The sequence below is a fragment of the Rhodococcus sp. 320_ES genome (assembly GCF_059691855.1).
The window spans coordinates 57326-110819 of sequence record NZ_JCAWAG010000002.1; the positions used below are offsets into that span (position 1 = coordinate 57326).

At 65.8% G+C, this 53494-nt stretch carries 64 protein-coding genes and 1 tRNA gene (1 of these 65 only partly in view); 26 read left to right on the forward strand and 39 right to left on the reverse strand.

The window, feature by feature from the left end:
• Nucleotides 1–136: 136 nt before the first annotated feature.
• Nucleotides 137–1102, forward strand: a complete 966-nt coding sequence (locus AC59JP_RS06915) for an alpha/beta hydrolase (RefSeq protein WP_497325714.1) — start codon at nt 137–139, stop codon at nt 1100–1102.
• Nucleotides 1103–1142: 40 nt separating this feature from the next.
• Entirely contained in the window at nt 1143–1571 is a 429-nt protein-coding gene (locus tag AC59JP_RS06920; protein ID WP_497324975.1) for an SRPBCC family protein, read from the forward strand.
• Here AC59JP_RS06920 and rsmI read toward each other — a convergent pair.
• Entirely contained in the window at nt 1568–2419 is an 852-nt protein-coding gene (gene rsmI, locus AC59JP_RS06925; protein WP_497324976.1) for a 16S rRNA (cytidine(1402)-2'-O)-methyltransferase, read from the reverse strand. The genes AC59JP_RS06920 and rsmI overlap by 4 nt on opposite strands.
• A gap of 116 nt (nt 2420–2535) precedes the next feature.
• Here rsmI and AC59JP_RS06930 point away from each other — a divergent pair, with 116 nt between their 5' ends.
• Entirely contained in the window at nt 2536–4041 is a 1506-nt protein-coding gene (locus tag AC59JP_RS06930; protein ID WP_497325715.1) for a dolichyl-phosphate-mannose--protein mannosyltransferase, read from the forward strand.
• Here the strand turns inward: AC59JP_RS06930 and AC59JP_RS06935 are convergent.
• The 5 genes from AC59JP_RS06935 to AC59JP_RS06955 all read right to left on the reverse strand — a co-directional run bounded on the left by AC59JP_RS06935 (nt 4024) and on the right by AC59JP_RS06955 (nt 8701).
• Nucleotides 4024–5688 carry a BCCT family transporter gene (locus AC59JP_RS06935; protein ID WP_497324977.1) on the reverse strand — a complete coding sequence of 555 codons (1665 nt, stop codon included), beginning with the start codon at nt 5686–5688 and terminating at the stop codon, nt 4024–4026. The genes AC59JP_RS06930 and AC59JP_RS06935 overlap by 18 nt on opposite strands.
• A 59-nt stretch (nt 5689–5747) precedes the next feature.
• Nucleotides 5748–6179: a DoxX family protein gene (locus AC59JP_RS06940; protein WP_497324978.1), complete on the reverse strand. Its 432-nt coding sequence runs from the start codon at nt 6177–6179 to the stop codon at nt 5748–5750.
• 61 nt (nt 6180–6240) lie between these two features.
• Entirely contained in the window at nt 6241–6603 is a 363-nt protein-coding gene (locus AC59JP_RS06945) for a GntR family transcriptional regulator (protein WP_497324979.1), read from the reverse strand.
• Nucleotides 6604–6605: 2 nt separating this feature from the next.
• A complete protein-coding gene (arcA, locus tag AC59JP_RS06950; RefSeq protein WP_497324980.1) occupies nt 6606–7823 on the reverse strand; it encodes an arginine deiminase in 1218 nt (405 codons plus the stop codon).
• The gene (locus AC59JP_RS06955) at nt 7820–8701 is read right to left on the reverse strand and encodes an SDR family oxidoreductase (protein ID WP_497324981.1); all 882 of its coding nucleotides are present in this window, start codon (nt 8699–8701) and stop codon (nt 7820–7822) included. Before AC59JP_RS06955 ends, arcA begins: the two co-directional genes overlap by 4 nt.
• Before the next feature lie 57 nt (nt 8702–8758).
• Between AC59JP_RS06955 and AC59JP_RS06960 the strand changes: the two genes are divergently transcribed.
• Both AC59JP_RS06960 and AC59JP_RS06965 read left to right on the forward strand, forming a co-directional pair.
• Complete coding sequence (locus AC59JP_RS06960) at nt 8759–9358, forward strand: sulfite oxidase-like oxidoreductase (RefSeq protein ID WP_497324982.1); 600 nt, start codon at nt 8759–8761, stop codon at nt 9356–9358.
• A gap of 16 nt (nt 9359–9374) precedes the next feature.
• Complete coding sequence (locus AC59JP_RS06965) at nt 9375–10076, forward strand: ferredoxin reductase (protein WP_497325716.1); 702 nt, start codon at nt 9375–9377, stop codon at nt 10074–10076.
• A gap of 16 nt (nt 10077–10092) precedes the next feature.
• Here AC59JP_RS06965 and AC59JP_RS06970 read toward each other — a convergent pair whose 3' ends face one another.
• The 5 genes from AC59JP_RS06970 to AC59JP_RS06990 all read right to left on the reverse strand — a co-directional run bounded on the left by AC59JP_RS06970 (nt 10093) and on the right by AC59JP_RS06990 (nt 13216).
• Nucleotides 10093–10263, reverse strand: a complete 171-nt coding sequence (locus tag AC59JP_RS06970) for a hypothetical protein (protein ID WP_497324983.1) — start codon at nt 10261–10263, stop codon at nt 10093–10095.
• A 39-nt stretch (nt 10264–10302) separates the two neighbouring features.
• Entirely contained in the window at nt 10303–11010 is a 708-nt protein-coding gene (locus AC59JP_RS06975; RefSeq protein ID WP_497324984.1) for a TetR family transcriptional regulator, read from the reverse strand.
• 233 nt (nt 11011–11243) lie between these two features.
• A complete protein-coding gene (locus tag AC59JP_RS06980) occupies nt 11244–11681 on the reverse strand; it encodes an effector binding domain-containing protein (protein WP_497324986.1) in 438 nt (145 codons plus the stop codon).
• Entirely contained in the window at nt 11678–12130 is a 453-nt protein-coding gene (locus AC59JP_RS06985) for an effector binding domain-containing protein (RefSeq protein WP_497324987.1), read from the reverse strand. The genes AC59JP_RS06980 and AC59JP_RS06985 overlap by 4 nt, the downstream gene beginning before the upstream one ends.
• A gap of 141 nt (nt 12131–12271) precedes the next feature.
• Complete coding sequence (locus AC59JP_RS06990; protein ID WP_497324989.1) at nt 12272–13216, reverse strand: EamA family transporter; 945 nt, start codon at nt 13214–13216, stop codon at nt 12272–12274.
• Between the two features lie 71 nt (nt 13217–13287).
• Between AC59JP_RS06990 and AC59JP_RS06995 the strand changes: the two genes are divergently transcribed.
• On the forward strand, nt 13288–13842 hold the full coding sequence (locus AC59JP_RS06995) for a CGNR zinc finger domain-containing protein (RefSeq protein ID WP_497324991.1): 555 nt from the start codon (nt 13288–13290) through the stop codon (nt 13840–13842).
• 134 nt (nt 13843–13976) lie between these two features.
• Nucleotides 13977–14159, forward strand: coding sequence for a hypothetical protein (locus tag AC59JP_RS07000; RefSeq protein WP_497324993.1), 183 nt, complete (start codon nt 13977–13979; stop codon nt 14157–14159).
• Here AC59JP_RS07000 and AC59JP_RS07005 read toward each other — a convergent pair.
• On the reverse strand, nt 14121–14990 hold the full coding sequence (locus AC59JP_RS07005) for a helix-turn-helix transcriptional regulator (RefSeq protein ID WP_497324995.1): 870 nt from the start codon (nt 14988–14990) through the stop codon (nt 14121–14123). The genes AC59JP_RS07000 and AC59JP_RS07005 overlap by 39 nt on opposite strands.
• A gap of 100 nt (nt 14991–15090) precedes the next feature.
• On the opposite strand from AC59JP_RS07005, the gene AC59JP_RS07010 reads away from it, so the two are divergent.
• Nucleotides 15091–16023 (forward strand): SDR family oxidoreductase, encoded by a 933-nt coding sequence (locus AC59JP_RS07010; RefSeq protein ID WP_497324997.1) that lies wholly within the window; start codon nt 15091–15093, stop codon nt 16021–16023.
• Between the two features lie 4 nt (nt 16024–16027).
• On the opposite strand, the gene AC59JP_RS07015 is transcribed toward AC59JP_RS07010, so the two are convergent.
• From AC59JP_RS07015 to AC59JP_RS07040, 6 genes are all read right to left on the reverse strand, one after another.
• Nucleotides 16028–16444 carry a phosphate acetyltransferase gene (locus AC59JP_RS07015; RefSeq protein WP_497324999.1) on the reverse strand — a complete coding sequence of 139 codons (417 nt, stop codon included), beginning with the start codon at nt 16442–16444 and terminating at the stop codon, nt 16028–16030.
• A gap of 82 nt (nt 16445–16526) precedes the next feature.
• A tRNA-Ala gene (locus AC59JP_RS07020) sits at nt 16527–16599 on the reverse strand.
• A gap of 87 nt (nt 16600–16686) precedes the next feature.
• A complete protein-coding gene (gene sepX, locus AC59JP_RS07025) occupies nt 16687–17421 on the reverse strand; it encodes a divisome protein SepX/GlpR (RefSeq protein ID WP_497325001.1) in 735 nt (244 codons plus the stop codon).
• 131 nt (nt 17422–17552) lie between these two features.
• On the reverse strand, nt 17553–18203 hold the full coding sequence (locus AC59JP_RS07030; RefSeq protein ID WP_497325003.1) for a GNAT family N-acetyltransferase: 651 nt from the start codon (nt 18201–18203) through the stop codon (nt 17553–17555).
• A 108-nt stretch (nt 18204–18311) separates the two neighbouring features.
• A complete protein-coding gene (gene glp / locus AC59JP_RS07035) occupies nt 18312–19571 on the reverse strand; it encodes a molybdotransferase-like divisome protein Glp (RefSeq protein WP_497325005.1) in 1260 nt (419 codons plus the stop codon).
• A 20-nt stretch (nt 19572–19591) separates the two neighbouring features.
• On the reverse strand, nt 19592–20548 hold the full coding sequence (locus AC59JP_RS07040) for a UTP--glucose-1-phosphate uridylyltransferase (protein WP_497325007.1): 957 nt from the start codon (nt 20546–20548) through the stop codon (nt 19592–19594).
• Nucleotides 20549–20608: 60 nt separating this feature from the next.
• Between AC59JP_RS07040 and AC59JP_RS07045 the strand changes: the two genes are divergently transcribed.
• From AC59JP_RS07045 to AC59JP_RS07065, 5 genes are all read left to right on the forward strand, one after another.
• Complete coding sequence (locus AC59JP_RS07045; RefSeq protein WP_497325009.1) at nt 20609–21211, forward strand: 5-formyltetrahydrofolate cyclo-ligase; 603 nt, start codon at nt 20609–20611, stop codon at nt 21209–21211.
• 110 nt (nt 21212–21321) lie between these two features.
• The gene (locus AC59JP_RS07050; protein ID WP_497325011.1) at nt 21322–21678 is read left to right on the forward strand and encodes an FmdB family zinc ribbon protein; all 357 of its coding nucleotides are present in this window, start codon (nt 21322–21324) and stop codon (nt 21676–21678) included.
• Between the two features lie 78 nt (nt 21679–21756).
• The gene (locus AC59JP_RS07055) at nt 21757–22398 is read left to right on the forward strand and encodes an SAF domain-containing protein (RefSeq protein WP_497325013.1); all 642 of its coding nucleotides are present in this window, start codon (nt 21757–21759) and stop codon (nt 22396–22398) included.
• Between the two features lie 47 nt (nt 22399–22445).
• A complete protein-coding gene (mscL, locus tag AC59JP_RS07060) occupies nt 22446–22892 on the forward strand; it encodes a large conductance mechanosensitive channel protein MscL (protein ID WP_497325015.1) in 447 nt (148 codons plus the stop codon).
• 163 nt (nt 22893–23055) lie between these two features.
• On the forward strand, nt 23056–23373 hold the full coding sequence (locus AC59JP_RS07065; protein ID WP_497325017.1) for an ANTAR domain-containing protein: 318 nt from the start codon (nt 23056–23058) through the stop codon (nt 23371–23373).
• A 324-nt stretch (nt 23374–23697) separates the two neighbouring features.
• On the opposite strand, the gene AC59JP_RS07070 is transcribed toward AC59JP_RS07065, so the two are convergent.
• The 6 genes from AC59JP_RS07070 to AC59JP_RS07095 form a co-directional block, all read right to left on the reverse strand.
• Nucleotides 23698–24132 carry a hypothetical protein gene (locus tag AC59JP_RS07070; protein ID WP_497325019.1) on the reverse strand — a complete coding sequence of 145 codons (435 nt, stop codon included), beginning with the start codon at nt 24130–24132 and terminating at the stop codon, nt 23698–23700.
• A 185-nt stretch (nt 24133–24317) separates the two neighbouring features.
• Nucleotides 24318–24968, reverse strand: a complete 651-nt coding sequence (locus AC59JP_RS07075; protein ID WP_497325021.1) for an MspA family porin — start codon at nt 24966–24968, stop codon at nt 24318–24320.
• Between the two features lie 749 nt (nt 24969–25717).
• A complete protein-coding gene (locus AC59JP_RS07080) occupies nt 25718–26215 on the reverse strand; it encodes a MogA/MoaB family molybdenum cofactor biosynthesis protein (protein ID WP_497325717.1) in 498 nt (165 codons plus the stop codon).
• A 113-nt stretch (nt 26216–26328) separates the two neighbouring features.
• Nucleotides 26329–27792 carry a S1C family serine protease gene (locus AC59JP_RS07085; RefSeq protein ID WP_497325023.1) on the reverse strand — a complete coding sequence of 488 codons (1464 nt, stop codon included), beginning with the start codon at nt 27790–27792 and terminating at the stop codon, nt 26329–26331.
• Nucleotides 27793–27898: 106 nt separating this feature from the next.
• Nucleotides 27899–29353, reverse strand: coding sequence for a HAMP domain-containing sensor histidine kinase (locus AC59JP_RS07090; protein WP_497325718.1), 1455 nt, complete (start codon nt 29351–29353; stop codon nt 27899–27901).
• A 31-nt stretch (nt 29354–29384) separates the two neighbouring features.
• The gene (locus AC59JP_RS07095; protein ID WP_497325025.1) at nt 29385–30071 is read right to left on the reverse strand and encodes a response regulator transcription factor; all 687 of its coding nucleotides are present in this window, start codon (nt 30069–30071) and stop codon (nt 29385–29387) included.
• A gap of 375 nt (nt 30072–30446) precedes the next feature.
• Between AC59JP_RS07095 and AC59JP_RS07100 the strand changes: the two genes are divergently transcribed.
• Nucleotides 30447–30866 carry a hypothetical protein gene (locus tag AC59JP_RS07100; RefSeq protein WP_497325026.1) on the forward strand — a complete coding sequence of 140 codons (420 nt, stop codon included), beginning with the start codon at nt 30447–30449 and terminating at the stop codon, nt 30864–30866.
• A gap of 32 nt (nt 30867–30898) precedes the next feature.
• Here AC59JP_RS07100 and AC59JP_RS07105 read toward each other — a convergent pair whose 3' ends face one another.
• Nucleotides 30899–31240 carry an MmcQ/YjbR family DNA-binding protein gene (locus AC59JP_RS07105; RefSeq protein WP_497325027.1) on the reverse strand — a complete coding sequence of 114 codons (342 nt, stop codon included), beginning with the start codon at nt 31238–31240 and terminating at the stop codon, nt 30899–30901.
• Nucleotides 31241–31383: 143 nt separating this feature from the next.
• Here AC59JP_RS07105 and AC59JP_RS07110 point away from each other — a divergent pair, with 143 nt between their 5' ends.
• The gene (locus AC59JP_RS07110) at nt 31384–32370 is read left to right on the forward strand and encodes a fumarylacetoacetate hydrolase family protein (RefSeq protein ID WP_497325028.1); all 987 of its coding nucleotides are present in this window, start codon (nt 31384–31386) and stop codon (nt 32368–32370) included.
• Here the strand turns inward: AC59JP_RS07110 and AC59JP_RS07115 are convergent, their stop codons facing one another.
• On the reverse strand, nt 32371–32967 hold the full coding sequence (locus AC59JP_RS07115; RefSeq protein ID WP_497325029.1) for a TetR/AcrR family transcriptional regulator: 597 nt from the start codon (nt 32965–32967) through the stop codon (nt 32371–32373). It lies immediately after the preceding gene.
• A 76-nt stretch (nt 32968–33043) separates the two neighbouring features.
• Here AC59JP_RS07115 and AC59JP_RS07120 point away from each other — a divergent pair, with 76 nt between their 5' ends.
• Nucleotides 33044–34135 (forward strand): PucR family transcriptional regulator, encoded by a 1092-nt coding sequence (locus AC59JP_RS07120; RefSeq protein WP_497325030.1) that lies wholly within the window; start codon nt 33044–33046, stop codon nt 34133–34135.
• A 1-nt stretch (nt 34136) separates the two neighbouring features.
• On the opposite strand, the gene AC59JP_RS07125 is transcribed toward AC59JP_RS07120, so the two are convergent.
• Entirely contained in the window at nt 34137–36239 is a 2103-nt protein-coding gene (locus tag AC59JP_RS07125) for an FUSC family protein (protein WP_497325031.1), read from the reverse strand.
• Nucleotides 36240–36311: 72 nt separating this feature from the next.
• Here AC59JP_RS07125 and AC59JP_RS07130 point away from each other — a divergent pair, with 72 nt between their 5' ends.
• Nucleotides 36312–36839 (forward strand): P-loop nucleotide/nucleoside kinase family protein, encoded by a 528-nt coding sequence (locus AC59JP_RS07130; RefSeq protein WP_497325032.1) that lies wholly within the window; start codon nt 36312–36314, stop codon nt 36837–36839.
• Here AC59JP_RS07130 and AC59JP_RS07135 read toward each other — a convergent pair.
• Together AC59JP_RS07135 and zwf are read right to left on the reverse strand one after the other, a co-directional pair.
• Complete coding sequence (locus AC59JP_RS07135; RefSeq protein WP_497325033.1) at nt 36823–37758, reverse strand: endonuclease/exonuclease/phosphatase family protein; 936 nt, start codon at nt 37756–37758, stop codon at nt 36823–36825. The genes AC59JP_RS07130 and AC59JP_RS07135 overlap by 17 nt on opposite strands.
• 69 nt (nt 37759–37827) lie before the next feature.
• Nucleotides 37828–39306 carry a glucose-6-phosphate dehydrogenase gene (gene zwf, locus AC59JP_RS07140; protein WP_497325034.1) on the reverse strand — a complete coding sequence of 493 codons (1479 nt, stop codon included), beginning with the start codon at nt 39304–39306 and terminating at the stop codon, nt 37828–37830.
• Nucleotides 39307–39463: 157 nt separating this feature from the next.
• Between zwf and AC59JP_RS07145 the strand changes: the two genes are divergently transcribed.
• Nucleotides 39464–40696: a L,D-transpeptidase gene (locus AC59JP_RS07145; RefSeq protein ID WP_497325035.1), complete on the forward strand. Its 1233-nt coding sequence runs from the start codon at nt 39464–39466 to the stop codon at nt 40694–40696.
• A 19-nt stretch (nt 40697–40715) separates the two neighbouring features.
• Nucleotides 40716–41195: a DnaJ family domain-containing protein gene (locus AC59JP_RS07150; RefSeq protein ID WP_497325036.1), complete on the forward strand. Its 480-nt coding sequence runs from the start codon at nt 40716–40718 to the stop codon at nt 41193–41195.
• Nucleotides 41196–41198: 3 nt separating this feature from the next.
• Here the strand turns inward: AC59JP_RS07150 and AC59JP_RS07155 are convergent, their stop codons facing one another.
• Both AC59JP_RS07155 and AC59JP_RS07160 read right to left on the reverse strand, forming a co-directional pair.
• Complete coding sequence (locus AC59JP_RS07155) at nt 41199–42368, reverse strand: cation:proton antiporter (protein ID WP_497325037.1); 1170 nt, start codon at nt 42366–42368, stop codon at nt 41199–41201.
• 3 nt (nt 42369–42371) lie between these two features.
• Nucleotides 42372–42851 (reverse strand): cation:proton antiporter regulatory subunit, encoded by a 480-nt coding sequence (locus AC59JP_RS07160; protein ID WP_497325038.1) that lies wholly within the window; start codon nt 42849–42851, stop codon nt 42372–42374.
• A 71-nt stretch (nt 42852–42922) separates the two neighbouring features.
• Between AC59JP_RS07160 and AC59JP_RS07165 the strand changes: the two genes are divergently transcribed.
• Nucleotides 42923–43780 (forward strand): aldo/keto reductase, encoded by an 858-nt coding sequence (locus AC59JP_RS07165; RefSeq protein ID WP_497325039.1) that lies wholly within the window; start codon nt 42923–42925, stop codon nt 43778–43780.
• Here the strand turns inward: AC59JP_RS07165 and rpmF are convergent.
• The 3 genes from rpmF to mrf are packed head-to-tail and all read right to left on the reverse strand — an operon-like array spanning nt 43773 to nt 45368.
• Nucleotides 43773–43940, reverse strand: coding sequence for a 50S ribosomal protein L32 (gene rpmF / locus AC59JP_RS07170; protein WP_497325040.1), 168 nt, complete (start codon nt 43938–43940; stop codon nt 43773–43775). The two genes, AC59JP_RS07165 and rpmF, sit on opposite strands and share 8 nt — an antisense overlap.
• On the reverse strand, nt 43940–44221 hold the full coding sequence (locus tag AC59JP_RS07175; RefSeq protein ID WP_497325041.1) for a type B 50S ribosomal protein L31: 282 nt from the start codon (nt 44219–44221) through the stop codon (nt 43940–43942). Before AC59JP_RS07175 ends, rpmF begins: the two co-directional genes overlap by 1 nt.
• Nucleotides 44211–45368 (reverse strand): ribosome hibernation factor-recruiting GTPase MRF, encoded by a 1158-nt coding sequence (gene mrf, locus AC59JP_RS07180; RefSeq protein ID WP_497325042.1) that lies wholly within the window; start codon nt 45366–45368, stop codon nt 44211–44213. The genes AC59JP_RS07175 and mrf overlap by 11 nt, the downstream gene beginning before the upstream one ends.
• 49 nt (nt 45369–45417) lie before the next feature.
• Here mrf and rpmB point away from each other — a divergent pair, with 49 nt between their 5' ends.
• From rpmB to AC59JP_RS07205, 5 genes are read left to right on the forward strand one after another with little or no spacing between them, the layout of a single operon-like run.
• Nucleotides 45418–45654: a 50S ribosomal protein L28 gene (rpmB, locus tag AC59JP_RS07185; protein WP_497325043.1), complete on the forward strand. Its 237-nt coding sequence runs from the start codon at nt 45418–45420 to the stop codon at nt 45652–45654.
• Nucleotides 45654–45821 carry a 50S ribosomal protein L33 gene (rpmG, locus tag AC59JP_RS07190; protein WP_497325044.1) on the forward strand — a complete coding sequence of 56 codons (168 nt, stop codon included), beginning with the start codon at nt 45654–45656 and terminating at the stop codon, nt 45819–45821. The genes rpmB and rpmG overlap by 1 nt, the downstream gene beginning before the upstream one ends.
• Nucleotides 45822–45869: 48 nt before the next feature.
• Nucleotides 45870–46127, forward strand: coding sequence for a 30S ribosomal protein S18 (rpsR, locus tag AC59JP_RS07195; protein ID WP_497325045.1), 258 nt, complete (start codon nt 45870–45872; stop codon nt 46125–46127).
• A gap of 14 nt (nt 46128–46141) precedes the next feature.
• A complete protein-coding gene (locus AC59JP_RS07200; protein ID WP_497325046.1) occupies nt 46142–47065 on the forward strand; it encodes an AEC family transporter in 924 nt (307 codons plus the stop codon).
• Between the two features lie 19 nt (nt 47066–47084).
• On the forward strand, nt 47085–47537 hold the full coding sequence (locus AC59JP_RS07205; protein WP_497325047.1) for a hypothetical protein: 453 nt from the start codon (nt 47085–47087) through the stop codon (nt 47535–47537).
• An 18-nt stretch (nt 47538–47555) separates the two neighbouring features.
• Here the strand turns inward: AC59JP_RS07205 and AC59JP_RS07210 are convergent, their stop codons facing one another.
• From AC59JP_RS07210 to AC59JP_RS07225, 4 genes are read right to left on the reverse strand one after another with little or no spacing between them, the layout of a single operon-like run.
• Nucleotides 47556–49532 (reverse strand): vWA domain-containing protein, encoded by a 1977-nt coding sequence (locus tag AC59JP_RS07210; RefSeq protein WP_497325048.1) that lies wholly within the window; start codon nt 49530–49532, stop codon nt 47556–47558.
• Nucleotides 49532–50911, reverse strand: coding sequence for a sigma 54-interacting transcriptional regulator (locus AC59JP_RS07215; RefSeq protein WP_497325049.1), 1380 nt, complete (start codon nt 50909–50911; stop codon nt 49532–49534). The genes AC59JP_RS07210 and AC59JP_RS07215 overlap by 1 nt, the downstream gene beginning before the upstream one ends.
• Nucleotides 50912–50949: 38 nt before the next feature.
• Nucleotides 50950–51864, reverse strand: coding sequence for a cation diffusion facilitator family transporter (locus AC59JP_RS07220; protein ID WP_497325050.1), 915 nt, complete (start codon nt 51862–51864; stop codon nt 50950–50952).
• Complete coding sequence (locus AC59JP_RS07225) at nt 51861–52217, reverse strand: ArsR/SmtB family transcription factor (RefSeq protein WP_497325051.1); 357 nt, start codon at nt 52215–52217, stop codon at nt 51861–51863. The genes AC59JP_RS07220 and AC59JP_RS07225 overlap by 4 nt, the downstream gene beginning before the upstream one ends.
• Nucleotides 52218–52299: 82 nt before the next feature.
• On the opposite strand from AC59JP_RS07225, the gene AC59JP_RS07230 reads away from it, so the two are divergent.
• Nucleotides 52300–52776, forward strand: a complete 477-nt coding sequence (locus AC59JP_RS07230) for a glutathione peroxidase (RefSeq protein WP_497325052.1) — start codon at nt 52300–52302, stop codon at nt 52774–52776.
• Here the strand turns inward: AC59JP_RS07230 and purH are convergent.
• Nucleotides 52773–53494 carry the 3' end of a bifunctional phosphoribosylaminoimidazolecarboxamide formyltransferase/IMP cyclohydrolase gene (purH, locus tag AC59JP_RS07235; protein WP_497325053.1) on the reverse strand. Its footprint extends 835 nt past the window's final position, so the window shows 722 of its 1557 coding nt (coding positions 836–1557); the start codon falls outside the window, past its right edge; it ends in the stop codon at nt 52773–52775. The two genes, AC59JP_RS07230 and purH, sit on opposite strands and share 4 nt — an antisense overlap.

Genomic DNA, 53494 nt, shown 5'->3' on the forward strand with positions numbered 1-53494 from the left:
GATCGACATCGCCCCACGCAGCGACTCCAGCCCTGCGACCGTGAGTCCTGCGACCGTTCTGGGTCGTACCGGCCGCAGGTCCCGACCGACATCGGTCACCAGGTACGAGTTCCCCAGCGTCAGCCGTCAGTCCAAGATGCTCTCGCACGCCCTCCGCACCACCGTTCGTCCGTTCCTGTCCGTCTGGGCCCTCGCCCCCGACCTGCCGTGGCCGATGTCCGTCGTCGACTACGCGGGTCTGCTGGTCCCCCCGGTGGAAGGGACCGAAACTGCGACGGTTCGTCTGCAGGAATGCAAAGCCGAGTGGATTCGCCCGGCGACCCGACCGGCGCGGCGCGCCGATCGCGACCGCGTCGTGTTGTACCTGCACGGCGGCGCGTTCGTGACGTGCGGATTGCGCACCCACCGACGCCTGACATCGCGTATCGCCGAGGCGACCGGCGCGGACATCCTGTCGGTCGACTACCGCATGATGCCGAACAACCCGATCTCGAGCGCGGTGTCCGACGGCGTGGACGGCTACCGCTACCTCCTCGAGTGCGGCTACCAGCCCGAACAGATCGTCATCGGAGGCGACTCCGCCGGCGGCTACCTCGCGTTCATGGTGGCACTGACACTGGAGACGCAAGGCCTGAGCAGGCCCGCCGGGGTGTTCACGATGTCGCCTCTGACCGACCTCGATCCCGTACGCAAGCTCGAACACGGCAACTCGCGCACGTGCGCGGTGTTCCCGGCCAACGCTGTGCCGGCGCTCACCCGCTTGGCCGATCGAGTCGACGCCCGCATCGTGGTCGACGGCGAGCGCGGACCGCGCGTGTCGCCCGTGGACGCCGACCTGAGTTCGATGCCTCCGACCCTCATCCAGGTGGGCTCGTCGGAGATCGTGCTGCCCGACGCGGAACTGATGGCTCATCGCCTCGGTGTCGCCGGCATCGAGTGCGAGCTGCAGGTGTGGAAGGACCAGGTACACGTCTTCCAGGCGGCGGATTTCGTGCCCGAGTCCGGGCGCGCCATCGACGAGATCGCCGCGTTCGTCGACTCCGTCGTGGGTCGTGTCGCAGCGCCCCGTGACAAGTCACAGACCACGTCCACCGTCGGCTGAACGCCCACCCCTTCGACACCGGATCGGATACCTTCACCACATGGCCGTGAGCGACAGTAAAGAGATCGACATCGAAGCCGACAAGTCGGCCGTGATGGACGTGATTGCGGACCTCGAGGCTCTCCCGTCCTGGTCCTCGATCCACAAGAAGGTAAACGTCCTCGAACGCACCGACGACGGTCGGCCCAAGCGCGCCGAGATGACCATCTCGCTACTGGGCGTCAACGACGATCAGGTTCTCGAATACTCGTGGTCCGATGACGGCGTGACCTGGGAAATGGTCGAGTCGTCGCAGCAGAAGAGCCAGACCGCGGAGTACCGGCTGACCGAGAAGGACGGCAAAACGCACGTCTACTTCGAGATGACTGTCGACCTCAAGGTGCCGATGCCCGGCTTCCTGGTCAAGAAGGGCACCAAGTCCGTTTTGCAGACGGCCACCGAGGGCCTCCGCGAACAGGTTGTGCGCTAAGCGTTTTCGTCGCCGGAGCGCGCGGAGAGCACCGCTTCGTACAGCTCCCGTTTCGACACCGCAGCGGCGGTCGCGGCGGCAACTCTTGCGCACGCGTCCTTCAGTCCCAGCCCGGCGGAGACCAGATCCTCGACCTCGCCCACCAGATCCTCGGGCGCAACGGTTGTCGGTGCCGCGCCCTCGAGCACCACGGTGATCTCGCCGCGCACGCCGCCCCGCGCCCAGTCCGCCAACTCACCCAGGGTTCCTCGACGAACCTCCTCGTAGGTCTTGGTGAGCTCTCGGCACACCGCCGCACGACGGTCGGAGCCGAGAACGGTCACCGCGTCGTCGAGGCATTCCACGAGCCGATGCGGGGCCTCGAAGAACACGCAGGCTCGCGGTTCGGTGGCGAGCGTGGACAGCCACGCGCGTCGGGGACCACCCTTGCGCGGAGGGAAACCGTCGAAACAGAATCGCTCGACGTGCAGACCGGAGAGGGCTAGAGCCGTCGTCACCGCGGACGGACCGGGCAGACAGGTCACCGGGAGACCGGCGTCGACACATGCGGCGACGAGCCGATAACCCGGATCCGACACCGAGGGCATACCGGCGTCGGTGACGAGGAGGACCGTGCGCCCGTCCACGATGTCGGCCACCAGCGCGGGCGCGCGACTCACCTCCACCTGGTCGTAGAAGCTCACCACCTTGCCGGTGATCGTCACCTCGAGGGCCGCGGCGAGGCTGCGCGTGCGGCGGGTGTCCTCCGCCGCGACCACGTCCGCGGTCGCGAGGGCCTCCCGCAACCGGGCCGACGCGTCGCCGACGTCACCCATCGGCGTCGCAGCCAGAATCAGTTTTCCCTGCATGTGCTCCGCCCCTTCCGTCGTCGGTCGACGCTCACCGTGCACCATGAGCCTACGATCGTGGTGTGACCGTGTTGACCGATGAGCGCCGCGCGGCGCACGGCGATCAACCCTCCCCCATGACGAGTCCGGGTCCGTCGACGCCCCCGGCGGTGTTCGGGCCCACCGACCGCCTTCGCGGATGGGTTGCCACGCTGATAGTGACCGCCCTGGCGGCCGTGACGCGCTTCACGATGCTCGGCTACCCCACCGACGCGGGCACGCCCGTCTTCGACGAGAAGCACTACGCGCCGCAGGGCTACCAGACACTGACCGGCGGGTGGATCGAGGACAACCCCGCCTACGGCCTCGTGGTTCATCCGCCCGTCGGCAAGCAGATGATCGCGATGGGCGAGGCCATCTTCGGCTACACGGGCTGGGGGTGGCGCTTCGCCGCGGCCGTGTCGGGCACCGTACTGGTACTTCTCGTGGTGCGAATCGTGCGTCGGCTCACCCGATCGACGCTCATCGGCGCCGTGGCCGGGATCCTGCTCGTCGCGGACGGGGTGACGTTCGTCAGCTCGCGCATCGGCATGCTGGACATCTTCCTGGCGCTGTTCGTCGTGGCTGCGTTGGGCGCCCTGATACGCGATCGGGACGACGTGCGGGAGCGGCTCGACCGGGCGTCTCGCGAAGGCCGAATCGAGATGACCGCGTGGGGACCTCGCCTCGGCGTGCGGTGGTGGCGGTTCGGCGCCGGCGTTCTGCTCGGGCTCGCCTGCGGCACCAAGTGGTCGGGCATCTACTTCATCGTGTTCTTCGGCCTGATGTCCGTGGCGTTCGATCTGGCGGCGCGCAAGCAGTACGGCGTTCCTCGGCCGTGGATCGGTACGGCGGTGCGGGACGTCGGTCCGGCGCTGTACGCGCTGGTGGTCGTCCCGGTGATCGTGTACCTGGCGTCGTACGGAGGCTGGTTCGCCAGCGAGACCGGTATCGACCGGCACGCCGTCGGCAACCAGATCGGCACCGGCGGGCCGTTCTCCTTCGTTCCCGGCGCACTGAGGTCGCTGTGGTACTACAGCGGCAACGTGCTGCAGTTCCACGAGGGTCTTACGAACTCGGCCGGCAACCGGCACCCGTGGGAGTCCAAGCCCTGGACGTGGCCGATGGGCCTGCGGCCGATGCTGTACTACTTCGCGGACAGCGACCAGGTCACCGGGTGCGGCGCCGGCAGCTGCGTCAAGGCCGTCATGCTGATCGGTACCCCGGCCATGTGGTGGCTCGCCGTGCCGATGTTGCTGTGGGCGCTCTACAGCATGCTGATCCGGCGTGACTGGCGCTACGCGGCCGTGCTGGTGGGATACGGCGCGGCGTTCCTTCCGTGGTTCGCCACGCTCGACCGGCAGATGTACTACTTCTACGCGGTCGCCCTCGCACCGTTCATGGTGATGGGGTTCGCACTGGTGATCTCCGACGTGATCGGTGTGAGCCGTGGCCGCGAGCGACGGACGTTGGGACTGCTCGCGGCCAGCGTCTACGTCGCGGTGGTGATCGCGAACTTCGCGTGGCTCTGGCCGATTCTCACGGCCACACCGATCACGCAGGAGATGTGGCAGAACCAGCTCTGGTTACCCAGCTGGCGTTGACTTCTTCTCGCGCAACCTGAGTCGACGCTTGCTGCCGACGATCATCGGGTCGTGCGAGAGGTCTCGGTACAGCGAGACGCACAGCCCGATCATGACCACCACGAACGGTGCGGCGGCAATGATCGTCATCGTCTGCAGCCCCGTGAGGGCGTCGGACCCGCCGGTCCACAGGATGAGCGCAGCGGTGGCGCCGGTGATGGTGCCCCAGAAGACGACGACCCAGCGGCTCGGCTCACGCGTGCCACGCTCGGACAACGAACCCATGACCATCGAGGCCGCATCCGCGCCGGAGACGAAGAACACGGCGACGAGCACCATGACGATGACGGTGGAAATGCCGAAGAGCGGCAGATTTTCGAGCATGCCGAACAGCTGCGATTCCGTCGTGCCGCGCGCGGACAGGTCGATCCCGTCCTGCTGCTCACCGATGCCGGCGCCGCCGAAGATCGAGAACCACACGAGCGAAACCGCACTGGGAACAACGATGACGCCGATGATGAACTCACGAACGGTGCGGCCACGGCTGATGCGCGCCAGGAACATTCCGACGAACGGGGTCCACGAAACCCACCAGGCCCAGTAGAAGATGGTCCACGACGACAGCCAGGACGCGGTGTCGGCGTCCGAGTTCGCCGCCGATCGTGCGGACATGTGCAGCAGCTCGCTGCCGTAGTCGCCGATCGTGGTCGGAATCAGGTTGAGGATCAACACCGTCGGGCCGAGGACGAACACGAAGAGGGCCAACGCCAGTGCGAGAACCATGTTGAAGTTCGACAGCCACTGAATGCCCTTCGCGACGCCCGACACGGCCGAGGCGACGAACGCGAGGGTGAGCAGAGCAACGATGGCAACCAGCAGAAGCGTGCCCGCCTCACCGAGCCATCCGATGACCTCGAGACCCGAACCGATCTGCAGCGCACCGAGTCCCAGCGACGCCGCGGTACCGAACAGGGTCGCGAAGATCGCCAGGATGTCGATGACCTTTCCGATGGGTCCTTCCGCACGCCGACCGAGCAGCGGGAGGAACGCGGAGCTGATGAGCTGCTTGCGCCCACGCCGGTAACTGCCGTAGGCGATCGCGAGACCCATGACGGCGTACATCGACCACGGGTGCAGCGACCAGTGGAACATGGTGGTGGCCATGGCCGTTCCCACGCCACCGGACGTTCCGGGCGGCGGAGTCACGAAGTGTGTGAGCGGTTCGGCGACACCGTAGAACATCAATCCGATGCCCATACCGGCGCTGAACATCATGGCAATCCAGCTGACAGTGTTGAATTCCGGCTTCTCGCCGTCTTTTCCGAGCGGGATACGTCCGTACTTCGATACCGCGAGGTAGATCGAGAAGAGGACGAATCCTGTTGCGGCGATGATGAAGAGCCACCCCATGTTGGTGACGAGCCAGTCGAGGGTGGACGAGGTCACCGTTTCGAGGCTGTCGGGTCCCGCCAAGCCCCACACCAGAATTGCGGCCACGACGACCGCAGCGACACCGAAGACGGTGCGGTCGAGTCGGGGCTTGGCCGCGGGCACGGTGGGCTCGGCGGTGGTGGGCTCGGGCGTCGAAGCGATGGAAGCGGAACTGCCGTCCGCGTCATCGCGATCGGGGCCGGCAGCGCCGGTCGAGGAATCAATGCGCGATGTCATAAACGTTCAGATTCCTCGGCCGGGGGCCTCGATGCAACTCGACATACAGGACATGCAGGTCAGGCGTGGATTCGCGATTTTGCCCGTCGGCCGCCCACGGCACCGTCGACCGCGTACTTGCCCGCACCCGAGACGGCGAGCAGCAAGGCGCCGGCACCCAGGGCGACGACGAGTTCCCATCCGCCGTTCGTCACGAACACACCGTTCTCGGCGTGGACGAACACCAGCGCGCCGACCATGTCGAGGAACAGCAACACACCGACGACGGGCAGCAGTGCTCCGAGGATCAATGCGGCACCGCCGATGAGTTCGACGAACGTCGCGTAGTAGGCGGAGGCCTGCGGGAACGGGATTCCCATGCCTTCGAAGCCGGCCTTGGTTGCGTCGAGGCCGTTGGTATTGAGTTTCTGCCATCCGTGTGCGACGAACACGACGCCGAGACCGATGCGCGCGACGAGTGTGCCGAGGTCGCGAAAAATGGACGAGTTCATGACGGGCTCCTCGAGGTGGTTGTGGGGGACGACCAGACGGTGCCACAGGTAGGTTGAAGCGTCAACTCAACTCGCGCTGAGCCGCTCTGACGAAGTCCAGCGCCTGCGCGTCGGACACTCCCATCCGGCGCGCGAGGTGCGCGAACTCGGTTGCCGCGCGCTGCGTCGCCGTTCGCGCGGGATCACCCGCATCGGCGATGAACGAGCCCGAGCGTCCACGAGTCTCGAGAACGCCGTCCTGTTCGAGCTCGCGATAGGCCTTGGCCACCGTGTTGGGCGCGAGACCGAGGTCCGCGGCCATGGTGCGAACGGTCGGAATCTTGGTGCCCGCAATCAGTTTGCCGGACGCCACACCGCTCACGATCTGCGCACGCAACTGCTCGAACGGGGCCACGGACGACCCGGAGTCGATCGAGAAACGCACGGCTAGAGCATATCTCGGGAAATCGGGCACGACATGCAGCGCGGCCCCCCGCGTCCGGACCCCAACTCGGATCCGGCGATCCGCAGCACCTCGATGCCCGACGCCTCGAGCCGTGCATTGGTCTCGACGTTGCGCTCGTACGCGACGACGACACCGGGAGCCAGCGCGAGCGTGTTGTTGCCGTCGTCCCACTGTTCGCGTTCGGCCGTCACGTTGTCGAGGCCCGTGTCGATCACGCGCAACTTGCCGATACCCATCGCGTCGGCCGCTGCCTCCAGAAACGGCGCCGCACCCTTGACGCTCACTCCGTGAGTGTCCCGGCGGATCGTGAACGCGGACAACGAGTGCTGGATCATCGGGTACATCACCACCGCGTCGACGTCGACCATCGTGCACACGGTGTCGAGATGCATCGACGCGCGTTCCTGAGCAATGGGAACGACCAGGACGGTGTGCGCCAGATCGTCCTCGAAGAGACTGCGCGCCAACGCTTCCGCGCCGGCAGGCGTGGTGCGCTCCCCCACTCCGACCGCGACGACGCCCGGCGCCAGCAACAGGACGTCGCCGCCCTCGACCGGCGCGGTGTGCGATTCGTAGGCACGCCGAACACCGAGAAAGCGTGGGTGAAAGGCGTAGATGAGATCCGTGAGCGACGTTTCGCGTGTCCGAGCAGTGAGGGCCAGCGACGTGATGGCCACGCGACGGCCGATCCAGAACGACGAATCGCGGGTGAACAGCAAATTGGGGAGTGGTTCGATCACGAAGTCGCCGCCGTGGTGCATTCGCCGGACCAGTGACACCCCGTCGCCGTCACCGATCGGCAATTCGTCGAACGTCATGCCGGCCATCAGAATCTGCGCCAGATCGGGGGCGGGAATCGACCGAAGGTAGGTGGCGAGTTCCTTGGCCAGACCGATCCCGAGTCGGCGCGGATCGACCGCGGCGGACACCCCTTGCACTCGAGCGGCGCCGCTGACGTGCAACGTTTCGGTGAGAAGATCGCCGAGGAGCAGAACCTCGATGCCGCGGCCGGCGAGCAGAGCGGCGAACGCGTCGTGCTCGTCGCGAGCACGGTCCACCCACGGCAACCCGTCGAACAGCAGTTGATCGTTGTTGCGCGGTGTCAGACGGCGCAGCTCGTCACCCGGGCGGTGCAGCATGACGGTGCGGAGGGTGCCGACTTCGGAATCGGCCCCCAGAGTCGAGGCGGAAGACGTCATGGGTCGACGGTAGTGCTCCGAGGCGGCCCCTGCCGCGGACGCAGCAACTTGCTGAACTGATCGTTCGCCTTCTGCATGGCGAACTCGTAGGGCAGCGCGAACTTGCGGGCGAACCAGTACCCGATGCGGATGTCGCGCGAGGAGTAGACGACGAACTGGTCTTTCGCCATCCCGGTCACGATGGCCGCCGCCACCGTTTCCGGTGCGACAGCACGGGACTCGAAGCGGTGCTGCAACTTCTGCACACGAGGATCGTCACGATCCACCCCGGCGATGTGCACGGTGTTCACGAGCGGCGTCCGGACCCCGCCCGGCACGACCAGGCTGACCCCGATCTTGTGCCGCTTCAGGTCGAACCGAAGCACCTCCGACACGCCGCGCAACCCGAACTTGCTGGCGCTGTACGCGGCGTGCCACGGAAGGGCCAACAGACCGGCCGCCGACGACACGTTCACCAGGTGCCCACCGCGGCCCGCGTCGATCATCGGCGGTACGAACGTCTCGATGATGTGGATCGGCCCCATCAGGTTGACGTCGACCATGGCCTTCCAATACTTGTGCTCGAGGTTCTCGACCGTGCCCCACGCGGAGATCCCGGCGACGTTCATCACCACGTCCATGGAACCGAACTCGGCGTGGACGTCGTTCGCGAACGACACCACCGCGTCGTAATCCGAGACGTCGAAGGGAGCCGCGTAACCGACTGTGCCACCGAGCTTTCCGACCATCGAGACCGTCTCCGCCAGCCCGTCGGCGTCGATGTCGGTCAGGAACAGTTCCGCCCCGGCCTCGGCGACAGTCAGTGCGGTGGCGCGGCCGATCCCGCTACCCGCCCCGGTGATGAGAACTTTCTTCGATCGCAGATCCCTGACCGCCATGAGATCGAACACTACTCGACTTGTCCGGTGGGCAATCCGAGCGCAAACTTGCTCGTCATGGCACTCATCTCCAAGGGCTTCGTCGGCAAGCGACGCGGTGACGACACCCGAATTCCGCCGGGTCAATACCTCACACAGGACTTTCCCGTGCTGGCCGTCGGTCCGACGCCCGTGGTGAAGACGGACCGGTGGTCGTTCACCATCACCTCCGAACACGGAGTCGACACGTCGTGGACGTGGGACGAGTTCAGCGCCCTCCCGCACGAGTCGCCGACGGTCGACATCCACTGCGTCACCAAGTGGTCCAAGCTCGACACCTCGTGGCGCGGCGTGTCGCTCGACCTCCTGCTCGACGGCGTCGACACGTCGGCGAACTTCGTGCTGGTCCATTCGTACGACGGCTACACCACGAACCTCCCGCTCGCCGACATCCGCGGCGGAAAAGCCTGGGTGGCAGAGACTTTCGACGGTTCACCGCTCGCACCCGAGCACGGTGGCCCGGCCAGACTGCTGGTGCCGCACCTGTATTTCTGGAAGTCGGCGAAATGGGTGACACGGCTCGAACTGACGGCCGACAACGAGCAGGGATTCTGGGAGCGGGGCGGCTATCACGACTACGGCGATCCGTGGCGGGAGCAGCGGTACCAGGGCGACTGACGTGAGCAACCCCTGGATGGTGGCCGACGTCGTCGACAAGCGAGTCGAAACACCCTCGGCGCACACCCTGGTTCTCGACGTCGACGGGTGGCCCGGGCACTCGGCCGGTCAACACGTCGACGTTCGGCTCACCGCCGAGGACGGATACTCCGCTCAGCGCAGCTACTCGATCGCCTCGGCTCCGAACGGGCGCCGTATCGAGCTGACGGTGCAGACGGTTCCGGACGGTGAAGTCTCGCCCTACCTCGCCGACGTGCTCGAGGTGGGCGACCAGCTCGAGCTGCGCGGACCCGTCGGCCGATGGTTCGTGTGGGATCGCACGTCGACGCAGCCGGTGCTGCTGGTGGGAGGCGGATCCGGCATCGTGCCACTGCGCGCAATGATGCGCTCGCGTCACGACACAGGAAGTCGAGCGCTGTTGCGAGTCGTCTACTCGGTGCGTGAGCCGATGGAGACCTACTACGCGGACGAATTTGCCCGGCCGGACTCGGGCGTCGACGTGCACCTCGTGCACACGCGGCGCGCACCGGTGGGATCGCGCCGTCCCGTCGGTCGACTCGACGTCGCGGACCTCTCCGCCCACGGGTGGCCGCCGGACTTCGAACCCGACTGCTTCGTGTGCGGACCGACCGGCTTCGTCGAGACGGCCGCGAACATGCTGGTGGCACTCGGGCACGAACCGCGCCGCATTCGAACGGAGCGGTTCGGCCCGACCTGAGCCGGCCCGACCTCGACTAGAGGCGTCGCGTCATCTCGTCCTGGTACTCGTGGACGGTCTTCTCGATACGGCGCGCGTCGTCGTGATCCCCGCGCTTCGCTGCGTCGTCCGCGCGGGACTGCATGACCTTGATGGCCTTGCGAAGCTCGTTGTCCGACATCCGATGCTCGGTAATTATGTGTTCCATGTCACACAGTATGCCACCGATCGGACGTCGCGCCGGTGCTTACACCTCGACGGGCGCGCGATCCCTGACGAAGCTCGACAGACTGCGGGAAGCGAACTCACGGAAGTACGACAGCTTCTCCGGCGGCACCAGCGAGGGAAGAATCGTGTGCCAGACCTGCTCCATGCGAACGGGTGCCGACGCCAGCTTCGACGTTCCCTCGGCCACCATCAGAACTCCGGAGAGAACCTCCGAGACCAGCAGCGACGCGGTCTTCGAATCGAGCGAGTCGATGACGTCGCCGTGAGTGATGGCGCGGTCGAAGAGGAGCTCGAACAGGTTCTGCCACGTGCCGAAGACGCTGCCGCGACTGGGATCGGGCCCGTCGACCTCGAGCTGCAGCCGGTACATGATGCGGACCAGGTTGTCCGAGTTGGCAAGCTCGAGCACCGAATACGTGATTCCGATGACCGATTCCAAAGCAGGAGAACGGTTGTCGACCAGGCCGCTGCACGCGGCGGCGACACGCTCACGCCCCTCGTCCACCAGCGCGCGGGACAGCTCTTCCTTCGACGCGAAGTGGAAGTAGAGCGCGCCCTTCGTCACGCCGGATTCGGCGGAGACCTGGCTCAGCGTTGCCGTCGCGTGCCCCACCCGCAAGAAGAGGTCCGCGGCCGCGCGAAGAGCGGCCGATCGTGTCGCTTCTGCCCGTAATTGCCTGACCATGTGCCATCTCCAGTCGTAGTGCGCTGATGTGCTCGTTGACATTGCCAAGGTGTCTGAGCTCCCCGGCCCTCACACTGCGTGACGACCGCAAAAACAATGCATTGCAGGCGCCGGTTCAATGATATGCACACTCGACCAGAGTTGTAGTCCCAGTGGGTCGAAATCACCCTGTTTACAATACGTTTCGCGTTTCAACCAGATCATTCACATTGTTTTACGGGATTCTTTCGAACTCCCGGTTTGTTTATCGCAATGTAGTCGAACTGGAAGTCGCATCACGTGAGAACGACCGCCACATTGAGTTCCACTCGCCCCTCCGGTGACATCGTCTCGAATTCGGGCCCGCCCGCTCGCAGGACGGTCCCGTCGCGCATCGCATCGTCCAGCTGGGCCCACACGTCGTCGACCTGCTCGGGGAGGTTCATCTCCGGGGTGACCACGGCGTAGGTCGCGGGAGGGACGAACGCGAAGACGTCGCCGAACGGCACGTCCTCGGGCGAGGAGCGCAGGACACCGACGATCACGTTGTAGTAGCCGAGCTGGTCCGGCATGTACAGCGTGTGGACCGTGGCGCCGGTCGATTCCCGGTCGCGAATTCTCTCGCGAAGAAATTGGATCAGATCGCTGCTGCTCGATTCCGGGCCGGGCGGAATGCTAGGCGCCGCGAGCCCGCCGATTACCAGACTTCCCCTCGCAGTCAGCCGAATACTCAACTCGACTCCGTCGACTGCGCTATCGGCAGATACATTTCGATTTTGTACGCGTGCGCGTGAAACTCGTATTCACCGGTATGCGCCCGGGTGAATTTGCGAGATTGCTCTGCGTGGTCTATTTCTCGCCACAGCGAGATCATGATGTCCGGAAACGTTCCGACTGCGCAGAACCGTGCGTACGGTCCCTGCGGAATCTTGGCCACGATATGGCCGGGAGCGACGCGGCCCGCGGAAACTCGATACCCCACGATCTGTGTGCTGTAGGAGTCGATACCGGGAACGTAATCGGTGTAGATCGACGCCAAAGTTCCTGCGACGTCCTGTTTCAGGACCGCGGACCACGCCGACTCCAAGTTGGGGTCGGCGAGTCTGCCCAGCGCCCGCTTGGGGCTTCGAACCGGTAGGCCCGCAACCCAGGTCTCCGGTAGGTGCACCAGTTCGAACGACATCTCATTGCTCCAGTACGTGGTCGGTAGTACGGCAACGACCACGCCTTCGTCCGAGTCGAACGACGATATTTGAGACCCCGTGAAGAAATATCACCACCACTCGAGGGCCGTTGCTGCGATCACCCTAGCGGTAGGAATGCGTCACCGCGATGTTGCTATCGCGACGTCGGACGGAACCGGGGGATGTGCCGAGGAACTCCGTTGAACCAGCGCAACGCCACCGAGAATGGCTCCCCCGCCGCACAATTGCACCATTGTTATGGATTCTCCGAGCAAGAGGAATGCTGCGAGGACCGCGCACACCACCTCCACCAGAGCGACGACGGACGCCGTTCCGGCACCCAGCTTCCGCGAACCGACGATGCCGAGGATGTACGCGAGTGCCGCGCTCACGACGGCGAGCACCGCGGCCGGAACCAACCACGACACTTCGTGACCGGACACCTGAACGGGTGCGTCGGAGAAGCGAAGCGACACCACACCCACCGCGGCCAGACCGGCGACGGTCACACCGCCGATCGACAACCCCGCCGCCGTGAGGACGAAGGGGTCGACCGGGTCACCGTCACTGGCCGAGACCACGAAGTAGACCGTCAGACACAGGGCCGCCAGAAGCCCCCACAGCACGCCGACGACGTCGAAAGCGGCACCGTTTCCGACGTCGAGCACGACGGCCGCGCCGAGAAGTGCGATCCCCGCACCGACGAGCGTTCCCGTGCTGGGCCGGCGCCGAGTCGTGATCCACACCCACCCGATGACCAATACCGGTGCGAGGTATTCGAGGAGGAGAGCGACACCGACCGACAGGTGCTGAATGGCATTGAAGAAGGCGACCTGCGCGCCCGCCACCGCGGCCACTCCGTAGAACAGCACGCTTCCGAATCGCCGTCTCAGCGCCGAGAAGGCGTGCCGACGGGCAAGCAGAACGAACGGGACCAGCACCACCGCACCGCCCACCACCCGCACGAACACCGCCGCCTCGGGAGACCATCCGCTCTCGGTCAGCGCTTTGGCGAAGGGTCCCGAGACACCGAATGCGATGGCGGACAACGCTGCGAACAGCAGTCCGGTCTGTTGGCGTGCCACGGAAGTGCCCCTGTCATGAGTGAAACGGTATGTTGGTCGTGACACTACGAGAACGGAAGGTCACTGGTCAAATGACTTTTGCTCATGACATCGAGGTGTCACTGGTCTGGTCGGCCGCGCTGATCAACACCCGGCGAAACGGCGACGAATTGCTGGGCGACGCAGCCACCCTGGACGCCCTCCTCGACGAGTACGAGTGGACCGGACGGCGGGACGGCACATCGGCCGAGCTGGCCGACGTGCGCCGATTACGGCCGGCACTGCGCCGAATGTGGTTGTTCGAAGACCTCGACACCCTCGTCGGCGACGTCAACACCATGCTCACCGAATCGCAGGCCGCCCCCAGGCTTGCCCGCCACGGTGATTGGGGGTGGCACCTGCACGTGAGTCAGGACGATGCGCCGCTCGCCCAGCGGATCATGGCCGAAGCAGCGGTCGCCTTCGCCGAACTGGTGCGCTCGGACGAACTCGGCCGGTTGAAGACCTGCGAGGCGGACGACTGCGACGCCGTTCTGATCGACCTGTCACGCAACCGCTCTCGCCGCTTCTGCGACACCGGTAACTGCGGAAACCGCGCGAACGTGGCGGCATATCGCGCCCGTAAGAGAGCAGTGGCATCCCGCTGATCTCGTTTCGATGGTTTGGATGGGTCAACCAGGGGTATCTGACACGTGAGCTCGACGTCCCGTCACAGCTACCGTTCGGTAGTAGGTTCACTTCAGTAACGCGTGCATCACACGTAACACCGAGAGGGATCCTGATGACCCCAGAGAACGAGACCCGCGAACCCGCGCTCGTCGAGTCCGGTGGTGCAGTCCTGTTGGTTCTGTTCCTCGTCTCCGCCCTGATCCTCGGAGCCGCGGTGATCGGATCGTTCGTCGTTGCGGCGCTGGTCGGCGTCGCGCTACTCGGTTTCGTAGGCCTGGTCGTTGCTGCTGTGTGACAGCGGCCGGGTCGCCGGCAGGAGCCGCAACTTCTCGTAACTCGTACTGCCCGGAGCGGCGGTATAGACCAGGAGCGAGTGCGACTGGATCGGATCCATCAACGCTTGACAATTCAGATCCATCCGACCGAGTTCGGGGTGAACGAACGTCTTCGTCTCGTCGGGGCGGATGCCGACCTCGTGTCGGTTCCACACATCCCTGAACTCGGCGCTCCGCTCGAGCAGTTCCTCCGCGATCCGAGCGGCGCGCGACTGCGGCCCCCTCACCGTGACCACGCCGCGAAGGCCGGACGCCCACATCCGGGTCAGAAACGCATGGCTCTCCGGCGCATACAGACTGCGTGAATCAGGTTGTGTGAACCAGCGATACGCGAGACTGCGAGCCGAACCGGTGTGCACGCTCTGGTCTCCGGTGAGGGCGATGCCGAGCGCGGTTTGACGCAAAGTCTCGCCCAATTCGGTGACGATCTCCGCCGGCGTGTCGTGAAGCCGGTCGAAGATGCGCAGCATTCCGGGGCTGATGTGCTCGCTTCCCGCACCGGGACTCGGCGGGTTGTGTCCCGCCAGCCTGAACAGGTGGTTCCGCTCGTCCAGCGACAGATGCAACCCCTGGGCGATGGCGGCGACCATGTGCGTCGACGGTTGGGGTCCGGTCTCGCGCTCGAGCCGTGCGTAGTAATCGGTCGACATGTGCGCGAGCGCCGCCACCTCCTCCCGGCGCAACCCACTCGTGCGGCGGCGCTGCCCACGCGGCAAACCCACGTCCTCGGGTTGCAAGGACTCTCGGCGCAGTCGAAGAAACTGCGCGAGGCCTGTCCGGTCGATCGCCATGCGTCATTTGTACCGGCCGCGTCACCCCTTATCCACGGACTGCGAATCAGTGGATGAGGCGGCCCTGGATACCGACGCCGCAGCACGCCATCGTGAAAACATGACACGCAGACAGATCGACATCACCGTCCCCGACCTCACAGGCACGCGCGCCGTCGTCACCGGAGCCAGCGACGGAATCGGCATCGGCATTGCACGCAGGCTCGCAGAAGCGGGCGCAGAAGTTGTACTCCCCGTTCGCAATCAGAGCAAGGGTGAATCCGCGATCGACGCGATTCGGCGGCGACATCCCCGCGCCGAGGTGTCCCTGCGCGCACTCGATCTGTCCTCGCTCGAGTCCGTCGCGGCGCTCGGAGACACCCTGCGCAGCGAAGGCAACCCGATTCACCTGCTCGTCAACAACGCCGGAGTGATGACCCCGCCGGAACGGCAGAGCACTGCCGACGGTTTCGAATTGCAGTTCGGCACCAACCATCTGGGCCACGTCGCCCTGGTCGGTCACCTGCTGCCGCTGCTGCGGGACGGCCGGGCGAGGGTGACGTCGCAGATCAGCGTCGCCGCCAACCGCAACGGCATCAACTGGGACGACCTGAACTGGGAACGCTCCTACGACGGAATGAAGGCCTACAGCCAATCGAAGATCGCATTCGGCATGTTCGGGGTCGAACTCGGGCGCCGCAGCGCCGCAAACGGATGGGGAATCACGAGCAATCTCGCACACCCGGGCGTTGCGCCGACCAACTTGTTGGCGGCTCGTCCCGAACTCGGTCGCGGCAAAGAAGTTTCGGGACGCAAGCTCATCCAGTGGTTGTCCGACCGTGGCATCGTTCTGGGCACGGTCGAGACGGCGCAGCTCCCCGCGGTGATGGCCGCCACGACCACGAGCTCTGCCCGCTTCTTCGGACCGAGCGGACTCGGCCATCTCGGCGGCGCGCCGGCGGAGCAGAAGCCGTACTCGCGGCTGCAGAACGTCGACGAGGCCGAACGGATGTGGGCAGTGTCCGAAAAGATGGCAGGAGTGAGCTTTTCCTGAGATGTCAGGCGAGACCGGTTGCCGCCGCGAGGTATTCACGCGCCTCGGCGAAAGTGCTCGCCACGCCGCGCCCCGCCACCGCTTTGTACCGGCTGATCTGGTCGTCGTCGAGCGTGGCCGTCACGGCGCTGTCGTCGACCGGCAGCCATCCCCGGTCCCGCACCAGTTCGTGCACGCGCTTGCCGTGCAGCGCGGTGATGCCCTCGACCTTGATGCCCTTCGCGTCCGTCGACGCAGCAAGGTAGTACGCCTTCTTGCTGGGGTAGCCCGACTTGACCTTCTCGCGCAGTTTGAAGACAGCCTCAGCCGCGTCGTCGATGGCGGAGGCCTGGTCGTCGGAATCGGGTTCGGACGACGAGACGCGCTGAAGTTCGGCGTCCAGTCGGCCGAGCAGGGTGCCGAGGTATTCGAGGTCGCTCATCGGGACCATGATGCCATCGATGCCGGTGAACACCAGAACGAACTCTGGGCCGACACCCTTGCGGATGCCGACCCAGTGTTAGTGGAGCTGAGGGGAATCGAACCCCTGACCTTCTCGATGCGAACGAGACGCGCTACCAACTGCGCCACAGCCCCGTGCGTCCCGCTTTCGTAGGACGCTGCCAAACTCTAGCAGCCCGGTGTGGGCTGGATCGAATCGGCTGTTCGGCTGATTCGATTCGGCTACTCGCCGGACGCGCGGCGCATGCGGACGTCGAGATGCGCGTCAGAGGTCCGCTCGTCGTAGTGCTCGAGATGGTCGAATTCCGGGTCCTCGTCGTCGACCTCCATGACCACCGCACCGGGGCGGCGGAGGCGTTCGGGGGTGAGGTTCAGCTCAGGGTCGCTGCGCGACTCGACGCCCAGCCGCGAGCGCTGCAGACGTGTCATGCGGCGACGGCGAATGTCTTCTTCGATGCGCACCTGACGGCGCAGGTAGAACAGGTAGCTCGACAGTCCGACGAGGGTGACCGTGAACGCCCACCAAAAGATCGGGGAGACAAGCACTCCCAGGCCGGCCGACATCACGAGGACGAAGAACGACGCGAGCACGGTCCGCTGACGGAACGAGTAGCGCGCGGCGCGGGCGATGGCGTCGGCCTCCGGATCGAACCCGCCGCGGCCACGACGCTGCGGTACGAACTCCGAGTCACCGCGGAACTCGTCCTGCTCGTGGTCGAGGTCGTTCTCCATCAGGTCCTCCGCGTCGTCTTCGGCCGGGCGCCAGTTCGGGTCGCTGCGATGCCCGGATGCGGGCCCGCGAGCTGGGGTGGGTGTCGCGCCCCCGCGGTGCAGAACACGCGTCGCGAGCGCTGCGTCGGTGGTGCGACGAATTCGAGGACGTTTGTTGGCCACCATCGGAACGAGGACGAAGATCCAGACGGCGACGAGTCCGACCCAGATGATCGAATTGGGCATCGCGTCCTCCCCTGTCCAGCCTGGTTACCTGCGTCGATGGTCGATCACGACGTTAGTGGCCAGGGGGGTCTTACCCGGGTAGACGCGCCGACACTGCAGTGAACTCTTGTCACATCAGTCACAAGGAGCCGTTATCGCGCCCATGCTGCTCGGCCGCTGCGCACCAACACGTCGGCAACGGTTCCCGGCGTCTCCCCCACCGTCATGGCGACGAGGATGTGATCGCGCCACGCGCCGTCGACGTCGAGGTAGCGCTTGAGCAGGCCTTCCTCGCGGAATCCGACCTTCCGCAGCACGGCCTGCGACGCCTGGTTCTCTGGGCGCACAGTCGCTTCGACACGATGCAGACCGACTGGGCCGAAGCAGTGATCGAGCCCGAGGGCGAGGGCGGCAGTGGCGACACCCTGTCCGCCGACGTCCTTGGACACCCAGTATCCGATCCACGCCGAGCGGAGTGCGCCGCGCACGATGTTGCCCACAGTGATTTGCCCGCAGAACTCGCCGTTCAGCTCGATGACCATCGGCAGCATGGTGCCGCGTCGTGCCTCGGCCTTGAGCGAGGAAAACAATGGGGGCCACGACGAAATGGCATGTCGCAGTTCCCAAGACGCGTCGCCGCTCGGTTCCCACGGTTCGAGGTGAGCGCGGTCGCGCATGCGCGTCCGGGACCACACCGCGGCATCACGAAGGCGGATGGGTCGGAGGGTGACGTCTCCGGCCGGGACCGAGAGCGGTCCCAATTTCGCCGGCCATCCGGGATGGCTCGACCACTTGCGCGACATTCCAGAACTTTACCGTCGGCCAACCCTGTGAGTGAAAAAGTGCCCTGGAGGGGTGGAAATCGCGCACAGGGGGCGGAGCCCCCCTCGCGCACAGGGGGCGGAGCCCCGTCAGCCCCTCTGCGCCAGGAAGGCCACGCTGACCTCTTCACCGGTACGCACCTCGGTGACCTCGGGATCGACCATGACCAGGCAGTTCGCCTCGGCCAGCGTCGCCAACAGGTGCGACGACGAGCCGGGCGCACCGCCGAGTGCCTGCACCAGGTACTCCCCCGTCGACTCGTCGCGCATCAGCTGCCCGCGCAGATATGCGCGTCGACCCGCAATGGACGTGATGGGACCCACCGTCCGCGCAGTGACGATGCGGCGCAGCGGCTGACGACGTCCCAGCGCAATGCGCACGAGGGGGCGCACCATCACCTCGAACACCACCAGGGCACTGACCGGGTTGGACGGCAGCAGAAACGTGGGCACCTCGTCGCGCCCCAGCTGCCCGAAGCCCTGCACGGACCCCGGGTGCATGGCGACGCGGTCGACCTCGATGTCGCCGAAGTCGCTGAGCGCTTCTCGCACCGCGTCCGACGCCTCACCGCCGACGGCGCCGGAGATCACGACGATCTCGGAGCGAATGAGCTGCCCCTCGACGACCTCGCGCAGCCTCTTCGTGTCACCGCTGACGATGCCGATGCGGTTGACGTCGGCGCCCGCGTCACGAGCTGCTGCAGCGAGGGCGTAACTGTTGACGTCGTAGACCTGGCCCTGACCCGGTGTTCGGTCGATGTCCACCAGTTCGCCGCCGAGGGAGATCACGGACAGTCGTGGCCGGGGGTGCACCAGCACTTTGTCGCGGCCCACTGCGGCGAGAAGGCCGACCTGAGCAGCACCGATGATGGTGCCGGACCGGACTGCGACATCACCGGGCTGTACGTCGTCACCGACCTTGCGGACGTACTCGCCCGACCGCACGGGCTGATGAACGACGATCCTGTTTCGTCCGTCGTCGGTGCGGCCGACGGGCAGTACTGCATCGGCCAGCGTCGGCAGAGGTGCGCCGGTGTCGACGCGTACCGCTTGCCGCGGTTGCAGGCGGATCGGTTGGCGCGAGCCGGCCTTGACCTCGCCCACCACCGGCAGGGAGATCACCACCAGGTCGCCGTTGTCGTCGACCTGACCGGAGCCGGCGGAGGCGATGTCGACACTGCGGACCGCGTAGCCGTCGATCGCAGCCTGGTCGAATCCGGGCAACGGCCGCTCCGTCACCACTTCCTCGGCGCAGAGAAGGCCCTGAGCCTCGGAGATCGCAACGCGGACCGGACGTGGTGCCACGGCCGCCGCTGTCACTCTGGACTGCTGGTCCTCGACCGAGCGCATCGCGTCCTTCCCTTGTCGACCTATTCGTACGTGGTCAGCTGCGGTGCCCAGTCGTCCGACAGGCGCTCGTTGAGCCATTCACGCAACGCGGGACCGTAGTCGTCGCGTTCCAGGGCAAAGTCAACCGCAGCGCGGAGGTAACCCCCGGGATTTCCGAGGTCGTGTCTCGAACCACGATGCACGACGACGTGAACCGGGTGACCTTCGGAAATCAGCAATGCAATGGCGTCGGTCAACTGAAGTTCACCGCCCGTACCGGGTTCGATGCGCCGGAGTGCGTCGAAAATAGCGCGGTCGAGGAGGTAGCGACCCGCCGCCGCGTAATTGGACGGCGCCTCATCGGCTTTCGGCTTCTCGACCATGCCGTTGACCTTGAGAACATTCGGATTGACTGCGTCCGGGACGATTTCGGTATCGAAGACGCCGTAGGCCGAGACCTGCTCGTGCGGAACCTCGATGGCGCACAGCACCGAGCCGCCGCGCTTGGCACGCACGCGGGCCATCACGTCGAGGACCCCGCGCGGAAGCACGAGATCGTCCGGGAGCAGCACGGCGACAACGTCTTCGTCGTCGTCCAGCAATTCTTCGGCACACGACACCGCGTGGCCCAGCCCGAGTGGCTCGTGCTGAATGACCGACTGCACTTCGAGCAAAGCCGGTGCCACGCGCACCTTTTCGAGCAACTTGAGCTTGCCGCTCGCTTCGAGCTTGGATTCGAGAACCAGGTCTTCGACGAAGTGGGCGACCACGCCGTCCTTGCCCGGCGAGGTCACGATGACCAGACGCGTCGCGCCGCCGTCGGCCGCCTCACCGGCGACCAATTCGATTCCCGGTGTGTCGACGACAGGCAGCAGTTCCTTCGGCACCGTCTTGGTGGCGGGCAGGAATCTGGTCCCCATTCCTGCAGCGGGAACGACGGCAGTGCGGAACGGGATCGGCCCCGCACCGTGACCGTTGGTACCTGCATCCGAGCTCATGGCCCACACCCTATCCAAGTAGATCGCGCAGTCGCTGCGCGAGACCTTATGGTTTTCCCCATGTTTGCCGCCGACAAACCCGACACGATCCCGGCCGACAAACCCGGCTGGAGACGTCGCATTCTCGACGGGCGACGGCTTCGACCTCAGGATCTGCGTGCCGCCGACGCCTCCGCACTCTCTCATGTCCTGTCCGAATTGGCGTCCGGAGCGTCCGCCGTCGCCGCCTACGTTCCGGTGGGCAGCGAACCGGGCTCGGTGTCGATGCTCGACGCGATGCTCGGGGCCGGTGCTCGCGTACTTCTCCCCGTAGCCGGGGCGCCGGGGCCCTTGCGGTGGGCCGAGTACACCGGACCCGATTCGCTGGTCCCGGCCGCGTACGGCCTGCGGGAGCCGTCCGGCCCCGATCTTCCGCCGGACGCGGTGGCCGACGCCGAGATCGTTCTGGTGCCGGCCCTCGCGATCGATCGTCGAGGCGTCAGGCTCGGGCGCGGAGCCGGCTTCTACGACCGAACGCTGTCGCTGGCAGCCGGGTCGGCGCAGATCGTCGGCGTCGTCTTCGACGACGAGTACGTGGACCACCTGCCGGGCGCCGACCACGACATACCCGTCACGCACGTCCTCACGCCCGATGCCGGGCTGCGGCCCGTCGGCGCGGAATAGGCGTTCGGTTTCCGACGTTGGCACTGTCAGCTGTAGAGTGCCAGTTGCCCCGGTGCGTCCGTGGGACGGCGGTTTACGGACCGACACAGAAGTTTCGGAGGATTGCTGACGTGCCTACCTACTCGTATGCGTGTACCGAGTGCGACAACAAGTTCGACATCGTGCAGAAGTTCACCGACGACACGCTGACGGTGTGCCCTGCGTGCTCGGGCAAGCTTCGCAAGCTGTTCAACACGGTGGGCATCGTGTTCAAGGGAAGCGGTTTCTACCGCACCGATTCTCGCTCCGGCTCCACCTCGAGCGAGTCCTCGTCGTCCAAGTCCGAGTCGAGCAGTTCCGACTCGAGCAAGTCCGAGAAGAAGTCCGACTCCAAGTCCGACAGCTCGTCGAGCAAGTCCGAGAAGAAGTCCGACTCCAAGTCCACGTCGAACTCGTCCAGCACATCGAAGTCCGCTGCCGCAAGCTGACCGAAGTTGCTGTGGATGAATCTGCGGATCATCCACAGGTGATCGACACCGTTAATACGGCGCATTTACCGTTCGCGCATGTCGAACGAGCCACGTCTGAATCCTCGATGGTTCGAGCGGTCCATGTCTCGGCCGGCGTGGACGCGTTCGGGTCTGGTGAGACGGTCCATCGCTGCGGCGCTCGTGGTACTTGCCGCTGTGTCGGCGTTTCGCGGTGATCCCGACCGCGACCGAGTGACGGTGGTGACGGCAGGTCACGACCTTCGTCCCGGAGCTGTTCTGACCGAGTCCGACCTGGCCCTGGTCCGCGTCGAGCGCACGTCGCTCCCCGACGGTGCAACCGCATCCAGCGCCGACGCCGCCGGCCGGACCGTGGCGGGTCCGATCCGCTCGGGAGAAATCCTCACCGATGTGCGACTGCTCGGCCCCCGACTCGTCGGCTCGGCGCTGTCGACACCCGACGCGCGCGTGGTACCGATCAGGCTCGCCGATCCGTCGTTGGCGGACATCGTGCAGGCGGGCGACGTCGTGGACGTCCTGACCGTCGACGATGACGGAACCCGAGTGCTGGCCGACGGCGCTGTCGTCGTCCTCGTTCCCGACTCGGATGCACGCGCCAGGCAACAGGAGCGTCTGATCTTGCTGGGACTGGCCACCGACGCCGCAACCTCGGTAGCCGCAGCTTCATTGGTCAGCGCTTTGACCGTGGTTTTGCACTAGCATTTCCCGGCGAACGGTTTCACTGTCGAGTCGAGGGGTGTGTTCGCATGTTGAAGGGCTTCAAGGATTTTCTGCTCAGGGGCAACGTGGTCGACCTCGCGGTTGCCGTCGTGATCGGCGCAGCGTTCACCGCCATCGTCACGGCCTTCACCTCGAACATCATCAACCCCCTCGTCGCCGCGGTGGGCGGTTCCAACGAGTACGGATTCGGCTTCCTGATCACCGATAGCCCCGAGTCGTTCGTCAACATCGGCGCCGTCATCACCGCCGTCATCAACTTCCTGATCATCGCGGCCGTCGTCTACTTCGTGCTGATCGTTCCCGTCAATGCCGCAAAGGCGCGCTTCGACGCCAAGAAGGCGACCGACGAATCGCCCGCCGAGGAGTCTCTCAGCGACCAGGACATTCTGATCCAGATCCGCGACCTTCTCGCCGGCGGCGGAGGACCCACCGCCGGTCCGGGCAACTCGTCGCCGGGTGCACACGAGCGCTGATACCTGCCGCGAGATTCGTGACGGGGCCGCACAATTGGGCTCGCGGATGAACAATTCTCCACAACTTCGCGTGGCTGCGGCGATTCTCAGGCGGGTATTACCTCGAGAGGGCACCATGGTCCTACGGCCGTCAGCGCCGGGACCGACTTCTCGAAGGAACGACATGCCCGATCTCTCCACCGCCACCCCGTCTCACCGCTCCCGAACCGTCGCATCGCGTATCGACGTCGACATCGCCACCGGCATTCTGGTGGCCGTACGGTCCATTTCACCCGACGCCGCCAACGCAGAACTGGTCGCGTGCGCCGTGGCGAACCACCTCAGTTTGTTTCAACTGTCGCGGGCGCTGATCACGCTGGCGTCGGACGGTGAGCCGTCGGCGTCCGACTCCGCTGCCGCGCGCTCCGTGGCGGAACTCGAATGGGGTGGCGCGCTCGCTCAGCGCGCGCTGTCGCATCAGGGGTTGGCGACACCCGCCTGATTCTGCGGTTCGATCGTCACCTGCGGGCACGCGTCGTGTCCGCAGGTTTACGGGGTCAGAAGTTTCCCGGGGTCAGAAGAGTGTGGCCGCGACGATGTTCCCGAGCACGTAGAGCGCTCCGAGGGCGCAGACCACACCATTGTCCGCATTTGCGATCAAGAACTGCACGAATTCGCCGTTGATTCCCATTGCTCCTCCTCATCGCCATTCTCGACAACACGTTATCGAGATGATTCCGAAGAAGACGCTAAACGGCCACAGCAATTTCTTTCCGCACGCCATGCTGACTTGTCACAACATTTTTGCTGATCCCGTAAGGATCACTCAGTTGGTGAACTTGGGCAGCGCGAACTCGTCGAGCGTAATCGTGGTGCCGTCGGCTGCGCATGCGCTCGCCACGGCGTTCGCGTTGGTCACATAGGCCTGTCCGGACTCGCTGTCGGGTTCCGACAGCGTCAGGGTGTCGGCGGGCAGTGCTCCCACCAGCGCCGTCAGCTTGTCCTTCACGTCGCCTGTGGCGGTTCCGCTCTGCGTCTTGAAGTTTGCGATCTCGGCTTCCTTGGCCGCAGTCCACTTGTCGACGTCCGCGTCCGTGGGCCCCTTGGCCAACGTCGCAAGCGAGTTGTACGACGCGGCGAACTGGTTGCAGACATCCGCATTCTGTCCGGTCGGGGCGGCCGACGAGTCGTCACTGCTGCCGCAGCCGGCGAGAAGCAGCGCAGCGGACACGGCGAGGGCGGAGATGAATGTGGTTCGCATGGAGGTTATTTCACCAGAAAAAGGCGTGAGACCCAATTCGGACGAAGGGTCTGTGACACCTCAGCACACTCGGGACGCAGTAGCTGTCGGACGACACAAGTCAGGCCCGCTCGGACGAATCCGAACGGGCCTGACTGTGTACAGCTGATGTGTGTGTCTCAGCCTGATCTGTGGCTAGGCCAAGATCAGTTGAGGCGCCACGGCACGCCGTAGGTGACGACGGTGTCGCCGGCGTCGCTGACGATCTTCACGTACGGACGGATCGTGACGTTACCGAGAACGCCGGTGACCGTGCCGTGAAAGTTCGAGAGCTGGATCGAGCCGCTGGCGCCCGAGACGGAGCCGGATGCAGCTTCGACCTCACTGATGCCGCCGCCGGAGCTGATCGGAATCGAAACACCCAACGAGGGAAGCAGGTTGTTGGTGCTGAAGTTGACGGTGTCGCCGTCCGAACCGAGGCTGAAGTTCGGCGTGTCGTACGAGAACGTCACGGTCGGCGCGATGGCGGCCGGGTAGCCGACCTGGTAACCGATCGACATCGTGCCGGAGAAGTCTTCGGCGCCGGGGCCGGTGACTTCGTAGCCTGCGCGGCCGTTGTGGAACCACTCACGGGTGAGCGGGTTTCCGTCCAGCGGGGCAACAGCGTTGATGAAGGTGTCGGACTGCAGCACCGTGATGGTGTTGCCGGTTCCGTCGACGATGTAGTTGCTGTTGTCGACAGCCGCAGACGCCGTTCCGTTACCGAGCACCAGGCCGACAACTGCGGCGCTAGCGATCACTGCTGCACGCATGGACTTGAGCCCCCGGCTACGCCGCGGCTTCTGAATTTCGGTCATTTACTTCCTCATCATGTTCGTCCTCACGCGTGTTGCGTGAGGTGCGCTGTCGGGCTCTTCCACCCAAACGGCCACGCATCTTTGCGAAACCTATCAGGGCAGCGACGGCGACGTGGGCTCTTGACCCGCGCGCCGGGCAGTGCAGGCATCGATCGCGAGTAACAAAACCTGGGTTTCGCTACTCGTGGCCTGAACCTGATCGGAACCTTAGAGGGTAGATCGAATCGAGACAATCCCTACGGGACGTCGTGTCGTTGTTAGTCACACAGTTTCTGTTTCATACATGTGAACGGGCGTCACACGCTTCGAATCCACGGTGCCGACCTGCAGTCGCGGGCCATTTCGGCGCACCGTGCACACCATTCACAGGGCGTAGCGCACCTGACGTGCACCGATTCAGAAAACTCGAGTCCGAGGGCATTTCGATCACCTCGAGCAGAACAGTCGCGGGCCGCGGGAAGTGCCTGGTTCACCGACGCGGAGCATCGCGGCGAAGACGAACAGATGGTTAACAAAGCTCGACAATCAGACACGCAAAGGATGGGTAAATGTGTTCTGGATCACATCTACTCATTCGTGATGCGGGGGCCGTTGCTGTCTCAACCACTCGTCCGAGGACGAGTTCGTACTCGATTCCGACCGCTCGTCGCTGCTCGTGTCGGGGAGAACATCGCCGAAAACACGCGCGAGCCGAGCCCGTTTCTCCCGGGCCCGGCTCGCGCGTTCCGACTCTTCTTCTGCAGTGATGACTACCCGTCCAACCTCGACAGCTCGCCGATGACCTGACTGGCCAGCGGAGTCAACGTCGCCATACCGTCACGGATCGCTGCTCGCGACCCCGCCAGGTTCACCACGAGCGTGCTGCCCGAGACGCCGACCAGCCCGCGGGAGAGTCCGGCGTCGAGTGCGCCGGCCGCGAGACCGGACGAGCGCAGAGCCTCACTGATACCCGGGATCTCGCGATCGAGGACGTCGGCGGTGGCATCGGGTGCGACATCGCGAGGGGAGACTCCGGTTCCACCGACGGAGACGACCAAGTCGACTCCACCGATCACTGCCGTGTTCAACGCGTTACGTACGGCGACCTCGTCGTTGGACACCACCACCACACCGTCGACGAGGAACCCCGCCTCGGTGAGCAGTTCGGTGACCAGCGGGCCGGATGCGTCCTTGTCGTCACCGTGGGCGGCGCGGTCGTCGACGATCACGACCAGCGCACGCCCCGCTACGGGAGCCTCGAGTTCCATGCCGCTCACCGTAGTGCCCACACTGGGCTCCGTCGTCAGGTGTCCGAGGATCGATGCAAGATGGCGACCATCACGAGCGTTGAGGGTGGCGCTGCGGCTGCCGATCTCGTTCATCAGTTGCCTCCACTCGGTGCGGTGCCGAGTGTGACCTGGACCGTCGTCGGGCTCCCGCCGTTCTCGTACGTCACGGAGACGGTGTCGCCGGGTGCATGCGAGCGGACGGCCGCGATCAATGCGTCACCGTTGTCGATCACCCGGTCGTCGACCTTCGTGATCACTGCACCCTTGGGGATGTTGGCCTTGGCCGCAGGTCCGTCGGCCGTGACGTCCATGACGGTTGCACCGTTCGCGTTGTCCTGGCTCGGCACCGTGATGCCGATGATTGCCTGCGTCGCCTTGCCGGTCTTGATCAGTTCGTCGGCGATCCGCCGCGCCTGATCCACCGGGATCGCGAATCCGAGGCCGATTGAGCCGCTCTGCGACTCCTGACCGCCGCCACCGCTGCTGGCACCGAGGGTGGCGATCGCGCTGTTGACGCCGATCAGCTGGCCCTGCGAATTGACCAGCGCGCCACCGGAGTTACCGGGGTTGATCGCGGCATCCGTCTGAATGGCGTCGATGACCGTCGCCTGGTTGCTCGACTCGCCGGTGGTCGACACCGGACGGTTGAGCGACGAAATGATGCCCGAGGTGACCGTTCCGGCCAGGCCCAGAGGCGAGCCGACCGCGACGACCTGCTGGCCGACGGCGAGACCGGAGGACGTACCGAGCTCGATCGGCGTCAGGTTGGACTTGCCCTGCGCTTTGATGACGGCGATGTCGGACGCCGGGTCCGCCCCGACGACCGTGGCCGACGCCGTCGATCCGTCGTTGAACGACACCTGGAGCTGGGCGTTGGGTCCGGCGCCGGCGGCAACGTGGTTGTTGGTGAGGATGAGGCCGTCGGACGACAGAATGATGCCCGACCCCTCGCCCTCGGCCTGGCGACCAGTGACCTGAATCTGCACGACGCTCGGCAGCACCTTCGCGGCCACTGCCTGCACGGAACCGTCGGGCGCATTCGCGGCCTGATTGGCCGTCGGTGTCGGAGCGTTCAGCGCGTTGGTGACCGCACCCGTCGACCCATCACGCGTGGCGAGCGACCCGACTGCGCCGCCGATACCACCGCTCACCAGGGCGAGTGCAATGGCGCCGACCACGATCATCGACCGTCCGGAGCGCTTGGGCGACGTGGCGATGGAGCCGACGTGCTGAGGGCCGCCGCCCGGGTTTCCGGACAGCTGCTCGGTCGGCTGGTACCCCTGCTGGTAGGGACCCTGCGGGTAGCCGGGGTTGCCGTACGGCTGACCGTGCTGCGGCTGACCCTGCTGCGGGTAACCGGGGCGACTGTAGAAACCACCCTGCTGGGGCTGCTGACCGTAGTTTCCCTGCGGTGCGCCCGGGTACTGGGCGGTGCCGTGCGCCTGCGTCTCCGCGTCCCGCGCTCCCTGATCGGGTGCCGCGCTCTCGTGCCGCGGGGCCAAGCCCGCTTCGTCGGTTCCGTCGGAGTTCTCGATGTTGGGGCGATCCTCGCTCATCTGCGTCGCTTTCGTTCCTCGGTGACCACCGACGCTCGGCGGTCACACCCTCGTGTTCGATACCGACGATGCACGGTCGGACTGAGAAGGTGCTGAGATGGGCTTATCAAATTGGTGTGACTCCCACACCGTCGACGAGATCCGCCGGTTCGACGGTGCCGGGCTCGCCCGGAAGAACGATGCGCACCAACGCGCCGCCCATCTCCGACCGCTCGATGGCAATGGTTCCGCCGTGTTTCACGACGACCTGCCGCACGATCGCGAGGCCCAGTCCCGACCCGGGCATGGACCGCGATGCGGTGGACCGATAGAAGCGCTCGAAGACGAGTTCCCGCTCCTCAGGGGCGATTCCGGGGCCGGCGTCCGAGACCGTGAGTTCGAGGAGACCGTCGTCCCTCGCGGCCATCACGATCTTCACCGTCGCATCCGGTGGGCTCCACTTCGCCGCGTTGTCGAGAACGTTCAGCACCGCGCGCGACAGACCGGCCGGATCTCCGTACACGATCCACGGCGTGGACACGAAGTCGAACTCGATCTCGTTGCGGCGCCGTCGAACTCGTTCGAGACTGCGCTCGACGGCGTCGGTGAGGTCGACCCGCTCGTACACGTTCTCCGGCGCGTCCTCGCGAGCCAGGTCGACGAGATCGCCTACCAGCGTGGACAATTCCTCGATCTGCGCAACGACGTCCGCACGCAGCTCGGCCATGTCCTCCGCCGGAATCTGCGGGGCGCCAGGCCGACCGGACGCGATCAGCAGTTCCATGTTGGTGCGCAACGACGTCAGCGGGGTGCGCAGTTCGTGGCCTGCGTCGGCTACGAGCCGTGACTGTCGCGCTCGGGACTCCGCGAGAGCGCGGAGCATCGTGTTGAAACTTTCGGTGAGGCGGGCCAATTCGTCGTTACCCGTCACGGGAATCGGCGTGAGATCGTCCGTTCGTGCAACACGTTCGGCCGCCGCGGTCAACCGTGCGATGGGCCGTAACCCTGTGCGGCCCACGGCAGTACCGGCGACCGCTGCAAGCACCACGCCGCACCCGCCCACCACGAAGAGCACCCAGGCGAGACGATCGAGCACCTCCCCCGTCGGCGCGAGTCGCTGAGCGATCACCACGGTGCTGCCGTCCGGCGTGCGTTCGCTCAACACGCGCTGCCCACTGACGGTGCGCAGCGAACTGTCGCTCTCCCCGCGCGCCACCGCCATCTCCGGATCGCCCACCGGCACCAGCGAACCGGGCGGAACGTACTTCGTAAGGTCGGAGAAGATAAGGGCCACAGACACATCGGTGCTGTACAGCGTCGCACCGGCCACGTAGCGGGGGTCGTACCGCACGAGGTTGCTGCCGATCAACGCGGACGCTCGCGTGCGCAGCTGGCTGTCGACGTCGCTGTAGAGCGCGCGGGAGACAACCGCGTACGCCGCGATTGCCATCACGGCAACAGCGATCGCCACCACGGAGGCAGCAAGCAAGGTGACGCGCCACCGCAGCGAAACCGATCGTGTCAACGGCATCGGCGGACGCATCTGATCGGGTGGAGTCTTCTTACCGGGACGGGCAACCATGGTCAGCAGGTAGGCCGGAGGCCGGTCGGGATCACGGCGGCGTCTCACGCAGAACGTAACCGACGCCGCGCACGGTGTGGATCAGTCGCGATTCGCCTTCGGCCTCGGTCTTGCGGCGGAGATACCCGACGTACACCTCGAGAGCGTTGCCGGACGTCGGGAAGTCGTAGCCCCACACCTCTTCGAGGATGCGGCTGCGGGTGAGCACGCGACGAGGGTTCGCCAGAAGCATCTCCAACAGCGAGAACTCGGTGCGGGTGAGGCTGATCTGCCGCTCGCCGCGCGTCACCTCGCGGGTGACCGGATCGAGTGACAGGTCGGCGAACGTCATCGCCTGCGAGTCGGCCCCGAGTTCCATGGCCGTGCGCCGCAGCAACGCGCGCAGTCTGGCCAGCAGCTCTTCGAGCGCGAACGGCTTGGGAAGGTAGTCGTCGGCGCCGGCGTCGAGGCCCGCCACCCGCTCGGACACAGAGTCCCGCGCTGTCAGGACGAGGATCGGCAGGTCGTCGCCCGTGCCGCGCAGTCGGCGGCACACCTCCAGTCCATCGAGGCGGGGCATCATGACGTCGAGAACAAGGGCGTCGGGCCGCTCGGCAGCCACCTGTTGCAGTGCGTCGAGGCCGTCGACAGCCAGGTCGACGCTGTAGCCGTTGAACGTGAGCGAGCGTCGTAGCGACTCCCGGACCGCACGATCGTCGTCGGTCACCAATATGCGCATTCGTACAGTGTGGCGCGGTCGGCTGAGATCGTGCTGAGAGGCGCGCGGTGTTTGTCCGAGTCGTGTTCGGTGGACGCTCGTCGCGTTGGTGCACCTGCGATCGGAGGTGCGCGGAGCCCGGGCACGCCAGTTCGGCCCCGGCATCCGCGATCGGTGGTCCCCGCAGCGATCCGAGGTGCCCGTAACGCATGCGCCGCGATCCTGGGTGCCCGAACCCGGGTGCTTGGTGCACCCGCAATCGGAGGTGCGCGAAGCCCGGGCACTCCAATTCGTCCTGGCCACCTGCAATCGGCGGTGCCCGACGCGATCCGAGGTGCCCGATCCCCCACCCGCCACGATCCGAGGTGCCCCAAGACCGGCGGTACCGTCGAAGGTATGGACATCGACCTCTGGCGGAGCCGCATGCCGGTCATGCGTGCGTCCGACGGCGAGCTGGTGGGATGGACGGTCTCACTGGACAGCGAGGAGGTGGTCGACGCCGTCAACCCGGTCGGCCACGTCGTCCAATCGTCGGTGCGCGTGGACGATGCCGTCGACCTCCTCGAGGCCCGCGGTCTGTCGTCGCTGTCGGCGCCCTACTGGGCGAAGGCGCCGCTGCCGATGGAGTCGAGCACCGATCTGCGCCGGCCTCGCGACGATTGGCGCTGGCGACGGATGGTGATGGTCCAACTGGACGACACCCGAGTTTGGATTCGTCCCGCGTATCCCGCGTACTCCGAACGCATGGTGGAGCTACCGATACCGCTGCCGGCGGACGACCTTCTGGTGGGTGAGCCACCGGTGACGGACGAGTAGCTCTGCGTTCCGGCCCGTCGCGGCCTGGAGGTCTAGAGCGAATCCCGCACCCGCGCCGGCAAGGACGCGCGCACCAGATCGTATGCGTCCCGGATCAATTCACGGATCAGATCGTCTGGCAGTGAGCCGTTCGGGTCCAGGGTGATCCAGTGCTTCTTGTTCATGTGATAGCCGGGGACGATCTCGTCGAACTGTTCGACGAGCGCGGCTGCATCGTCGGGCGCGCATTTCACGGTCACCTGCTCGGCGTCCTCGCCGATGGCCGCGAACATCTTGCCGCCGATCTTGAACACGGCGGTGGTCGGGCCGAACGGGCGGGTCGACTGCGCCGCGGGACATTCGGCACATGTCGCGATGACGTCGTCGATCGTCATTCGTCCTGGCCCATCACGGAATTCACGTGCGCAATGGTGTCGGCCACGAAAGCGATGGGGACCGGTTGTGTGCGACCACAATTCATGGACGGATCCTATATGTACGCTTTTCGACCGCTAGTAGACTGTGTTCTACTAACTCCATGAAGCTGCGTCGTATCTCTACCCAGACCGGAACCTCGCTGGCCGCCTGGCACGAGCAGACCAGCGCATGGATCGACGTGCAGGAAGCGCAACGCACGCTCGGAGGCGACGCAATCGAAGCCGACCTCCTCGGCCTGCTCGCCGCCCGCGAGCGAGGTCGCGAACGAGTGTCGTCCTTGATGAACTCCGCCGCCGCCGAAGGCATTGGCGCCGTGCGTGATTCCGCACCGATCCTGCCCTATGCCCCGTTGTCGCTGAGATGCTTCCTCGGCTGGGAGGCGCACTGGATCCAGGCCGCGCACCAGCTGGTCGAGACCAACATGCGGGCAGCTGTCCCCTTCATCAAGGCGTACGAGACGATCACGCGCTCAACGTTTCCCGCGCTCAAGCCCAAAGCTTCGTTCTACGATCACCCCGCCTATTACACGGGAAACCACCTGACCATCGTGGCCGACGGCGATCCGATGCCGTGGCCGTCGTACACGCAGGCCTTGGACTTCGAGCTCGAGTTCGCGATGATCGTCGACCGCCCGGTCAAGGACGCATCCGACGCCGTGGGCGCAGATGCGATCGGCGGGTTCGTGTTGTTCAACGACTTCAGTGCCCGCGACGTGCAGTGGGAGGAGCAGCGGAAAGGCTCGTTCGGACCCGTCGTGAAGACGAAGACGTTCGGCAGCTCGATGGGATCCGTGGTCGTGACACCCGACGAAGTGCTCGGGCGTATCGACGATCTCGACGCGTCGGTCGTCGTGGACGGTGAGACGTGGTCGTCGACCAGCACCCGGAACTTGCACTGGTCGCCCGGTGAGACGGTCGCCTACGCCTCGCGTGGAGAGCAGATTGTTCCCGGCGAATTGATCAGTTCCGGAACGCTTCCGATGGGATGCGGGCTCGAACTCGACCGGTGGATCAAGCCCGGCAACGAGGTCACGCTGACCATCGACGGAATTGGATCCGTCACCAATGTCGTTGCACAACAGGGCTGATCAGGAGTCGGCGCACTCCTCGATCACCACACCCAGCGTGCTCAGCAGAAGCTCCATGGGCGTCTGCGAACGTGACGCGCCGCGCTCGAGCCAGGACAGGGTGCACGAGACCATGAAATCCAGCCAGGAGCGCACGCCTTCCGCGAGCAGCGGACCGTGAACACCCGACGCCGCCAGTCCGGCCATGATGCGATCGCGTTGGAAAGACAAATTGCTGTCTCGTTGTGCCGCGACTTCGGGGGAACCACTGATCGCGCCGTAGAACATGGCGCGGTAAAGGGCCGGGTTGGCCGCCGCGTAGTCGAAGTACGCGTCGAGAGACGCCCGCATCTTGTCCTCGCCCGAGGACTCCGTGTCCGCCGCCTCGGCGGTGAGCTGCCGCAGTTGCAGCGACAGCCGTTCGATGAGCGCGAGCAGCAGCGCGTCCTTGCCCCGAAAGTATCTGTAGACCAGGCCTCGGGACACCTGCGCGCGCCGCGCGACGTCGTCGAGAGTCCAGTCGGCGACACCCGTTTCACGAATCAAGGTCGATGCGACGTCGACGATCGTCTCCTTGCGATTTTCGACGCCGAGACGACTGTTCGTACGGATGACCACCGGCAAATTCTGTCATAGCGCCGCGGGCCGATCGGAAGTAGACTCGAATATCTCAACAGATGTGGGGGAATTGTCGATGATCACACTCAGCGGCGCTTCGGGGGGATCGAAGCGACTGGCCGACCGGCGACGACGCGTGACGCCCTCCGATTTCCTCACCGAGTGGAGCGCCGACGTCACGTCGCGTTCGGTGCGAGGTGGAGACGACGTCAACGACACCGATCTCGTTGCGGTACGGGCAGCAGCGTCCGAGTGGATCTCGTGCGGAATCTCGGTCGACTCCGCGCTGGATGCCTGCCGCGAGAGCGGAACTCACGTTCTGACGCAGTGGATGGGCGACCGCGGAGCGGACGCCACCGCCGCATCCCGCGCCGTGGTCGCCCTCGTCAGTGCGGCCACGAGGGCCATCGGCGACGAGTATGCGCTCGCCGCCGGCCGCGGGTCCGGTGGGACGTCGACTCGTGAAGAGCTGGCCCGCGCGCTCATTCTGGGCCGTCCACGTTGGTCCGAGCTCGCCGTGCAACTCGGCGTCGACATTCCCGCCCGCTACCACGTGGTGGTCGTTCGGGTGCCCGACGCCATCAGCGAGCGGCGCGCGGCTGTGGTTCACGACGCGATCAGCGCGACGTTCGGAGGAAAGCACGACGTACTGAGTGCGATCGACCGCGCTGCCGTGACAATCCTGATACCGCTCGACGACGACGAGGCGTCGGTCGAACGAATGACCTCGCGGCTCGATCGCTCGTTCGGTGTCACGCTTCTCGGCGCGACAGTCGAGGCCGCCAACACCGATCTGCGCGACGCCATCGGGTTCGCGAACGAATTGATCGCTCTCGCAGCCAAGTTGGGACGACCCAACAAGGTGTACCGCACGCAGGACCTTGTTCTGGAGTACCAGATGTCGCGCCCCGGGCCCGGCCGTGAAGTCATCGGGACCGTTCTCGATCCGCTCCGCGACCGACCCGTTCTTCTGGAAACCATCACCGCGTACATGAAGAGCCAGCAGAGCCGTCGAGCGACGTCCCGAAAGCTGTACATCCACAACAACACTCTCGACTCGCGGCTGAAGAAGATCTCCGAGCTGCTCGGTTTCGACATCAGTTCGGTGGCCGGTCAACGCAAGCTCGAGGCCGCCATCTTCATCGACGATCTCGACCGGTACAGCTAGCTCACACGGGCACTCCTGTCAGCGCCGCCGCATGGTCCAGGCGGTTCAGCGCTCGAACCGCGGCACGAGTGGCACCGGACTCCGGCGTTCGACCGTTGAAGGTGAACGTGCCGGCAGGATCGGACTTGTCGAGTTCGTCGTCGTACTCACCGGCGTCACCCCGCACGACGCTGCGGAGCGACGCCAGTGACGCGCGCACCAGATCTGTTCCTGCACGCAATGATTCGACGGTGTCCGGGTGCGGGGCGGTATCGGGGTCCGCAGCCGCCGCGCTGATCCCGGCTCTGGCGAGGGACCGTGCCGCGCGATCGCACGCTTCGAGCACCCGGATCAACCGCGCAGTCCCCCGCCGAGCGCGGCTTGTCGGACCGAAGCCGAAAGGCTTTGCCGCGGTGATGGTGTCCTGGAGGGCGGTGTCCAGCTCACGAGCCATCGGAACCAGATCCACGCCGCTGCCCGGCGCCACCACGGAATCGACACTGGCGACGATCACCGCATCGAGCTTGTCCAGATAATCGTCCACCTTGTCGACCAGTGTTTGCCGTGTCCGGGTCGGGAGGATGAAGAACGCGGCCGCGATGCCGACGGTCGCACCCACCAGCGTCTCCTCGATGCGCAGCTCGAGCACCGCAATGCTGAACGTACCGAGCAGGCCGTACAGCATCGCGAGCAAGATCGTCACGAAGAAGACGAGCAGGCTGTTCGCGATGGTGACGAGGTAGAACGCGAAGAACACACAGACCACGATCAACAGCAGTTGCAGCACCGGCCGCTGCCCGACGAGCGCGGACAGAAGCACACCTGCGAAGACCCCCGCCACCGTGCCGACGACGCGGTGCCCCGCGCGAGTGAGTATCTCGCCGCGCGTGGTGGTTCCGGTGAAGACCACGAACGCCGAGAGCACCGCCCAGTACCAGCGGTCGGGTGACACGAGTTCGCCGAGCACGGTGGCGATGCTCGTGGCGATCGCAACTTGGATCGCCGTACGAGTCGACGGCTCCAGGCGTGAGATCCACGATCCGCCGTCGGGTGCCGGCTCGTCGGTGTCGTCGTCGTCCTCGACAGTCTTCTCCGGCTCAGGCACCTGCATCGCATTGACGGTCACACGGTGCAGCGCGGTATGCGCCGCCGCGGTGCGCATCGCGTAGTGCAGCGCCACCCCGGTCTGGTCGACGGGGTCGGCGGTGCCGGCCGCGACCATCTTGCGCGCGGCGCGTAGCTGCTGATCGGACGGTGAATTGTGCAGCGTGGCCGCCACAGCCAGCATCGCGCGGCCGAGCGTCGGCGACCAGTCTCGGTCGAGTCGGTCGAGCGCGAACACGAGCTGTTCGGTCGCCTGCTGTGCGTCGAACACGCGTCGAGACAAGTCGTCGCTGGTCACCGACAGGTGCAGGGACGCCTCGTTGCGGTCGAGCCAGTCCTCGATCATCAACGCGGTGTTGGCCAACCGCTCCAGTCCGCGGCGAATGTCGTCGACGTCCCCGGCATGATGGGGCGCCGTGATCTCCAGAACCGACACGCACGACGCGCGCAGCGCGTTGGTCAACCGCCGCAGCTCGGCACCGGCGGGTTCCCGAAGGAACGCGAGTCGCACGGCGAACGCGACACTGGCACCGACGACGATGCTGAGCGCCAGAACCGGGATCTGAGACGGCGCAGCACGGAGGAACAGAGCGAAGAAGTACGAGATGAAGGACGCCATTCCCAACGCGAAACCGCGCGGCCCGAAGCGACGAACCCACACCGCCGTGAACAGCACCGCGATGAATCCGACGTCGGCGATCTTGCCGTGCTGCGCCAGCACCGCCGACACGCTGACGGCCGCGATCGCCGGCACCGGGATGAGCGCGTTGGTGACCAGCTTGCCCCTGGTCGTGCGGTCCTTCACCACGAACGAGGTGAACATCGCGACCACCGTGCCGAGCATGGCAACGGTGATGGGCTGGCTGAGCGCGCGCGTGACCGCATAGAGGACCGCGAGAGCCAGCACGAGGGTGATCGTGGTGGCGGCAGCGCTGCGTAGGCGGAGCTGACCGGGGTCGGACACGACGGCGAACCGGACGGCTCGTTCGATCGGCCGACGAACGGCGGTAGCGGCACCCATGTGTCAAGCTTGCCTCACGATGGCGCTCCCCTGGCTCTCGCAGGCTGCGCGGCGTCTGCTTATGGTGACACCATGATCGGATACCGACCCACCTCCATCGTGGTCGGCGGACTGCCCGCCGTCGGTAAAACAACTGTCTCGCAACGTCTTGCCCGCTACCTGGGTGCGCCCTACTTACGCGTGGACACCATCGAGCAGGCGGTGATCGGGTCCGGCATCGCCGACCTGCCGGGCATCGCGGGCTACAGCGTCGGATATGCACTCGCCGGTGAAAACCTGCGGCTGGGCGCCGTCGTGGTCTCCGAGTGCGTGAACGGGCTGAACGTCACGCGCCGAGCGTGGCGCCGAGTTGCGGAGGAGGCCGGCGCCGACTCGCTCGACGTGGAGCTCGTTTGTTCGGACCCCGCCGAGCATCGGCGACGAGCGGAGAACCGCACGGTGGACGTCGTCGGCTTGGCGCTACCGACGTGGCGCGACATCGTCGAACGTGACTACGAGCCGTGGCCCGAGCCGCACCTCGTGATCGACACTGCGACAACTTCTCCCGACGAGGCCGTCCGCACGATCGTCGGAGTGCTCGGTGTCAGTTCGCGATCGTGATGTCGACGATCAGCCCGCGATGATCCGATCCGGGGATGTCGAACGACTCGATCGATGTCGCGGAGGCGTGCTTGGTCAGAACATGATCGATCGCCACGATTGGCGGATACGCCATGTCCGTCGGGTACGTCGGGAGAATTCCGGCCCCCAGACCGTCCGCAGCATCGGTGAAACCGTCGGCGAAGAAGTCCCGGTATCTACGATGCGAATACGTCGAATTGAAATCGCCGCTCATCACCACCGTTCTGTCTCCGACCGCCGCCGCATCACCACGCAGACGGGTCATCTCGGCGTTCCATTCCGACGACCGCGGAAAAGGCGCAATCGGGTGGACGGCGAACAACGTGAGCGGCTCCGACGCACCGACGTCCACGTCGGCAACGAGATTTCCGAGGATGTAACCGTCGAGGTTCCGACCGTTGGAAATCGGGAATTTGCTGTAGATCCCGGTTCCCCCACCCAGGGTGTAGGGCGCCAGGAACTGCTGCGGCAGAAGCTGTTCCAGACCGGCCCGACGCAAACCGTCGACAGCCTCGTCGGTCAGTTCCTCGACGGTCAGAATATCGACGTCTCGGTTTCGAACCATGTCGACCACCGCGCCGGGGTCGGCCTCGCCCAGCTCGAGATTGGCCTGCATCAGCCGCACCGAGGGACCATCGGTGACCACCGGCGAGTTCGCGACGAACAGCGGCGCCTGGGTCACGATACCCACGACCACCACGATGGCCCCGACTGCAGCGAGACCCCAGTTGCGCACCGCGGCAAGAACAACGGTGCCGACGAGGGCGACGCACAGCAGCACAGGAACGAACGACGCGAGGAGAATCAGGTGCCCGGTGAAGAAAGCGAAGAGGCCTGCCACCCCGACGAGGACCCCCGCGACACCGATGAAACCGACGATGACGCGTCCGACTCTCATGCCGCCGAGGCTACTCGAGTGGGAAGGAGTGATGCTCGTGGGACACCACCCACCGAGATGTCGACTCCGTCAGTCCTTGGAAGTAACCGGTTCCTTCTTCTCGCGCCACGCCCGCTCGAACGGCAGACGCCACGCGTTCGGCGCGATCATCTGGTGAATCGCGTTGGGGCCCCACGTTCCCGGTGCGTAGAAGCGAACGGGTGGCGGGTCCTCGAGCAGGGGCGCCGACACCTCCCACAGGCGTTCGATACCTTCGGCCGTCGTGAACAGGGTGTGATCGCCGTGCATCGCGTCGAGGATGAGTCGTTCGTAGGCCTCGAGAACCTCGCCGACGCTTTCGGTGTCCTGCAACGCGAACTGCAAACTCAGCTTGTCGAGCTTCATTCCGGGACCCGGACGCTTGCCGTAGAACGACAGCGACACCTTGGAGGAGTCGGCGAGGTCGAACGTGAGGTGGTCCGGACCCTGCGCTCCCACACCCGAACCCGCGGGGAACATACTTTTCGGGGGTTCGCGGAACGCGATCGAGATGATGCGCTGCCCCTCCGACATTCGCTTGCCCGTGCGGAGGTAGAACGGCACGCCGGCCCACCGCCAGTTGTCGATATGGCACTTGAGCGCCACGAACGTGTCGGTGTCGGAGTCCCTCTCGACACCGACCTCGTCTCGGTAGCCCGAATACTGGCCGCGCACAACGTTGTTTGGGTCGATGGGCATCATCGACCGGAACACCTTGTTCTTCTCCTCGCCGATCGCACCCGGTTCCAGGGCCGTCGGGGGTTCCATCGCCATGAACGCCAGCACCTGGAACAGGTGGGTGACCACCATGTCCTTGAAGGCGCCGGTGGATTCGTAGAATCCGACGCGACCGTCCAGACCCAACGTCTCGGGAATGTCGATCTGAACGTGATCGATGAAGTTGCGATTCCAGATCGGCTCGAACAATCCGTTCGCGAAGCGGAACGCCAGGATGTTCTGAGCCGGTTCCTTCCCCAGGAAATGGTCGATGCGAAAGACCTGGCTCTCGTCGAACGTGGCGTGCACCGCGGCGTTCAGTGCAATGGCGCTGGACAGATCCGTGCCGAACGGCTTCTCCATGATGACGCGCGACCGCTCGACGAGCTTGGCCTGCGCGAGCATGTCGATCACCGACAGTGCTGCCTTCGGCGGAACGCTCAGATAGTGGAGCCGTTGGGTCGTCGGGTCGGCCAGCTCGTTCTCGGCTGCCGCGACGGCGTCGGCCAACGCCTGCGGACCGTTCTTCTGCGAGACGTAACTGAGCTTGCCGGCGAACTTGTCCCAGACCTCTTTCGAGACCTTGCGGCTCGAGAATTCGGTGATCGCGTCGAAGGCGAGGGTGCGGAAGTCTTCGCTGGACATCTCCTCCAACGACGTCCCGACGACGCGGATGCGCGGTGCCAGATCCGACAGAGCCAGATGCATCATCCCGGAGAGCAACTTGCGGCGGGAGAGGTCCCCGGTGGCTCCGAACAGTACGACGACCTGAGGCGACAGTGGATCGGTCTGCTCCGAATGGCGTGCGGTCACAAGGACTGATGGTTGCACCGAATGACCGGTTCCGCTCGGTTCAGCCGTTGCAGAGAGTAACGAGTGGTGCGCTTTCTGGGATGATAGGTCGGTACCGTGGAGGTACGCGGGTCCGCGTCAGGGCCGCAATCACAGTCGAGTCGGGAGTAGTACACACATGTTGCACCGTCTGATCAGGCGTTTTCCGCTGTGGATAGCCCTGACCATTGTCGTGGCCCTCGTCGCAGCGTGCGGCGCGGGAGGCGGTGCGGACGGTGGGTCGAACGCGACGACCACCACGCCGGCCGCGCCCGATGCCGTGGTCACGTTCAACCCCGGCAACGGCGCCGACGCGGTGAACCCGCTCGCACCGGTCACGGTCGACGTCGCTCAGGGGACGCTCGACACGGTCGCGATGACCAACGACGACGGCACCCCGATCGACGGCATCATGACGCCCGACAAGATCGGGTGGAAGCCGTCCGTGCCTCTCGGTTACGGCCGTACGTACTCGATCGCGGTCACAGCGTCGGGCGCCGACGGCAAGCCGATTCAGCAGACCAGCACGTTCACCACCGTCACACCCGGCAACCAGACACTGCCCAGCTTCGTGTCGTCCGGCGGCAACCTCCTGACCGACGGCGGGACCTTCGGCGTCGGGATCGTCGCCGTCGTCCATTTCGACGAGCCCATCACCGATCGCGCAGCGGCGCAGCGGACTCTGTCCGTGCAGACGACGCCTCCCGTGGAGGGATCCTGGTACTGGGCGGACGACCAGAACGTGCACTGGCGGCCCCAGAACTACTACGCGCCCGGTACCAAGGTGACCATTCGGGCCGACGTCTACGGCAAGGAAGTCAGCCCCGGACTCTTCGGCCAGGAGGACGTCAGCACCTCGTTCACCATCGGCGACTCCCACGTCTCCATCGCCGACGACAACACCAAGCAGGTCGAGGTCTACGAGAACGGAAACCTCGTCCGGACCATGCCGACGTCGATGGGGATGGGCGGTAGCGAGCAGGTGGGCAATCAGACCATCACGTTCTGGACGCAGCCCGGTATCTACACCGTCCTGGACAAGGCGAACCCGGTCGTCATGGACTCCTCGACGTTCGGACTCCCCGTCAATTCCCGTCTCGGATACAAGGAGACGATCAACTACGCCACGCGCATCAGCAACGACGGAATTTATCTCCACCAGCTCGACTCGACCGTGTGGGCGCAGGGCAACACCAACACCTCGCACGGCTGCCTGAACCTGAACAGCACCAACGCGCAGTGGTTCTACAACTTCGCCGTCCCCGGTGACGTGGTCGAGGTACGCAACACCGGCGGCGCACCGTTGCAGCAGTGGCAGAACGGTGACTGGAGCGTCCCGTGGAGCGAGTGGGTTGCCGGCAGCGCCATCTGACGGATGGCAGACTCGAGGAGTGACAGAGCGGAAGCCGCGTTCTGATTCCATCGAGTCCTGGGTCGAGCGGCAAATCAGCGACGCCGCGAAAAAAGGCGCCTTCGACGACCTTCCCGGCCTCGGGAAACCGATACCCGGGGCGGGTAAGCGACACGACGATTCGGCGTGGATACGCGGCTACCTCCGTCGCGAAAATGTTCCGGCCGACGCTCTCCTTCCGCTGCCCCTGCAGCTGAGAAAGGAGATCGAACGTCTACCCGACGAACTGCGCACGATCAGATCCGAAGCCGTTGTCCGACAACGCATCGAGGATCTCAACCAACGAATAGTGGACTGGACACGCACACCTGTCGGGCCCCGCATCTGGATCCAGCGAGTCGACGTCGAGGCCACCGTGGCGGCATGGCGGGAGTCGCAGGTTCGCGCCAAGCCGCCTGAGCCATCGCGGCCGACCGAGGGGCCGCGGGCCCCGAAGCGCCGCTGGTTCCGTCGGAAGTAGAGGTCAGGTCGCCGCGCGCTCGGTCACCATCCGCGTCACCGGTTCCACCACGCGGGCCGCGATCGGCCCCAGCACGGCCATCAGCAGAACGTATGCCGTCGCCAACGCCACCAGCTCACCCTCGACCGCCCCTGCCGCCAACGCGAGACCGGCGATGACGATCGAGAATTCGCCGCGAGCGACGAGCGCCGCTCCGGCGCGCATCCGGCCCAACCGACCGATGCCGAGGCGGTTCGCCGCCCACGCACCGGTGAAGATCTTCGTCGCGGTCGTCACCACCGCGAGCAGCACAGCGAAACCGATCACCGGTGGGATGCTGCCGGGGTCGGTATTCAGTCCGAACACGACGAAGAACATGGCCGCGAACAGATCCCGCAGCGGTTCGAGCACCCGCGTCGCCGTCTGCGCCGTGCTCCCCGACACCGCGATTCCCAGTAGGAACGCCCCGACCGCAGCGGACACCTGCATCGCCGACGCAATCCCCGCCACCAGCAGCGCCGACCCGAGCACCTTGAGCAGCACCACCTCTCGGTCCGGACTGTCCATCAGCGCCGAGATGAACCGGCCGTACCGCAGAGCCCCCACCAAGACGATCGTGATCACGACCAGCGAGATGCCCACCGCTTCGAGCCCACCCCAGAAGCTCACGCCCGCAAGCACTGCCGTCAGAATCGGCAGATAGAGCGCCATCATCAAGTCTTCGAACACCAGGATCGACAGCACCACCGGCGTCTCGCGGTTGCCCAGCCGGCCGAGATCGCTGAGAACTTTCGCGACGATGCCACTCGACGAAATGTAGGTGACTCCGCCGAGCACCAACGCGCCCACCGGGCCCCACCCGAGGGCGAACGCGATCACCGCTCCCGGAACGGAATTGAGCACCAGATCGACGAGCCCGGCGATCCAGGATTGCCGCAGTCCGGTGACCAGCTCGGTGGCCGTGTACTCCAGCCCGAGCAACAGCAACAGCAGAACGACGCCGATTTCGCTTGCCAGGTGGCTGAATTCGTCGATCCCGTCGAGCTGGAAGAGTCCGCCCTCACCGAAGGCCAACCCCGCGATCAGGTAGAACGGAATCGGCGATATGCCGATCCTCCCCGCCAACCGCGCGAGCAGTCCGAGGACGAAGAACACCGCACCGAGCTGGGTGAGCGACAGCGCGGTGTCGGTCATGCGTCAGCTGCCGAGAATCTTGGCGGCGGCGTCGAGCCCTTCGGCCGTCCCGACGACCACGAGAAGATCGCCCGCAACCAACGTGAACCTCGGCGTGGGCGACGGCTGTACCTGCCCCGCACGCATCACGGCGACGATGGACACGCCCGTCTTGGTGCGCATCGCCGTCTCGCCGAGTTGACGACCGTCGAACTTCGACCCTTCGACGATGGGAAGCTGCTTGGTCCTGATCCCCGGAAGTTCGCGGTGTTCTTCACCGAGCTGCGCCACCAACTGCGGCGTACCGAGAAGGTTGCCCAGTGCCGCAGCCTCCTCGTTGCTGAGTGTGATCGACGCCTGTGTGGCGTCGGGATCGTCCTTCTTCGACACGATCAGCTCGTTCTTGCCGTCCTTGCGCGTGATGACGCCGATGCGCCGGCCGTTCGCCAGCGCGAAGTCCTTGCGCACTCCGATACCCGGCAAAAGGGTCACCTCGACGTTCATTCCGCAAGGCTAACGCCGGACCCGCCGCCGCTGTGAGGAATTGTCGGCGTACGAGGTGTGTTGGCCCATGTATGACATCAGCAGCGGATTCAGGAACATTTGCCATCGGCGGCACGACCACGGTGAACCGGCTCGGCTTCGGCACCATGCAGCTGACGGGAGAAGGCGTCTGGGGTGACCCGAAGGATCCCGACGAGGCCGTTCGCGTCCTGCAGCGCGCCGTCGAGCGCGGCGTCACCTTCTTCGACACCGCCGACTCGTACGGTCCCGTCGTCGCGGAGCAGTTGCTGAAGAAGGCGCTCCACCCGTACAACGACGACGTCGTGATCGCCACCAAAGCCGGCCTGACGCGTTCCGGCCCCGGCGACTGGCGTCCCGTCGGCCGCCCGGAATACCTGCGTCAGCAGGCGGAGATGAGCTTGCGCAACCTGGGCCTCGACAGCATCCCGCTCTTCCAGCTGCACCGCATCGACCCACAGGTCCCGCTGGCCGATCAGGTCGGCGAGCTCGCGAAGTTGCAGGAGGAAGGCAAGATTCAGCACATCGGCCTCAGTGAGGTCGACGTCGACGACGTGAAGGCGGCGTCGGAGTTCGCCACCATCGCGTCGGTGCAGAACCTGTACAACCTCGCAAACCGCGATGCCGAGAAGCTTCTCGACTACGCGACAGACAACTCGATCGCCTTCATTCCGTGGTTCCCGCTCGCAACCGGTGAGTTGGCCAAGGAAGGCGGCAAGCTCGACACACTGGCCAAGCAGCACAACGCATCCGCGTCGCAGCTCGCGCTCGCATGGCTGCTGCAGCGCTCGCCGGTGATGCTCCCCATCCCCGGCACCAAGTCGGTGGCCCACGTCGACGACAACATCGACGCGGCCGGCGTGAGCTTGTCCGCCGACGAGTTCGCCGAGCTGGAAAAGGCCGTCAAGTAGGGTCGTAGACCCCTCTCTGCACGGCCTTGACGAGCCGGCGCGGAACCCTATGAGCGACGCCCCCGACCGTCACCTCGACGAGGTCGGGCGGCGTCGCTTTCCATTGTGCGCGTCGGCTTCTGGTGTTCGAGCGGGACTTCTTCCGCTTCGGAACGGCCATCAGCGCGCTCGCTTTCCGTGAGATATCGGCCGGCCTCCGGCCTTCCCGTACTTGCGCTCGAACTTCTCGACGCGACCTTGCGTGTCCATGACGCGCGCTGCGCCGGTCCAGAACGGGTGCGACTCGTTGGTCACGTCCACGACCACCAACGGGTAGGTGTTACCGTCGGTCCACGTCACCGTTCTGTCGCTGGTGATCGTCGATCGGGTGAGAAACGCCCCGCCGGTGCCGGAGTCCTGAAAGACGACGGGATGGTAGTCGGGGTGAATGTCATTCTTCATTCTTGTGCCCTTTCTCGGACAAGGTGAGACCGGTTGTCTCACAGGGATCTTCGTGATAACCGCCGAACGGGTCGTGCCAGTCCCACGGCTCGGACATTTCGTGGTCGGTCAGGAGCGCACGGGTGAGCGCGCGATGAATGTCGTCGGGATCTGCGGTGTGCACGAGCACGACCATCGAGGTGTGTCGGTCGCCGAATCGTGAATCCCAGTGCAGCGCAGCGAGTGCGCGGCGCTCGGAGGGCTGGCGATCCTGCTCCTGCGGCGTCATCGCTGCCAACCAGCGCCCTGCGCTCGCGACACGCAGTCCGCCGCCTGCCGATTCGAGCCACAGGGCGTGCTCCGGTTGCGTCGCCACCCACATGCGTCCGCGTGCGGTGACCACACCGTCCAGCAGCACGTCGACAGCGTCGTGCAATCGCTCGGGATGGAAGGGCCTCGCGGCGGTGAACTCGACCAGCTCGACGCCGTGATCGGCATCCAGCGGCGGTTCGCCGCGCAGCAACGGCGCGTGGGCGTCGAAGTTCGCGTGCCGACCGATGGGGAACGACGCCGGAAGTGTCGAGCTCACAACGGCTTCGGGGGCGAGCCGCGCCAGCACGGCAACGGTGGGAAAACTCGGTTCACCGGCGACGATCACATCGGCGCCCGCAACCTGGCCGACGACGATCTGCGCGACGGTCCGGTCGTCGTCCAGCGCGTCGTCGCCGGTCGCGTCCGTCAGCCACGTGTCGGCGTCCAGGCATGCGACGACCGTCTCGACGACGACGTCCAGGGATGCGGGCCCGTCGACCCGGCCGTTGATTCCCGCCACGACCACGTGCCGGATCGCCCAGATGACGGCCTCCGGTTCGAGTTCGGGGTCGAGCTGTACGACGATTCGGTCGACGTTGCTGCGCTGGGACAACAGTCGCAGCAGGGGAAGTAGCCCCTCACGAACGGTGCACGAGACGCACCCGTGCGCCAGTTCGAGGACGGATTCGTGCTCGGTGTCGACGGTCGTGACCGTCCGCCGAACGACTCCCTCCCGAACGTGCGCCAGATCGAGACGAACGACGGCCGTACCCGCGCGCAGCAGCGACCGAGCGGTGCGCGCCACCGGCCCGTCCCACCCACACACCAGAACCACTGAGGTCTTTTCGATAACCATTGTCGATAAGCTACGCTATTGACAACTGTTGTCAACAAGGGAGGTCTGCGTGTCCGCGCACTGCCAAGTGACGGGACGGAAGCCGGGATTCGGTAAGTCCGTCTCGCATTCGCACCACCGCACGAGTCGTCGGTGGGATCCGAACATCCAGAAGAAGACGTACTTCCTCGCGAGCGAGGGGCGGCGCATCACGCTCACCCTGTCCGCGAAGGGAATCAAGACGATCGATCGCGACGGCATCGAGGCCGTCGTCGCCCGCATCCGCGCCCGCGGGGAGAAGATCTGATGGGCAAGAGCACCGACATCCGGCCGATCGTGAAACTGAAATCCACCGCCGGCACGGGCTACACCTACGTGACCCGCAAGAACCGTCGCAACGATCCCGACCGCATGGTCATCAGAAAGTACGACCCGGTTCTGCGCCGTCACGTCGATTTCCGCGAAGAGCGGTGATACCGGTCCCGTACGATTGTCCCGTCGAGTCGAGTTGTAAGGAAACCAATGGCGAACAAACGAGTTCCGTCGAAGAAGGCACGGGCCGACGAAGGCCGCAAGCCCAAGAAGAACCCGCTGATCGCGGCCGGCGTCGAGAAGGTCGACTACAAGGACGTGAATCTGCTGCGCCAGTTCATCTCCGATCGTGGCAAGATCCGCAGCAGGCGCGTCACCGGCTTGACGCCGCAGCAGCAACGTCAGGTCGCCACCGCCGTCCGTAACGCACGAGAGATGGCTTTGCTGCCCTTCGTCACCAGTCGCTGAGAGGTGTTCCCGCGTTGTCAGGTGTCATCGCGGGTTTCACCGTCATCTTCGTCGTCATCGCGGTGGGCTACGTCATCGCGAGGGTCGGCGTCCTCGGCGATGCGGGTGAGCAGGTGCTGGGGCGGTTGGTCTTCTTCGTCGCCACTCCGGCCCTTCTCTTCGGGACGCTGGCGCGCGCCGACCTGAAGACGGTCTTCTCACCCACGTTGGCCGTCACCTCGGTCAGCGCGCTCATCGTCGGTGCGGCGTATTTCGTCGGAGCTCTGCTCGCGAAGCGCCGGTTGCCGGACGCCACGATCGGAGCCTTGGCCTCGTCGTACGTCAACGCGTCGAACCTGGGAATTCCGATCGCCGCCTACGTGCTCGGCGACGCCTCGTTCGTCGCTCCCCTGCTGCTCTTCCAGATCCTGATCTACTCGCCGTTGGCCCTGACACTGCTGGACGTGTCCACCTCCAAGGCGGGCGCGTCCCTTCGCGCGACGGTCACCGCCCCTTTCCGCAACCCGATCGTCATCGCCGCCCTCGCCGGCCTCGTCCTGGCTGCACTCGGACTGCACCTCCCAGACCCGTTGATGCAACCCATCGTCCTGATCGGCAATGCCTCCGTCCCGGGAGCCCTCCTGGCGTTCGGGATGTCCCTCTACGGGGTCCGGGTCCTGCAGCGCGGTGACAGCCCGCGGCGCGACGTCGTGGTCGCCGCGATCCTGAAGATGGGCGTTCTTCCCGTCCTGGCGTGGGCGCTCGCTCGCTTCGGCTGGCACATGCAGGGCACCGAACTGTTCGCCGTCGTGGTGATCGCGAGCCTGCCGACGGCGCAGAACGTGTTCATCTACGCCAGCCGCTACGGGCGCGGAGTCGTCCTCGCCCGTGACAGCGCCTTCGTCACCACACTGATCTCGATTCCGGTAATCGCCCTGGTTTCGGCGCTTCTCGCGTGACGACGGCTACCTTGGAGTCATGAGGTTGTTCGCGCTCGGTCTCCTGCTGTGTTTCGCCCTCACCGGGTGCGGCGGAGGATCCGCTGCGGACGACGACGTACCCACCCCGACCCCCACCGACCTCGTTCCGACGCCAGGCGCCCCTCCGGTACCGATGGAGGTGTCCGACGACCAGGTGGGCACGGAATTCACCGCGATGCCCACGTTGCTCCGCGCGCAGACCACTCCCTTCGAGGCGTGGTCCCCTCTGCCCGGCAACCGCATCGCCGTCCACTTCGTCACCGGCTCACCCGAGTGCTACGGCGCCGACGCGTCGGTGGCGGAGACGCCGACCGACGTCACCATCACCCTGCGCACCGGGACGCTCGTCTCGGCAGAAGACAAGTCGTGCATCATGATTGCCGTCTACGGCACGATGGTGCTCGACCTGTCCGCCCCCGTCGGCGACCGCAAGGTCCTCAACGGCGTGTAGATCTCTCGACCAGGTCTTTCACCGCCGTCTGGCCTTGAGGTAGTTGCTCACCACCTCGGCGCCGAGGCCGTCCAGGTCCGGCGCCACCACGCGTCCACCGACTCGTTGCGCCATCCGGTCGACCACCCGGGCGAGACCTGGATCGTCGCCCAGCCTGAAGATCGTGACCTGCGCGCCCAGCTTGGCGAGCGTATCGAGCTCTCGCACAGTCAAACCCAGCGTCTTCGGATGCGGCGGGTAGTCGAAGAACGCGTGACCGTCCGGCTCCAGGTGCGCTGTCGGCTCGCCGTCGGTCACGATCAGCACCACCGGCTGCGCGTTGGGATTGCGCCGCAGGTGCCGCACGGCCAGCATCAGGGCGTGATGCAGGTTCGTGCCCTGATCCCACGCACCGTCCAGACCCGCCAGCTCCGACGCGGTGAGAGTCTGCGCATGCCGGCCGAAGCCGATCATCTGCAGGTCGTCCCCGCGAAACCTGGTGCTGACGAGGTGATTCAGCGCCAGCGCCGTGCGCTTCATCGGAACCCAACGTCCGTCCATCACCATCGAGAACGACGTGTCGACGAGCAGGGCCACGGCCGCATGCGCCCGCTGCTCCGTCTCGGTGATCTCCACATCCGTGACGGCGAGCCGCACAGGTAACTGCCCCTCGATCGACGACCGGCCTCCGGCCTGCCCGGCCGTAGACGCGGTCCGCAGCACCGCATTGTTGATGGTGCGCACCGTGTCCCACGGTTCGGTGTCCCCGAACTCCCACGCCCGCGACGCTCCCGTGGGCTCCCCCATCGCGCCGGCCTTGCGTGTGTCACGCTCGCCGCCGCGGGAGTTGAGCTTGCCCGCCACCTCGCGCAACGCGGACTGCCCGAGCTGGCGCATCGCCTTCGGGGACAGCCGCCACTGACCGTCGGCCCCCTTGTCCAGGAACCCTTGCTGCTGAAGGGCTTTCTCGAGGTCGGCAAGCGTCTTGGCGTCCGCTGCCGCTTCGGGGCCGAGTTGGCGAACCAACGCTTCCGCGTCGATGTCGTCGAGGGCTGCGCCGTTGTACTGCTGACTCAGCTGGTCACCCAGCTGCTCGAGTTCGGCGATGTCCTGCAGTGCACCGGTGCCGTCGCCGAGACCCATGCCCTCCTGCCCGCGGAAGTCCTGCGATCCGTTCCAGTCCTCACCGGGCCGGGCCGCCTGCAGGTGACCGTCGAGCTTGCTCAACTGATCCTGCAGCTCGGGGCTTCCGAAAGCCTGCTGCGCCAACGCATCCAGCTCGGCTCGCTGCTCCGGGCTGAGCGAGTTCCGCAGCCGCTGCGCCGCAGCAGCGCGCTGAGCCAGCGAGTCGATGAGCTCGTCCACGTTCTTCGGGTTCTCCGGGAAGAACTGGCCGTGCTTGTCCATGAACTCGTCGAACTTCTCCTGCGTGTCCTCACCGCGGGCGTTGGCGTCGAGCAGGTCGTTGAGGTCGGACAACATGTCGGTGACACGCTGCTTGTCTTCCTCGCTCGCCCCTTCGAGCGCCTGCTTCATGCCGGCGAATCGCTGGTCGAGCACCTCCCGGCCCAGCAGGTCCTTGATCTTCTCGTAGTTCTCCCGCGCTTCGGGACTGCGCCAGTCGTAATCCGAGAGTTGCTGCACCGCTTGCGCGGTCGAAGGCGGCAGCTCCTGGATCTGCATTTCCTGGAAGCGAGCGTCGTCGTCGAGCGCACGGGCCAACGCCTTGCGCTCTTCGAGTACCGCCTTGTCGAGGAGCTCGCGAACCTCCTGCAGAGTGCCGTCGAGATTCTTCTTCTTCAGCATCTCGCGGCGACGCCGATTCGCTTGCGCGGCAAGGTCGTCGAGCCCGCGCATGTTCTTCGTTCCGCGGCGAAGCATTTCCTGCATCGCCCGGCGCGGAGACGAACCTTCCAGGACGTCCTGGCCGATCGCTTCGAGCGCCTCCCGCAGGTCGACGGGGGCGGCGAGTGGGTCCGGCCCTCCGTCGTACGGGCCGTAGCGAGTGTGGCGCATCAGCTGTACACCGTCTGCCCGTCGTCTCCGGTGTCCTTGGCGATCCGGCGCGCGAGGTACAGACCCTCGAGGGCCAACTCGGCCGCCGAGGCTCGCTCACCGTCGGACGACGCGCCCAGCCGCTCGGCGATCTCGTCGAGAATCGGCAGTTCCGGCAATTCGTCGAGCAACGCCTTGGCGGTGATCCGGTCACCGGTGACGACGGGCTTGCCCTGCTCGACAGCATTGACGATGGAGCTCATGTCGATTCCGCCGAGCCGCTCGCGCGCGGTGTCCGCAGTGGCGCGGCGCAACAGGTGCGTGAGGATCTCCGTTTCGCGTCCCTCTTCGCCCGACTCGAACTCGACCTTGCCGCGCAACACGTCGACGATCGTGCCGACGTCGACAGGCCGAGCCACCGGGTCCGCCTCGCCGAGCACGGCAGCGCGGTGAACCGCTGCGGCGCCTACGGTTTCGGCCGCCGCGACCGAGAAGCGGGCGGAGACTCCGGACCGCTGGTCGACGGACGGCGACTCACGCAGCAACCGAGTGAACCGGGCCAGGATCTCGAGGAGATGCCCCGGAACGGCGGCGGTGAGCTTGGCCTCCTGCTCGATGACGGCGATCTCGTCCTCGAGCAGCAGCGGGTAATGCGTGCGAATTTCGGCGCCGAACCGGTCCTTCAGCGGCGTGATGATGCGGCCGCGGTTGGTGTAGTCCTCCGGGTTGGCGCTCGCGACCAGCAACACGTCCAGCGGAAGCCGAATGGTGTAGCCGCGGATCTGAATGTCACGCTCTTCCATGACGTTCAGCAGCGAGACCTGAATGCGCTCCGCGAGGTCGGGGAGTTCGTTGATGGCGACGATGCCGCGGTGCGTCCGCGGCACCAGCCCGAAGTGGATGGTCTCGGGGTCACCGAGGCTGCGGCCCTCGGCCACCTTGACCGGGTCGACGTCGCCGACGAGGTCGGCCACCGAGGTGTCCGGCGTCGCGAGCTTCTCGGAGTACCGGTCGGTGCGGTGACGCCAGCTGATCGGCAGATCGTCGCCCAGCTCGCCGGCCCGCCGGATCGACGCGGGGGTCATGGGCTCGTACGGGTGCTCACCCAGCTCGGACCCGGTGATCACCGGAGTCCACTCGTCGAGCAGACCGACCAGGGTGCGCAGCAGACGGGTCTTGCCCTGCCCGCGCTCGCCGAGGAGGACGACGTCGTGCTCGGCGAGCAGCGCACGTTCGAGTTGGGGAATGACGGTGTCCTCGAAACCGAGGATGCCGGGCCAGGCGTCGTCTCCGTCCCGAAGACGGCCCAGCAGGTTGTCGCGTAGTTCTTCCTTGATGGTGCGTTGCACGTGGCCCGACGCGCGCAGCGCGCCGACGGTGGCGATGGTGGGAGCAGTCACCTCTCCAACGTACGAGCCTTTGCGCCGATCGGCACGCGCTAGTGGTGGGGGTAGGCGTGGACCACCGCGGAGTCGAGCTTCGGGACTGCGTGCGCGAGGCGGTGTTCGGCGTCGTGCGCCAGTCGATGCGCGTCGGCGAGGGAGGTCGACGCGTCGATGTCGAGCTCGGCGTCGGCGTGCATGCGGTGCCCGATCCAGCGAATGCGTACGGCCCGGACGGCGAGCACTCCCGGCTGCAAGGCGAGCGCTGCCTCGGCCGCGTCCACCAACTCGGGCTCGACTCCGTCCATCAAGCGGCGGAGGACGTCTCGCGCGGCTGTGCGCAGCACCGCGAGGATGGCGACGGTGATGACCAGGCCGATGATCGGGTCGGCGAGTGGGAACCCCAGCGCCACCCCACCCGCGCCGAGGACGACGGCCAGGGAGGTGAATCCGTCGGTCCGAGCGTGCAACCCGTCGGCGACGAGAGCGGCCGACCCGATGCGCCGGCCCACAGAAATTCGGTAGTGAGCCACGACTTCGTTGCCGACGAACCCGACGACGCCTGCGATCGCGACGGCGGCGAGATGCTGGACGGGCTGCGGATCGAGGAGCCGCCGCACCGCCTCGACACCGGCGATCACGGCGGACAACGCGATCATCGCGACGACGAACAACCCGGCGAGGTCCTCGGCGCGGCCGAACCCGTAGGTGTAGCGCTTGGTGGCGGCGCGCCGACCGAGCACGAACGCGATCCACAGCGGCACCGCGGTGAGCGCGTCGGAGAAGTTGTGGACAGTGTCCGCCAGCAACGCAACCGAACCGGACACGACGACCACCACAAGCTGCGCTACCGCCGTCAGCCCGAGCGCGACGAGACTGATCTTGACCGCCCGGATACCGACGGCCGAGGACTCGAGTGCGTCGTCCACCTTGTCCGCGTGCCCGTGGCCATGTCCGTGACCGCTCGTCATGCGCGGGACACCGCCTCGAGCACGGTGCGGTGGTGATTCGGGATGTCGGGTCCGGCGTGTTCGGCGTTGTACACCGCATCGGTGACCAGCTGCCGCACGTGGTCGTTCTCGAGACGGTAGATGACGCGGGTGCCGTCCTTGCGGGTGCGCACGAGGCGGGCCATGCGCAGCTTCGCGAGATGTTGCGAAATGGACGGCGCTGCTTTGCCCACGTGCGTCGCCAGCTCGTTGACCGACTGCTCGCCGCCCACCAACGCCCAGAGAAGCTGCACGCGCGTGCTGTCGGCGAGCATCCGGAACACCTCGACCACCAGGTCGACCTGATCGTCCGGAAGTCGACTGTCTGCATTCATACGCAGATAATAGCTTTACGATCCGAGCTGCCGCCGGGAACGAAGCAATGGAAAGACGTAACCGACGGGGAACAGGACACTTATGACCACCGCATACGACTTCACCGCCACCACCATCGACGGCGAGCCCGTCGACCTCTCGGCCTACCGCGGCAAGCCACTGCTGATCGTCAACACGGCGTCGCAGTGCGGCTTCACCCCGCAGTACGAAGGCCTCGAAGCCCTCAACAAGAAGTACGCCGACAAGGGCTTGACCATCCTCGGGTTCCCGTGCGATCAGTTCGGGCACCAGGAACCCGGCGATGCGGACGAGATCAAGAACTTCTGCTCACTGCGCTACGACGTGACCTTCCCGCTGCACGAGAAGATCAAGGTCAACGGACCCGAAGCGCATCCCCTCTACGAGTGGCTGCGCAAGCAGAAGTCCGGATTGCTCGGCGGACGCATCAACTGGAACTTCACCAAATTCCTCGTCGACAAGGACGGCAAGGTCGTCAAGCGTTTCGGACCCACCACCAAGCCCGAAAAGCTGACCGGGGACATCGAAAAAATTCTCTAGTGGAAGAAGTGTCGCGAGCCGGTGAGATACATCGTCACACCGGCGTCGCGCGCCGCTTCGATCACTTCGTTGTCGCGGATCGAACCGCCCGGCTGAACGACGGCCTTCACACCGGCGTTGGCCAGGATCTGGAAGCCGTCGGGGAACGGGAAGAACGCGTCGGACGCAGCCACCGCTCCCTCGACTCGGTCTCCCCCTCGCTGCACCGCGAGGTGCGCCGAGTCGACGCGGTTGACCTGACCCATGCCGACGCCGACGGCTGCACCGTCCGAGGCGATGAGGATCGCATTGGATTTCACCGCTCGGCACGCGATCCACGCGAACCGAAGATCGGCCAAGGTGTCCGCGTCGGCCGGATCACCGACGGCCAGGGTCCAGTTGGCCGGATCGTCGCCCTCGGCGTCCAGTGCGTCCTTCTGCTGCAGCAGCGCACCGCCCGAAATCTGCTTCAGCTCGGCGCTGCCGCCCACCGGCGGAGCCGCGCGCAAGACGCGAACGTTCTTCTTGCGCTGGAGAACTCCGAGTGCACCGTCGGCGTAGGACGGCGCGATGATGACCTCGGTGAAGACCTCGGCCACCTGCTCGGCCATCTCCACCGTCACTTCGCGATTGGCCGCGATCACGCCGCCGTAGGCGCTGACCGGGTCGGTCGCGTGCGCCTTGCGGTGGGCGTCGGCGATGTCCTTCGCCACCGCGATCCCACACGGGTTGGCGTGCT

Excerpts from the sequence above, each read along its gene's own strand:
- arcA (WP_497324980.1), bottom strand. The coding sequence starts at position 7,823 with ATGACGTCTTCCGCCTCGACTCTGGGGGCCGATTCCGAAGTCGGCACC.
- AC59JP_RS07045 (WP_497325009.1), top strand. The coding sequence starts at position 20,609 with ATGTTTGCCGCCGACAAACCCGACACGATCCCGGCCGACAAACCCGGC.
- AC59JP_RS07155 (WP_497325037.1), bottom strand. The coding sequence starts at position 42,368 with ATGACCGACACCGCGCTGTCGCTCACCCAGCTCGGTGCGGTGTTCTTC.
- glp (WP_497325005.1), bottom strand. The coding sequence starts at position 19,571 with ATGCGCTCGGTCGAGGACCAGCAGTCCAGAGTGACAGCGGCGGCCGTG.
- rpmG (WP_497325044.1), top strand. The coding sequence starts at position 45,654 with ATGGGCAAGAGCACCGACATCCGGCCGATCGTGAAACTGAAATCCACC.
- AC59JP_RS07225 (WP_497325051.1), bottom strand. The coding sequence starts at position 52,217 with ATGAATGCAGACAGTCGACTTCCGGACGATCAGGTCGACCTGGTGGTC.
- AC59JP_RS06985 (WP_497324987.1), bottom strand. The coding sequence starts at position 12,130 with ATGTCGTTCGAACTGGTGCACCTACCGGAGACCTGGGTTGCGGGCCTA.
- AC59JP_RS07230 (WP_497325052.1), top strand. The coding sequence starts at position 52,300 with ATGACCACCGCATACGACTTCACCGCCACCACCATCGACGGCGAGCCC.
- AC59JP_RS07005 (WP_497324995.1), bottom strand. The coding sequence starts at position 14,990 with ATGGCGATCGACCGGACAGGCCTCGCGCAGTTTCTTCGACTGCGCCGA.
- AC59JP_RS06970 (WP_497324983.1), bottom strand. The coding sequence starts at position 10,263 with ATGGAACACATAATTACCGAGCATCGGATGTCGGACAACGAGCTTCGC.
- rsmI (WP_497324976.1), bottom strand. The coding sequence starts at position 2,419 with ATGCAGGGAAAACTGATTCTGGCTGCGACGCCGATGGGTGACGTCGGC.
- AC59JP_RS06960 (WP_497324982.1), top strand. The coding sequence starts at position 8,759 with ATGGCACTCATCTCCAAGGGCTTCGTCGGCAAGCGACGCGGTGACGAC.
- AC59JP_RS07055 (WP_497325013.1), top strand. The coding sequence starts at position 21,757 with ATGTCGAACGAGCCACGTCTGAATCCTCGATGGTTCGAGCGGTCCATG.
- AC59JP_RS07010 (WP_497324997.1), top strand. The coding sequence starts at position 15,091 with ATGACACGCAGACAGATCGACATCACCGTCCCCGACCTCACAGGCACG.
- AC59JP_RS06935 (WP_497324977.1), bottom strand. The coding sequence starts at position 5,688 with ATGACATCGCGCATTGATTCCTCGACCGGCGCTGCCGGCCCCGATCGC.
- AC59JP_RS07210 (WP_497325048.1), bottom strand. The coding sequence starts at position 49,532 with ATGCGCCACACTCGCTACGGCCCGTACGACGGAGGGCCGGACCCACTC.
- AC59JP_RS07220 (WP_497325050.1), bottom strand. The coding sequence starts at position 51,864 with ATGACGAGCGGTCACGGACATGGCCACGGGCACGCGGACAAGGTGGAC.
- AC59JP_RS07125 (WP_497325031.1), bottom strand. The coding sequence starts at position 36,239 with ATGGGTGCCGCTACCGCCGTTCGTCGGCCGATCGAACGAGCCGTCCGG.
- AC59JP_RS07095 (WP_497325025.1), bottom strand. The coding sequence starts at position 30,071 with ATGCGCATATTGGTGACCGACGACGATCGTGCGGTCCGGGAGTCGCTA.
- AC59JP_RS07160 (WP_497325038.1), bottom strand. The coding sequence starts at position 42,851 with ATGAACGTCGAGGTGACCCTTTTGCCGGGTATCGGAGTGCGCAAGGAC.
- AC59JP_RS06930 (WP_497325715.1), top strand. The coding sequence starts at position 2,536 with ATGACGAGTCCGGGTCCGTCGACGCCCCCGGCGGTGTTCGGGCCCACC.
- sepX (WP_497325001.1), bottom strand. The coding sequence starts at position 17,421 with ATGCCCAATTCGATCATCTGGGTCGGACTCGTCGCCGTCTGGATCTTC.
- mrf (WP_497325042.1), bottom strand. The coding sequence starts at position 45,368 with ATGGTTATCGAAAAGACCTCAGTGGTTCTGGTGTGTGGGTGGGACGGG.
- AC59JP_RS07105 (WP_497325027.1), bottom strand. The coding sequence starts at position 31,240 with ATGACGATCGACGACGTCATCGCGACATGTGCCGAATGTCCCGCGGCG.
- AC59JP_RS07090 (WP_497325718.1), bottom strand. The coding sequence starts at position 29,353 with ATGGTTGCCCGTCCCGGTAAGAAGACTCCACCCGATCAGATGCGTCCG.
- AC59JP_RS07030 (WP_497325003.1), bottom strand. The coding sequence starts at position 18,203 with ATGTCGCGCAAGTGGTCGAGCCATCCCGGATGGCCGGCGAAATTGGGA.
- mscL (WP_497325015.1), top strand. The coding sequence starts at position 22,446 with ATGTTGAAGGGCTTCAAGGATTTTCTGCTCAGGGGCAACGTGGTCGAC.
- AC59JP_RS07080 (WP_497325717.1), bottom strand. The coding sequence starts at position 26,215 with ATGGAACTCGAGGCTCCCGTAGCGGGGCGTGCGCTGGTCGTGATCGTC.
- AC59JP_RS06920 (WP_497324975.1), top strand. The coding sequence starts at position 1,143 with ATGGCCGTGAGCGACAGTAAAGAGATCGACATCGAAGCCGACAAGTCG.
- AC59JP_RS07075 (WP_497325021.1), bottom strand. The coding sequence starts at position 24,968 with ATGACCGAAATTCAGAAGCCGCGGCGTAGCCGGGGGCTCAAGTCCATG.
- AC59JP_RS07120 (WP_497325030.1), top strand. The coding sequence starts at position 33,044 with ATGATCACACTCAGCGGCGCTTCGGGGGGATCGAAGCGACTGGCCGAC.
- AC59JP_RS07205 (WP_497325047.1), top strand. The coding sequence starts at position 47,085 with ATGAGGTTGTTCGCGCTCGGTCTCCTGCTGTGTTTCGCCCTCACCGGG.
- AC59JP_RS07085 (WP_497325023.1), bottom strand. The coding sequence starts at position 27,792 with ATGAGCGAGGATCGCCCCAACATCGAGAACTCCGACGGAACCGACGAA.
- AC59JP_RS06955 (WP_497324981.1), bottom strand. The coding sequence starts at position 8,701 with ATGGCGGTCAGGGATCTGCGATCGAAGAAAGTTCTCATCACCGGGGCG.
- AC59JP_RS07130 (WP_497325032.1), top strand. The coding sequence starts at position 36,312 with ATGATCGGATACCGACCCACCTCCATCGTGGTCGGCGGACTGCCCGCC.
- AC59JP_RS06965 (WP_497325716.1), top strand. The coding sequence starts at position 9,375 with ATGGTGGCCGACGTCGTCGACAAGCGAGTCGAAACACCCTCGGCGCAC.
- AC59JP_RS07135 (WP_497325033.1), bottom strand. The coding sequence starts at position 37,758 with ATGAGAGTCGGACGCGTCATCGTCGGTTTCATCGGTGTCGCGGGGGTC.
- rpsR (WP_497325045.1), top strand. The coding sequence starts at position 45,870 with ATGGCGAACAAACGAGTTCCGTCGAAGAAGGCACGGGCCGACGAAGGC.
- AC59JP_RS07000 (WP_497324993.1), top strand. The coding sequence starts at position 13,977 with ATGACCCCAGAGAACGAGACCCGCGAACCCGCGCTCGTCGAGTCCGGT.
- AC59JP_RS07070 (WP_497325019.1), bottom strand. The coding sequence starts at position 24,132 with ATGCGAACCACATTCATCTCCGCCCTCGCCGTGTCCGCTGCGCTGCTT.
- AC59JP_RS06995 (WP_497324991.1), top strand. The coding sequence starts at position 13,288 with ATGACTTTTGCTCATGACATCGAGGTGTCACTGGTCTGGTCGGCCGCG.
- AC59JP_RS07175 (WP_497325041.1), bottom strand. The coding sequence starts at position 44,221 with ATGAAGAATGACATTCACCCCGACTACCATCCCGTCGTCTTTCAGGAC.
- AC59JP_RS06940 (WP_497324978.1), bottom strand. The coding sequence starts at position 6,179 with ATGAACTCGTCCATTTTTCGCGACCTCGGCACACTCGTCGCGCGCATC.
- AC59JP_RS07040 (WP_497325007.1), bottom strand. The coding sequence starts at position 20,548 with ATGAGCTCGGATGCAGGTACCAACGGTCACGGTGCGGGGCCGATCCCG.
- rpmF (WP_497325040.1), bottom strand. The coding sequence starts at position 43,940 with ATGGCCGTTCCGAAGCGGAAGAAGTCCCGCTCGAACACCAGAAGCCGA.
- AC59JP_RS07065 (WP_497325017.1), top strand. The coding sequence starts at position 23,056 with ATGCCCGATCTCTCCACCGCCACCCCGTCTCACCGCTCCCGAACCGTC.
- AC59JP_RS06915 (WP_497325714.1), top strand. The coding sequence starts at position 137 with ATGCTCTCGCACGCCCTCCGCACCACCGTTCGTCCGTTCCTGTCCGTC.
- AC59JP_RS07110 (WP_497325028.1), top strand. The coding sequence starts at position 31,384 with ATGAAGCTGCGTCGTATCTCTACCCAGACCGGAACCTCGCTGGCCGCC.
- AC59JP_RS06975 (WP_497324984.1), bottom strand. The coding sequence starts at position 11,010 with ATGTCAACGAGCACATCAGCGCACTACGACTGGAGATGGCACATGGTC.
- AC59JP_RS07165 (WP_497325039.1), top strand. The coding sequence starts at position 42,923 with ATGACATCAGCAGCGGATTCAGGAACATTTGCCATCGGCGGCACGACC.
- AC59JP_RS07145 (WP_497325035.1), top strand. The coding sequence starts at position 39,464 with ATGTTGCACCGTCTGATCAGGCGTTTTCCGCTGTGGATAGCCCTGACC.
- AC59JP_RS07015 (WP_497324999.1), bottom strand. The coding sequence starts at position 16,444 with ATGAGCGACCTCGAATACCTCGGCACCCTGCTCGGCCGACTGGACGCC.
- AC59JP_RS07100 (WP_497325026.1), top strand. The coding sequence starts at position 30,447 with ATGGACATCGACCTCTGGCGGAGCCGCATGCCGGTCATGCGTGCGTCC.